Source organism: Pseudarthrobacter sp. MDT1-22, from assembly GCF_054511035.1.
Map to the genome: position 1 here is coordinate 1 of NZ_JBTNDK010000020.1, position 56,530 is coordinate 56,530.

Annotated in this window: 54 protein-coding genes and 2 pseudogenes (1 of these 56 cut by a window edge); 40 read left to right on the plus strand and 16 right to left on the minus strand. The window is 66.1% G+C overall.

The window, feature by feature from the left end; translation table 11 throughout:
- Positions 1-261: 261 nt before the first annotated feature.
- Both ACX80M_RS15220 and moaA read right to left on the minus strand, forming a co-directional pair.
- Positions 262-528 carry a MoaD/ThiS family protein gene (locus ACX80M_RS15220; RefSeq protein ID WP_252611182.1) on the minus strand — a complete coding sequence of 89 codons (267 nt, stop codon included), beginning with the start codon at positions 526-528 and terminating at the stop codon, positions 262-264.
- 4 nt (positions 529-532) lie between these two features.
- The gene (moaA, locus tag ACX80M_RS15225) at positions 533-1,735 is read right to left on the minus strand and encodes a GTP 3',8-cyclase MoaA (protein ID WP_459309928.1); all 1,203 of its coding nucleotides are present in this window, start codon (positions 1,733-1,735) and stop codon (positions 533-535) included.
- Between the two features lie 249 nt (positions 1,736-1,984).
- On the opposite strand from moaA, the gene ACX80M_RS15230 reads away from it, so the two are divergent.
- The 7 genes from ACX80M_RS15230 to ACX80M_RS15260 all read left to right on the plus strand — a co-directional run bounded on the left by ACX80M_RS15230 (position 1,985) and on the right by ACX80M_RS15260 (position 7,656).
- Positions 1,985-3,541: a molybdopterin-dependent oxidoreductase gene (locus ACX80M_RS15230; protein ID WP_252613714.1), complete on the plus strand. Its 1,557-nt coding sequence runs from the start codon at positions 1,985-1,987 to the stop codon at positions 3,539-3,541.
- 23 nt (positions 3,542-3,564) lie between these two features.
- Complete coding sequence (locus ACX80M_RS15235; protein ID WP_308293049.1) at positions 3,565-4,809, plus strand: molybdopterin molybdotransferase MoeA; 1,245 nt, start codon at positions 3,565-3,567, stop codon at positions 4,807-4,809.
- Positions 4,797-5,291 (plus strand): cyclic pyranopterin monophosphate synthase MoaC, encoded by a 495-nt coding sequence (gene moaC, locus ACX80M_RS15240; RefSeq protein WP_252600038.1) that lies wholly within the window; start codon positions 4,797-4,799, stop codon positions 5,289-5,291. The genes ACX80M_RS15235 and moaC overlap by 13 nt, the downstream gene beginning before the upstream one ends.
- Positions 5,288-5,857 carry a MogA/MoaB family molybdenum cofactor biosynthesis protein gene (locus tag ACX80M_RS15245; RefSeq protein WP_252613659.1) on the plus strand — a complete coding sequence of 190 codons (570 nt, stop codon included), beginning with the start codon at positions 5,288-5,290 and terminating at the stop codon, positions 5,855-5,857. Before moaC ends, ACX80M_RS15245 begins: the two co-directional genes overlap by 4 nt.
- The gene (locus tag ACX80M_RS15250) at positions 5,847-6,308 is read left to right on the plus strand and encodes a molybdenum cofactor biosynthesis protein MoaE (RefSeq protein ID WP_252600040.1); all 462 of its coding nucleotides are present in this window, start codon (positions 5,847-5,849) and stop codon (positions 6,306-6,308) included. Before ACX80M_RS15245 ends, ACX80M_RS15250 begins: the two co-directional genes overlap by 11 nt.
- A 94-nt stretch (positions 6,309-6,402) precedes the next feature.
- A complete protein-coding gene (dapB, locus tag ACX80M_RS15255) occupies positions 6,403-7,173 on the plus strand; it encodes a 4-hydroxy-tetrahydrodipicolinate reductase (RefSeq protein ID WP_252600041.1) in 771 nt (256 codons plus the stop codon).
- Between the two features lie 3 nt (positions 7,174-7,176).
- Positions 7,177-7,656, plus strand: coding sequence for a hypothetical protein (locus ACX80M_RS15260; protein WP_058929479.1), 480 nt, complete (start codon positions 7,177-7,179; stop codon positions 7,654-7,656).
- 59 nt (positions 7,657-7,715) lie between these two features.
- On the opposite strand, the gene ACX80M_RS15265 is transcribed toward ACX80M_RS15260, so the two are convergent.
- On the minus strand, positions 7,716-8,951 hold the full coding sequence (locus ACX80M_RS15265; RefSeq protein ID WP_459309929.1) for a heparan-alpha-glucosaminide N-acetyltransferase domain-containing protein: 1,236 nt from the start codon (positions 8,949-8,951) through the stop codon (positions 7,716-7,718).
- A 226-nt stretch (positions 8,952-9,177) separates the two neighbouring features.
- Between ACX80M_RS15265 and ACX80M_RS15270 the strand changes: the two genes are divergently transcribed.
- The 8 genes from ACX80M_RS15270 (at position 9,178) to ACX80M_RS15305 (ending at position 17,795) form a co-directional block, all read left to right on the plus strand.
- Entirely contained in the window at positions 9,178-9,486 is a 309-nt protein-coding gene (locus ACX80M_RS15270) for a hypothetical protein (protein ID WP_374209890.1), read from the plus strand.
- A 4-nt stretch (positions 9,487-9,490) separates the two neighbouring features.
- A complete protein-coding gene (locus tag ACX80M_RS15275; RefSeq protein ID WP_252611194.1) occupies positions 9,491-10,237 on the plus strand; it encodes a carbon-nitrogen hydrolase family protein in 747 nt (248 codons plus the stop codon).
- 125 nt (positions 10,238-10,362) lie between these two features.
- Positions 10,363-11,271, plus strand: coding sequence for a 4-hydroxy-tetrahydrodipicolinate synthase (dapA, locus tag ACX80M_RS15280; protein WP_252602117.1), 909 nt, complete (start codon positions 10,363-10,365; stop codon positions 11,269-11,271).
- 41 nt (positions 11,272-11,312) lie between these two features.
- Positions 11,313-13,004, plus strand: a complete 1,692-nt coding sequence (locus ACX80M_RS15285; protein ID WP_252602113.1) for a ribonuclease J — start codon at positions 11,313-11,315, stop codon at positions 13,002-13,004.
- A 130-nt stretch (positions 13,005-13,134) separates the two neighbouring features.
- Positions 13,135-16,056 carry an FtsK/SpoIIIE family DNA translocase gene (locus tag ACX80M_RS15290; RefSeq protein WP_252602110.1) on the plus strand — a complete coding sequence of 974 codons (2,922 nt, stop codon included), beginning with the start codon at positions 13,135-13,137 and terminating at the stop codon, positions 16,054-16,056.
- Positions 16,057-16,065: 9 nt separating this feature from the next.
- Complete coding sequence (gene pgsA, locus ACX80M_RS15295) at positions 16,066-16,701, plus strand: CDP-diacylglycerol--glycerol-3-phosphate 3-phosphatidyltransferase (RefSeq protein ID WP_459309930.1); 636 nt, start codon at positions 16,066-16,068, stop codon at positions 16,699-16,701.
- 9 nt (positions 16,702-16,710) lie between these two features.
- Positions 16,711-17,190, plus strand: coding sequence for a CinA family protein (locus ACX80M_RS15300; RefSeq protein WP_459309931.1), 480 nt, complete (start codon positions 16,711-16,713; stop codon positions 17,188-17,190).
- A gap of 152 nt (positions 17,191-17,342) precedes the next feature.
- On the plus strand, positions 17,343-17,795 hold the full coding sequence (locus tag ACX80M_RS15305) for a helix-turn-helix domain-containing protein (RefSeq protein ID WP_111906474.1): 453 nt from the start codon (positions 17,343-17,345) through the stop codon (positions 17,793-17,795).
- Between the two features lie 75 nt (positions 17,796-17,870).
- Here the strand turns inward: ACX80M_RS15305 and ACX80M_RS15310 are convergent, their stop codons facing one another.
- Positions 17,871-18,425: a MarR family winged helix-turn-helix transcriptional regulator gene (locus ACX80M_RS15310; protein ID WP_459309932.1), complete on the minus strand. Its 555-nt coding sequence runs from the start codon at positions 18,423-18,425 to the stop codon at positions 17,871-17,873.
- A 41-nt stretch (positions 18,426-18,466) separates the two neighbouring features.
- On the opposite strand from ACX80M_RS15310, the gene ACX80M_RS15315 reads away from it, so the two are divergent.
- The 6 genes from ACX80M_RS15315 (at position 18,467) to dapF (ending at position 24,152) form a co-directional block, all read left to right on the plus strand.
- Complete coding sequence (locus ACX80M_RS15315) at positions 18,467-18,691, plus strand: DUF3046 domain-containing protein (protein ID WP_056343046.1); 225 nt, start codon at positions 18,467-18,469, stop codon at positions 18,689-18,691.
- A gap of 233 nt (positions 18,692-18,924) precedes the next feature.
- The gene (gene recA / locus ACX80M_RS15320; protein WP_056342912.1) at positions 18,925-19,983 is read left to right on the plus strand and encodes a recombinase RecA; all 1,059 of its coding nucleotides are present in this window, start codon (positions 18,925-18,927) and stop codon (positions 19,981-19,983) included.
- 187 nt (positions 19,984-20,170) lie between these two features.
- Complete coding sequence (locus ACX80M_RS15325; RefSeq protein WP_459309940.1) at positions 20,171-20,674, plus strand: regulatory protein RecX; 504 nt, start codon at positions 20,171-20,173, stop codon at positions 20,672-20,674.
- Between the two features lie 76 nt (positions 20,675-20,750).
- Positions 20,751-22,298, plus strand: a complete 1,548-nt coding sequence (gene miaB / locus ACX80M_RS15330) for a tRNA (N6-isopentenyl adenosine(37)-C2)-methylthiotransferase MiaB (protein WP_252613656.1) — start codon at positions 20,751-20,753, stop codon at positions 22,296-22,298.
- 3 nt (positions 22,299-22,301) lie between these two features.
- Positions 22,302-23,198 carry a tRNA (adenosine(37)-N6)-dimethylallyltransferase MiaA gene (gene miaA, locus ACX80M_RS15335; RefSeq protein ID WP_252611211.1) on the plus strand — a complete coding sequence of 299 codons (897 nt, stop codon included), beginning with the start codon at positions 22,302-22,304 and terminating at the stop codon, positions 23,196-23,198.
- Between the two features lie 9 nt (positions 23,199-23,207).
- The gene (gene dapF / locus ACX80M_RS15340) at positions 23,208-24,152 is read left to right on the plus strand and encodes a diaminopimelate epimerase (RefSeq protein WP_252611213.1); all 945 of its coding nucleotides are present in this window, start codon (positions 23,208-23,210) and stop codon (positions 24,150-24,152) included.
- On the opposite strand, the gene ACX80M_RS15345 is transcribed toward dapF, so the two are convergent.
- Positions 24,133-24,747 (minus strand): class I SAM-dependent methyltransferase, encoded by a 615-nt coding sequence (locus ACX80M_RS15345; protein ID WP_459309933.1) that lies wholly within the window; start codon positions 24,745-24,747, stop codon positions 24,133-24,135. The two genes, dapF and ACX80M_RS15345, sit on opposite strands and share 20 nt — an antisense overlap.
- Positions 24,748-25,186: 439 nt before the next feature.
- On the opposite strand from ACX80M_RS15345, the gene hflX reads away from it, so the two are divergent.
- Together hflX and ACX80M_RS15355 are read left to right on the plus strand one after the other, a co-directional pair.
- Positions 25,187-26,752, plus strand: a complete 1,566-nt coding sequence (gene hflX, locus ACX80M_RS15350; RefSeq protein ID WP_252611216.1) for a GTPase HflX — start codon at positions 25,187-25,189, stop codon at positions 26,750-26,752.
- Positions 26,745-28,802, plus strand: a complete 2,058-nt coding sequence (locus tag ACX80M_RS15355) for an ATP-dependent DNA helicase (protein WP_459309934.1) — start codon at positions 26,745-26,747, stop codon at positions 28,800-28,802. The genes hflX and ACX80M_RS15355 overlap by 8 nt, the downstream gene beginning before the upstream one ends.
- A gap of 13 nt (positions 28,803-28,815) precedes the next feature.
- Here ACX80M_RS15355 and lexA read toward each other — a convergent pair whose 3' ends face one another.
- Positions 28,816-29,562, minus strand: coding sequence for a transcriptional repressor LexA (gene lexA, locus ACX80M_RS15360; protein WP_252611220.1), 747 nt, complete (start codon positions 29,560-29,562; stop codon positions 28,816-28,818).
- Positions 29,563-29,911: 349 nt separating this feature from the next.
- Here lexA and ACX80M_RS15365 point away from each other — a divergent pair, with 349 nt between their 5' ends.
- From ACX80M_RS15365 to ACX80M_RS15400, 8 genes are all read left to right on the plus strand, one after another.
- On the plus strand, positions 29,912-30,352 hold the full coding sequence (locus tag ACX80M_RS15365) for a LysM peptidoglycan-binding domain-containing protein (RefSeq protein WP_459309935.1): 441 nt from the start codon (positions 29,912-29,914) through the stop codon (positions 30,350-30,352).
- Between the two features lie 78 nt (positions 30,353-30,430).
- Positions 30,431-31,549 carry a histidinol-phosphate transaminase gene (locus tag ACX80M_RS15370; RefSeq protein ID WP_252611224.1) on the plus strand — a complete coding sequence of 373 codons (1,119 nt, stop codon included), beginning with the start codon at positions 30,431-30,433 and terminating at the stop codon, positions 31,547-31,549.
- Positions 31,550-31,630: 81 nt separating this feature from the next.
- A complete protein-coding gene (gene hisB, locus ACX80M_RS15375; RefSeq protein WP_252611226.1) occupies positions 31,631-32,257 on the plus strand; it encodes an imidazoleglycerol-phosphate dehydratase HisB in 627 nt (208 codons plus the stop codon).
- The gene (hisH, locus tag ACX80M_RS15380; protein ID WP_141140036.1) at positions 32,254-32,985 is read left to right on the plus strand and encodes an imidazole glycerol phosphate synthase subunit HisH; all 732 of its coding nucleotides are present in this window, start codon (positions 32,254-32,256) and stop codon (positions 32,983-32,985) included. The genes hisB and hisH overlap by 4 nt, the downstream gene beginning before the upstream one ends.
- Positions 32,986-33,144: a hypothetical protein gene (locus tag ACX80M_RS15385; protein ID WP_167349814.1), complete on the plus strand. Its 159-nt coding sequence runs from the start codon at positions 32,986-32,988 to the stop codon at positions 33,142-33,144.
- 57 nt (positions 33,145-33,201) lie between these two features.
- A complete protein-coding gene (priA, locus tag ACX80M_RS15390; protein WP_252611228.1) occupies positions 33,202-33,948 on the plus strand; it encodes a bifunctional 1-(5-phosphoribosyl)-5-((5-phosphoribosylamino)methylideneamino)imidazole-4-carboxamide isomerase/phosphoribosylanthranilate isomerase PriA in 747 nt (248 codons plus the stop codon).
- 8 nt (positions 33,949-33,956) lie between these two features.
- Positions 33,957-34,853 (plus strand): SseB family protein, encoded by an 897-nt coding sequence (locus tag ACX80M_RS15395; protein WP_252564719.1) that lies wholly within the window; start codon positions 33,957-33,959, stop codon positions 34,851-34,853.
- Positions 34,854-34,908: 55 nt separating this feature from the next.
- The gene (locus ACX80M_RS15400) at positions 34,909-36,213 is read left to right on the plus strand and encodes an MFS transporter (protein ID WP_459309936.1); all 1,305 of its coding nucleotides are present in this window, start codon (positions 34,909-34,911) and stop codon (positions 36,211-36,213) included.
- A gap of 157 nt (positions 36,214-36,370) precedes the next feature.
- On the opposite strand, the gene ACX80M_RS15405 is transcribed toward ACX80M_RS15400, so the two are convergent.
- Positions 36,371-36,757: a DUF1844 domain-containing protein gene (locus ACX80M_RS15405; RefSeq protein WP_056342948.1), complete on the minus strand. Its 387-nt coding sequence runs from the start codon at positions 36,755-36,757 to the stop codon at positions 36,371-36,373.
- A 252-nt stretch (positions 36,758-37,009) separates the two neighbouring features.
- On the opposite strand from ACX80M_RS15405, the pseudogene infC reads away from it, so the two are divergent.
- Positions 37,010-37,594 (plus strand): annotated as a pseudogene (gene infC, locus ACX80M_RS15410) (translation initiation factor IF-3); the annotation flags it as partial.
- A 311-nt stretch (positions 37,595-37,905) separates the two neighbouring features.
- Here the strand turns inward: infC and ACX80M_RS15415 are convergent.
- A pseudogene (locus ACX80M_RS15415) lies at positions 37,906-38,196 on the minus strand (hypothetical protein); the annotation flags it as partial.
- Between the two features lie 129 nt (positions 38,197-38,325).
- On the opposite strand from ACX80M_RS15415, the gene rpmI reads away from it, so the two are divergent.
- The 3 genes from rpmI to ACX80M_RS15430 all read left to right on the plus strand — a co-directional run bounded on the left by rpmI (position 38,326) and on the right by ACX80M_RS15430 (position 40,029).
- On the plus strand, positions 38,326-38,520 hold the full coding sequence (rpmI, locus tag ACX80M_RS15420) for a 50S ribosomal protein L35 (RefSeq protein ID WP_009358635.1): 195 nt from the start codon (positions 38,326-38,328) through the stop codon (positions 38,518-38,520).
- A gap of 119 nt (positions 38,521-38,639) precedes the next feature.
- Positions 38,640-39,086, plus strand: coding sequence for a 50S ribosomal protein L20 (gene rplT, locus ACX80M_RS15425; protein WP_252611235.1), 447 nt, complete (start codon positions 38,640-38,642; stop codon positions 39,084-39,086).
- Between the two features lie 49 nt (positions 39,087-39,135).
- Positions 39,136-40,029 (plus strand): TrmH family RNA methyltransferase, encoded by an 894-nt coding sequence (locus tag ACX80M_RS15430; RefSeq protein ID WP_252602073.1) that lies wholly within the window; start codon positions 39,136-39,138, stop codon positions 40,027-40,029.
- Between the two features lie 78 nt (positions 40,030-40,107).
- Here ACX80M_RS15430 and ACX80M_RS15435 read toward each other — a convergent pair whose 3' ends face one another.
- A complete protein-coding gene (locus ACX80M_RS15435; protein ID WP_056342958.1) occupies positions 40,108-40,383 on the minus strand; it encodes a GlsB/YeaQ/YmgE family stress response membrane protein in 276 nt (91 codons plus the stop codon).
- Between the two features lie 203 nt (positions 40,384-40,586).
- On the opposite strand from ACX80M_RS15435, the gene ACX80M_RS15440 reads away from it, so the two are divergent.
- Positions 40,587-41,591, plus strand: coding sequence for a cation diffusion facilitator family transporter (locus tag ACX80M_RS15440; RefSeq protein WP_252611237.1), 1,005 nt, complete (start codon positions 40,587-40,589; stop codon positions 41,589-41,591).
- A gap of 59 nt (positions 41,592-41,650) precedes the next feature.
- On the opposite strand, the gene ACX80M_RS15445 is transcribed toward ACX80M_RS15440, so the two are convergent.
- Complete coding sequence (locus ACX80M_RS15445) at positions 41,651-42,859, minus strand: MFS transporter (RefSeq protein WP_252602071.1); 1,209 nt, start codon at positions 42,857-42,859, stop codon at positions 41,651-41,653.
- 67 nt (positions 42,860-42,926) lie between these two features.
- On the opposite strand from ACX80M_RS15445, the gene ACX80M_RS15450 reads away from it, so the two are divergent.
- The gene (locus ACX80M_RS15450) at positions 42,927-43,379 is read left to right on the plus strand and encodes a (deoxy)nucleoside triphosphate pyrophosphohydrolase (RefSeq protein WP_252611239.1); all 453 of its coding nucleotides are present in this window, start codon (positions 42,927-42,929) and stop codon (positions 43,377-43,379) included.
- Positions 43,380-43,389: 10 nt separating this feature from the next.
- Here ACX80M_RS15450 and ACX80M_RS15455 read toward each other — a convergent pair whose 3' ends face one another.
- The 3 genes from ACX80M_RS15455 to ACX80M_RS15465 all read right to left on the minus strand — a co-directional run bounded on the left by ACX80M_RS15455 (position 43,390) and on the right by ACX80M_RS15465 (position 45,846).
- The gene (locus ACX80M_RS15455; protein WP_252602068.1) at positions 43,390-44,505 is read right to left on the minus strand and encodes an Rv2578c family radical SAM protein; all 1,116 of its coding nucleotides are present in this window, start codon (positions 44,503-44,505) and stop codon (positions 43,390-43,392) included.
- A gap of 199 nt (positions 44,506-44,704) precedes the next feature.
- Positions 44,705-45,361: an SIMPL domain-containing protein gene (locus ACX80M_RS15460; protein ID WP_252611241.1), complete on the minus strand. Its 657-nt coding sequence runs from the start codon at positions 45,359-45,361 to the stop codon at positions 44,705-44,707.
- Positions 45,362-45,363: 2 nt separating this feature from the next.
- A complete protein-coding gene (locus ACX80M_RS15465; RefSeq protein ID WP_252611242.1) occupies positions 45,364-45,846 on the minus strand; it encodes a hypothetical protein in 483 nt (160 codons plus the stop codon).
- 202 nt (positions 45,847-46,048) lie between these two features.
- Between ACX80M_RS15465 and pheS the strand changes: the two genes are divergently transcribed.
- From pheS to ACX80M_RS15480, 3 genes are read left to right on the plus strand one after another with little or no spacing between them, the layout of a single operon-like run.
- Positions 46,049-47,110 (plus strand): phenylalanine--tRNA ligase subunit alpha, encoded by a 1,062-nt coding sequence (gene pheS / locus ACX80M_RS15470; RefSeq protein ID WP_104063385.1) that lies wholly within the window; start codon positions 46,049-46,051, stop codon positions 47,108-47,110.
- Positions 47,111-47,112: 2 nt separating this feature from the next.
- Positions 47,113-49,656, plus strand: coding sequence for a phenylalanine--tRNA ligase subunit beta (gene pheT / locus ACX80M_RS15475; RefSeq protein ID WP_252611244.1), 2,544 nt, complete (start codon positions 47,113-47,115; stop codon positions 49,654-49,656).
- 12 nt (positions 49,657-49,668) lie between these two features.
- Positions 49,669-50,370, plus strand: a complete 702-nt coding sequence (locus ACX80M_RS15480) for a 4'-phosphopantetheinyl transferase family protein (RefSeq protein ID WP_252602062.1) — start codon at positions 49,669-49,671, stop codon at positions 50,368-50,370.
- Positions 50,371-50,413: 43 nt separating this feature from the next.
- Here ACX80M_RS15480 and ACX80M_RS15485 read toward each other — a convergent pair whose 3' ends face one another.
- The 3 genes from ACX80M_RS15485 to ACX80M_RS15495 form a co-directional block, all read right to left on the minus strand.
- Complete coding sequence (locus tag ACX80M_RS15485) at positions 50,414-51,793, minus strand: M1 family metallopeptidase (protein WP_252611246.1); 1,380 nt, start codon at positions 51,791-51,793, stop codon at positions 50,414-50,416.
- Between the two features lie 52 nt (positions 51,794-51,845).
- Entirely contained in the window at positions 51,846-55,772 is a 3,927-nt protein-coding gene (locus ACX80M_RS15490; protein WP_459309941.1) for a Pls/PosA family non-ribosomal peptide synthetase, read from the minus strand.
- A 187-nt stretch (positions 55,773-55,959) separates the two neighbouring features.
- Positions 55,960-56,530, minus strand: the 3' portion of a protein-coding gene (locus tag ACX80M_RS15495; protein ID WP_252611248.1) for a quinone oxidoreductase family protein. Its footprint extends 392 nt past the window's final position; the window shows 571 of its 963 coding nt (coding positions 393-963); its start codon lies off the right edge, out of view; the stop codon is at positions 55,960-55,962.

Below are 56,530 nucleotides of genomic sequence, written 5' to 3' on the forward strand. Positions count from 1 at the left end.
AAAGGGCCTCCGCCGTCGCTACAGCTGCTCTGCTATCCATACTCAAATCATCCCGCGAGGGTCTGACAATAACGGCGAGGCTGAATCGCTATGTGCATAACTCCGCGAAGCAACTGTAAGTGCCTGCATCCGTGGGCGGTTTCAAGGTGTCGTTGCAGGGGCCTCAACTGTCCGTTCGCACCAAGGACGCGGGGCCTCAAATGTTCGTTCGCGCCAAGATCCGGGGCCTCAAGTGTCCCCTCGCGCCGTCTGCAAGGTGTCCTACCCGCCGGCGAACGGAGGCAGCACGTCGACCACATCGCCCGGATTTAACACAGTCGTGCGGTCCCGGACGGCCACCTCGTTGAGCAGGAAACTGCTCCGGGACAGGATACGTTGCAGGGGAGGAGTGCCGGCAGCGGGCTCGGCGCGGTCCACAGCCAGGACTGCCAGCAGCAGGTCGGCCACTGTGGCCCCCGGCGCGAGATCGAAGAGCTCTTCTTCGACCCCAGCGGCAGCGCGTGCGGCAGCGAAGTAACGTACGTTCAAGAATTCAGCCTCCGATGGCGCTCATGCTGCGGTCCGGCTGGACAAAGTCCGCCGCGCCGAGACCTGTGTGGTCCATGCCGTGGGCCTTTGGCTTGACCCACATGGCATCCTGCCAGCGTTCGGCCAGGGCCTGATCACCGGCGCCGTCCCGCAGAAGACCCAAGAGATCAAACTCCTCACGGGAGAACAGACAGCTCATGATCTTGCCCTCGGCGGTGATCCGTGTGCGACGGCAGTCGGAGCAGAACGGCTCCGTGACGGACGCGATGATGCCCACGGTGCCGAGCACCGGCCCTTGGGCTTCCGGCGCCGCCTCCACGCCTTCCGGCCGATGCACGTTAGCGGCATACACTAGTCCCTCGGTACCCAGCACGGGACTATCCGGCCCCGCGGTCCCGGCTGCCCGGCGTCGTACTTCAAAGCGTTCCGCGGGGGCTCCATCGCGGGCGCGGGGATCGGGACTCAACACAAAGTCGCGCGAGAGCAGAGTGCGAATCTCGGCCGCGGTGATCATGTTCCGGCGGGTCCAGCCGTGGTCTGCGTCGAGCGGCATCTGCTCGATGAAGCGCAGTTCGTAGCCGCGGTCCAGCGCCCAGGCGAGCAGGGACGGCGACTCGGTGTCGTTGATGCCCCGCATCAGGACGGCGTTGAGTTTGACGGGGCCCAGTCCCGCGGCCCAGGCGGCATCGACGCCGGCCAGGACACGGTCCAGGAAGGGGCGCCGGGTCAGCTTGGTGAAGGTTTCTTCGTGCAGCGAATCCAGTGAGACGTTGATGCGGGTCAGGCCCGCAGCCTTGAGCGTGGCGGCCTTCTTGTCCAGGCCCACGCCGTTGGTGGTCATGGAGATGGGCAGTTCCGGATGGTTGCTGCGCAGGGCCGCAATGATGTCAATCAGGTCCGCCCTGACCAGTGGCTCCCCGCCCGTCAGACGCAGTTCGCGAACACCGAGCAGCTCCACGCCGATCCGGACAATCCGCACGATCTCCTCGGCGGACATCACGGCCTGCTTGGAAAGCCATTCAAGCCCCTCGGCCGGCATGCAGTAGGTGCAGCGCAGATTGCATTTGTCCGTCAGCGACAGCCTCATGTCCGTGGCCCGGCGGCCGTACTGGTCCAGCAGTCCCGGCGCCGTGCCGGCCGGCCGGGCAGGCGGCAGCCCCGGCCCTGCATCCTCCCGGGGTTGTGGCATGCCTAGCTGAACACTCATGAATTCAGGCTACGCCACGTTTACCCCCGGGATCACGCCCATGACGCCCGGGATCCGCTCCATCGCCGGAAGTCCCTCCGAACGGTGGCGAAGTCCCGCGCCGCCGGGGCCCGGCGAACCTATGCTGGAGAGGTGAACAGCTCCCAGCCCCTGCAGGAAACGGCCGACGACGGCGCCACCTCTCCAGGGCGCTCGGGAACCGACGGTGCCGCTCGAGGCAGCCGTCGCTGGGCCGCCGCGTCGGGAGCCGTGGCCGCCGGCGCCGCCGTCGTAATAGGGGAGCTGCTGGCAGGTCTGTTCAGTCCGTCCCTCTCGCCCTTGACGGCAGTCGGCGGAGCCGTGATCGACGCTGTTCCGCCGGGTGTGAAGGACTGGGCCATCTCGCTTTTCGGCACCGCCGACAAAGCGGTGTTCGTGGGCGGGATGCTGCTGGTTATCGCGGCCGTCGGGGCATTGGCAGGGATCCTGGAGCAGCGCAGGCGGTTTGCCGGTGGGGCGGTGATTGCTGTTTTTGGGCTCGTCGGGCTCAGTGCGGTCCTCACGCGTGCCCAGATGACCCCGGCCGCGGCTGTAGTGGCACTGGCCGCAGCCCTGTCCGGTGCCCTGCAGCTGGGATGGCTGATCCGGCGGCTCCACGAAGGGCACCCGGCCGGCGCAGCTGGAACAGGTGCAGCGGGGACAGCAGCCGGGACAAACGCCGCGACGGCGCAAGTTCCCGCGGGGACAGCAGCAACCGCCGGGCGGCGCACGTTCCTGCAGGTCTTGGCTGCGAGCGCGGGGGCCACCGCCGTTGGCGGGGTTGTGGCCGCGGTCTGGCGAGGTGCAGCCTCCGGCATCAGTACTGCCCGCGAGATGCTGCAACTGCCTGCCGCAGTCTCCGGAGCGCCCGCCATCCCGGCCGGCGCCGAGGTCGGCCTGGACGGGATGCAGCCGCTGGTTACACCGAACCGGGACTTCTACCGGATTGACACCGCCCTGATCGTCCCGTCCCTCGACCCTGAATCTTGGGTACTCCGCGTCACGGGGATGGTGGAACAGGAGATTGAGCTGAACCTGGCCGATCTGCTGGCCAAGCCGCTGATCGAACGTCATGTGACCATCGCCTGCGTCTCCAACGAAGTGGGCGGGGACCTGATCGGCAATGCCCGCTGGCTCGGCTGGCCGGTGCGGGAACTCCTGGCCCTTGCCCGGCCGCAGTCCGGCGCCGACATGGTGCTGTCCCGGAGCTCCGACGGCTGGACGGCGGGCACACCGCTGGAGGTCCTCACTGATCAGCGGGACGCCCTGCTTGCGGTGGGGATGAACGGCGAACCGTTGCCGCTGGAACACGGCTTCCCGGTCCGGTTGATCGTGCCGGGCCTCTACGGCTACGTTTCCGCGACCAAATGGCTCACGGAACTCCGTCTCACCAGGTTCGCGGACGACGTCGGCTATTGGACGCCGCGCGGCTGGTCCGACCGCGGCCCCATCAAAACGTCCTCGCGGATCGACGTTCCGCGCACCGGCCGGCGGGTGGGTGCTGGAACGGTCATGTTTGGCGGCGTGGCCTGGGCCCAGCACACCGGGGTCGGCAAAGTGGAGCTCCGGGTCAACCGCGGTCCGTGGCAGGCGGCCCGCCTCGCGCCCGGGATTTCGCTGGACACCTGGTACCAGTGGCAGCTGGGCATCGACCTGGCTCCGGGCCAGTACGAGGTCCAGGTCCGCGCCACAGACCTCAACGGCGAGCCGCAGGTGGAGGACCGCCGGCCGGTTGCTCCCGACGGTGCCACAGGCTTCCACACCATTAGAGTTGACGTGAATCCATGACCGCCCGGACCGAAGGCAAGACCATGCACAGCCCTCCGCACCAGCGCGGCCACATGCACCACCAGGCACGGTCCGTCGCCCTGCACCGCGCCGCCGTCACCGAACTGCTGGCGCCCCTGCTGGCCCAGGAACGGACGGAAACGCTGGCACTTCGCGACGCGCTGGGCAAGGGCCTGGCCCAGGACGTGATGGCCGCCCTGAACCTTCCGCCGTTCGCCAACTCCCAAATGGACGGCTTTGCCGTCAACAGCCTGGACGTGCCCGACGGCGGTGCGGAGCTGCCTGTGGGTGTCCCCGTTCCGGCAGGTGCCGTGCCGGCGGCCCTGGACCGCGGCACTGCCGCCCCCATCATGACGGGAGCCATGATTCCCGCCGGTGCTGACGCCGTCGTGCCCGTGGAACGTGCCGTTCCGGACCGGTTCCCCGCCCCGGGGGAAACAACCACTGTGTGGCTGCCGGCGACGGCGGCCGGCACCTTCGTGCGGTCGGCCGGCAGCGATATTGCGGAGGGGGAGCGGGCGCTGGCCTCGGGTACCTTCCTTGGCCCGGCGCAGCTGGGGCTGCTGGCGGCCCTGGGGATCGCCGAAGTTACTGTGCACAGGCCGGTGACCGTCCTGCTGGCCACCACGGGCGACGAAGTGGTGGAACCCGGCCAGCCCCTGCCGGCCGGCAAGATCTACGATTCCAACGGAACCCTCCTCGAAAGCGCCATGCGGCAAGCGGGCCTGGCCGTGGTGCGCACGGCCATTGCCTCGGACCACCCTGACGAATTCCGGGCACTCCTGCGCAGCCACGCCGGCACGGTGGACCTGATCGTTACCACGGGCGGCGTCAGCAAAGGAGCCTACGAAGTGGTCCGCCAGGCCATGGAGGGCCAGGCCACCGAGTTCCTGCATGTGGCCATGCAGCCCGGCGGCCCGCAGGGCATCGGGACGTTCGACGGTTTGCCTTTCCTCGGATTCCCGGGAAACCCTGTTAGCTGCCTGGTTTCCTTCGAAATGTTCCTGCGGCCTGTGCTGGCTGAACTGTTTGGATCGCCGGCACCGCGGATTCCGGTCCGCGCACGGCTGGGCCACAGCCTTTCGTCGCCTGAACACAAGCACCAGGTCCGGCGCGGAACCCTTCAGGGGGACGGAGCCGTCCGCCTGGAAGGGGGCGAAAGCTCCCACCTCATGCATGCCCTCGCCGGCTCCAACGCGCTGGTGCACGTACCCGTTGGGGTCTCGGCGCTCGCCGAAGGTGACGAGGTGGAAGTATGGATGCTGTGAATCCAGAACATAGCCCGTCCGCGCTGACCCACCTGCGCCAGGACGGAAGCGCCCAGATGGTGGACGTGTCAGGCAAATCCGAAACCACGCGGGAAGCCACCGCCACTGCCACCGTCCGCACCACTGACGAAGTGCTGGGCCTGCTCGGATCCGGCGGCCTGCCCAAGGGTGATGCCCTGGCCGTGGCGCGGGTTGCCGGCATCATGGCGGCAAAAAAGACCCCCGAACTCATCCCGCTCTGCCATCCTTTGCCGCTCTCGAAAGTCACTGTGGACTTCGAGCTCGGAACCGATTCCGTGGAGATTCTGGCCACGGTCAAGACCCGCGGGGTCACCGGGGTTGAGATGGAAGCGCTGACGGCGGCCTCCGTGGCTGCCCTCAGCGTGTACGACATGATCAAGGCCGTCGACAAGCACGCCGTGCTGACCGACATCAAAGTGCTGGCGAAAAGCGGCGGCAAGAGCGGGGACTGGACACTATGAGCACCGAGAGCACTTACCCGGCTGAGCCAAACACAGAGCCGCACACTCACCAACCCCACCTGCCGGAGCCGCACACTCACGGCGAGGTGCAGGGCCGGAAGGCCGGGGTTGTCATTGCGTCCACCCGGGCCGCCGCAGGCATCTATGAGGACGAAACCGGGCCCGTCATCATCGACTGGCTCACCGAGCACGGCTTCGAGGCGTACCCCGCCATGGTGGTGCCGGACGGCGCGCCCGTCGGTGCGGCGATCCGGGCCCTCCTCACCCAGCATCCCGCCGTCGTGATCACCAGCGGCGGTACAGGGCTCAGCCCGGACGACCGCACACCCGACGTCACCCTGCCCCTTCTGGACCGTGAAATCCCGGGCATCATGGAGGCCATCCGGCGCGAAGGCGCAACCAAAACGCCGCTGGCGGCCCTCAGCCGCGGCCATGCGGGAGCTGCCGGGCAGACGTTCATCATTAACCTGCCCGGCTCACCCAAGGGCGTTATGGACGGCCTGTCGGTGCTGGACCCGTTGATCGGGCACCTGTGCGACCAGCTGGAGGGCGGCCATGGCCACTGAACCGGTTTTCGAAGTGGTCCACGCCGTGCTGAGCGCCGAACCCATCTCCGTCGATCAGGCGATCGCTGCGGTGGAGTCTGACACCGCAGGGGCCGTGGTCAGTTTCAGCGGCGTAGTGCGGAATCACGACGGCGGCAAGGCAGTGGAGCGGCTCAGTTACAGTGCGCACCCCACGGCTCACCAGGTAATGGCCGACGTCGTCGCGCGGCTGGCCGCCGAACATGCCGGCGACGGGGCCGCCACGCAGCCCGTGCGGATCTGGGCTGCCCACCGCATCGGGATGCTCAACATCGGTGATCCGGCGCTGGTTTGTGCGGTCTCGGCTGCGCACCGCGGACAGGCTTTTGCCGTGTGTTCCGAACTGGTGGACCGCATCAAGGAGCAGGTTCCCATCTGGAAGGAGCAGTTCTTCGCCGACGGCACGGTGGAGTGGGTCGGCGCGGGCAGCTGAGCCGTACGGGCTTCCCTCCGCCTTCCGGCGGTTGCGAGGTAACGCACAGCCTCCGGTTCAATCCCGCACCCGGCCCGACGGTAGGGTTAACGGCATGACCGAACAACTCTCCGCGCCCACCCGCGTGGCTGTCCTGGGCGCCAACGGGCGCATGGGCGCCGAAGCCGTAAAGGCCGTTGAAGCTGCCTCCGACCTGATGCTCGTAGCCGCCCTGGGACGCGGCGACTCGCTGGACCAGCTGGCCACTTCGGGTGCCGACATCGTAGTGGACCTCACCGTCCCCGAGAGCACGGAAGCGAACGTGCGCTACGCCGTCGAGCATGGCATGCACGCCGTCGTGGGGACCACCGGCTGGGATTCCACGTGGCTCGCCGCCCTGGAAGCACTGCTCGCGGAGCACCCGGAAACCGGAGTGCTGATCGCCCCCAACTTTGCCCTAGGCTCCGTGCTGGCCTCGGCCTTTGCCGCCAAGGCGTCTAAGTATTTTGAGTCCGTGGAAATCATCGAACTGCACCACCCGGAAAAGGTTGACGCGCCATCCGGGACCGCTGTGCGCACCGCCCAGCTCATTGCTGCCGAGCGCAAGGCTGCGGACGTTCCGCCCAGTCCTGACGCGACCACCAGTGAACTCGCGGGCGCGCGGGGTTGCGAGGTTGAGGGAGTCCGCGTTCACAGCGTCCGGCTGCGCGGGCTGGTGGCCCACCAGGAGGTGCTCCTCGGAGGTCCGGGGGAGCAGCTGACCTTCCGCCACGACTCCTTCGACCGTGCTTCTTTTATGCCCGGAGTGCTGCTTGGCGTGCGCAACGTCGCCGCGCATCCGGGACTGACGGTGGGCCTGGACGGCTACCTGGACCTGGGGCTCTAGGCCGTGGGCGAGTTCCTGGCCGCGTTCCGGAAGAACCGCACCAAGATCTGGGTGGGTGCCGTAACGCTCCTGCTGGTCTTCTACCTGGTGGTGTCCTTCCAGCGCTCCGTGCTCCTGCTGCTGGACAGCAACCCCGCCGCCAAGGCCATCGGGGCTGCCTACCTGGTCCTCCCGGCCATCGGCGCCTGGGCTATGATCCGTGAACTGCTGTTCGGCGCGCGCACGGAACAGATGGCCAAGGTCCTGGAGGCCGAAGGCGGGCTCCCGGTAGACGAACTGCCGCGCACACCCGCCGGCCGGATCGTCCGCTCGGCCGCGGACCTGGAATTCGAAAAGTACAAGGCCGAGGCGGAGGCGGCGCCCGGTGACTGGCGTTCGTGGTTCCGGCTCAGCTGCGCCTATGACGCTGCCGGGGACCGCAAGCGCGCCCGCGCCTCCATGCGCGACGCCGTGAAGCTGTTCCGCGGCCAGGTTCCGGCGTAGGAGCCTGCTCTCCGCGACTACTCTCTGCGGCGGGTTAGCTGTAACCGGGCTAGCGCGGGCTAGCGCAGGCCCGCTCGTCCGCCGCGCCCCAGTTGGTTGGCGGCATGGCCCACCAGTTCCAGTGGCCCCCGCCATTTCAGGAGGACAAACACGATGCCCACGGCGATGGCCGTCGCGGCATGTGCCCAGTACATCCCCGCCTCGGTCCAGCCGGGGGGCAGCGGCTTCAGGTAGAACGCCGAAACCACCCACACATGCGCTGAGTAGAGCGTGAGCGTCATTGCCCCCGCGCCGCGCAGCGGCAGCAACAGGTCCAGGTCCAGCCAGTCAGCCAGACTGCCGAGCAGGAGGAACGCACCCACAACGGCGGCCGCCACGCCGCAGGTGTGAAGCAGATCCAGCGTGGTGGCCGAATGCGGTGCCGCGGCCGCCAGCCACCACCACGATCCTTCCTGCCGGATTCCCGTGAGGTTGACCTGGAGGACACTGTCCAGCGGGTATCCGGGGGCGTTCAGGACTGCCTCCAGCGCGGCCCGGCCGCCCCAGGTCTCCATTGCGGCGGTGCCCAAAGCCTTGGCCAGTGCGGCCACCGCAGTCCCGCCGGCGAGCAGCAGGACAGGAACCATCGCCTTGGTGAGGGCCAGCCGGCCAATGACCAGGCCCACCAGCAGGTACGACAGCCACTGGAACACCGGGTAGTAACCGGTCAGGAACAGGTCTCCCAGCAGAGGGAACGGGGTCGAGAGGTCTTCCCAGGACGGGTTGTGCCCCAGATTCAGGGGCGGATTGGCTGCCATAAGCCAGGGGCGGAGGAGATATGCGAGGACCGGGGAAACCACGATCCAGCCGACGGCCCAGACGCACAGTGCCTTCAGCTTCAGGCCCAGGAACGGCAGGATGCACAGGAAAAGCAGGGCGTAGTGGACCAGGATGATCGCAAGGTTCACTTCCAGCCCGCCCAATGAGAGCCCGACGGCGGCAATCACCAGGGCGCGCAGTGCGATGCCGCGGCGTGCTGCGTTCAGGGCAACACCTTCCGGAGGTACCTGTTTTCCGGTGGACAGCGCCAGGCCCACGCCCGCCAACGCGGCGAAGAGGGCTGCCGCGCGGCCGGAGAAGGTCAGGCCGATCCACGTGGGAGTGAGGTCGGCGTTTGCCTCGAAGGTTGGGAGCAGATGTGTGGCCATCATGCCAAGGAGCGCCAGCCCCCTGGCTGCGTCAATACCGCGGAGGCGGCCCACGGCCTGTGAGGTTCGAGGCACCCGCGAGGGTCTTGCCGGGGCACGGGACGTCATGAGGCGATGTTCTCACACCAACCTTTATGGCAGCAGCCAAGAGCCAGCCGGAAACACGGTCTTGTAGACCTTGTATTCGAATATACGTTCGAATAATATGGAGACCATGCAAACCCCATCCCAGCCGCGACCCTTCCCGGAATCCCCAACCGCCGGCGGATCCGTGCGCCCCGCTCGGGACGGCCAGTACCCCGGCTCGGCACAGCCTGTTGGACTGATGAAAGCGATGAGCCCGGGAGTGGTGGACTTCCTCTTCCGCCAGCTCGTGGCAGGTCGGCCCCCTGTGGACATCCAGTGGCAGGACGAAGGCGTCACACTCACCGCCCAGCCGGCGGGTGCAGAGCTGGCCCGCAGGTTGGACGAAACTGACCTCGACGCCTTGACGCCCACGGAACTGTTCCACTACGTCCGGGCGGCCCAGCGGCTCGCGGCCTGGGCTGAGGGGCTGCGGGAGGCTGCGGTGGACCGTTACTGCCAGCCAGGGAAGCCGCAGGATGGCGTAGTTCCCTCGGCCAGGCGCGCATCCCTAGGATAGAGGGGTGATTGATGCCCTGACCGTCTCTGCCGTGCAGTACCAGGCGCTGGAAGGCGGGATTATCCCGAACGTGCAAGAACACGTCCGGCTGGTCGAGGACGCCGAATCCCACGGTGCCCGGCTGGTGGTGTTTCCTGAGCTGTCGTTGACGGGGTACAACCTGGCGCTACTGGCTGTTGACGACTCGTGGCTTCAACGCGATGACCCGCGCCTGGCCGATCTCCACGAAATCTGCCGCCGGACGGGGATCACCGCCGTGGCAGGTGCTGCCTATCGGGAACCTGACGGCACGCCGCGGCTCGCCAGTCTCGTGATCCACCCCGACGGCACCACTGGACTCGGGTTCAAAACCCACCTCCACGGCCCGGAGCGGGAGGCCTTTGCCGCGGGCGACGGTGCCGTCGTGATCGAGCTGGATGGCTGGAAGATCGCGCTGGCCATCTGTTTTGACGCCGCGATTCCGGACCACTCCACCGGGGCAGCCCAGGCCGGCGCGGATATCTATGCCGTTTCGGCCCTGTACACGCAGGCGGAAGAACGGCGGCTTGGCCTGCATCTCGGAGCCAGGGCCATGGACAACAGGATGTTCGCCATCTTGGCGAACCTTGGCGGACACACGGCGCTGGGCCCCACCTGCGGCCTCAGCGGGTTCTGGGGACCGGATGGCTTCGAAATGAAAAAGGCTGCCGGAACAGGCACCGAAATAGTCACCGCCATCCTGCAACGGAGTGCCTTGCGGAAATTCCGCTGACCCTGCGGGGGTCGATCTGCGGTGCGTGCTGACCCCATTCCCTAGGGCATCGCGGCCCGCTAGTTGACGCGGATCACGCCGTCCCCATTGTCCTAACCAGCCGCCGACAGGGTAACGTTTTTTCCATGCCTCACAAATCCGCCACCGCTCCTGCCCTTGGTACGCTCCTGACCGCTATGGTCACGCCCTTCACCAAGGATGGCGCCGTGGACTACAAGCAGGCGGCCGAACTGGCCACCAAGCTTGTGGACGATGGCTGCGACGGCCTGGTCGTCACCGGGACCACCGGCGAAACGTCCACCCTCTCGGATGAAGAAAACCTTGGCATGTTCCGCGCTGTCAAGGAGGCTGTCGGAGACCGCGCCGCCATCATCGCCGGCACCGGGACGAACGACACCGCACATTCGGTGCGCCTCTCCCAGCAGGCGGCAGCGCTCGGCGTCGACGGCCTGCTGCTCGTCACGCCGTACTACAACAAGCCCAGCCAGGCCGGGGTCCGGGCACACTTCGAGACCGTCGCCTCCGCAACCGATGTGCCCGTTATGCTCTATGACATTCCGGGCCGCTCCTCCATCGCGATCGAGCCCGAAACCATGATCCGCTTGGCGCAGCACCCGAACATCGTCGCCGTCAAGGATGCCAAAGCCGATTTCATGGCAGCCAGCCGCGTGATGGCAGAGACGGACCTGTACTTCTACTCCGGCGACGACGGATTGACCCTTCCGTGGATGTCCCTTGGCGCCGTCGGGCTCGTGGGTGTGACAACCCACGTCGCAACGCGCCGCTTCCGCGAGCTGATCGACGCCATCAATGCGAACGACTTCGAAACCGCGCGTAAGATCAACTTCGAGCTGCTGCCCGTTGTGAGGGCAACGATGACCCGCGTCCAGGGAGCCGTTGCAGCCAAACAAATTCTTAAATGGCAGGGAGTCCTGCCCAACTCGATTGTCCGTTTGCCCCTCGTGGAGCCGGACGAAGCCGAGATCGTAACCATCCGCGAGGATTTGGCGGAAGCGGGGCTGGTCTTTCCCTGAGGGCTAAGACCAGCACCCTTCCGCCTGGAAAGTAGTGCACTATGACCCAAACCGCCCTTCCCGGCCTTGTCACGCCTCCACGCCTGCCGCAAGGCACCCTCCGGATCGTTCCGCTGGGCGGACTGGGGGAGATCGGCCGCAACATGGCCGTGTTCGAAATTGATGGCAAACTGCTCATCGTGGACTGTGGTGTCCTCTTCCCGGAGGAGACGCAGCCCGGCGTTGACCTGATCCTGCCCGATTTCTCTTACATCGAGAACCGTGTCGACGACATCGTGGCCGTTGTCCTTACCCACGGCCACGAGGACCACATCGGCGCCGTTCCATACCTCCTGCGGCTGCGCGCCGACATCCCCCTGGTGGGCTCACAGCTGACGCTGGCGCTCATCGAGGCCAAGCTGCAGGAACACCGGATCCGTCCGTACACGATGACCGTTGAAGAGGGCCAGGTCGAAAAGTTTGGCCCCTTCGAGTGCGAGTTTGTCGCGGTCAACCACTCGATCCCCGATGCTTTGGCTGTGTTCATCCGCACGGCCGGCGGCACTGTCCTGCACACGGGCGACTTCAAGATGGACCAGCTGCCCCTGGACGGCCGGATCACTGACCTCCGGCACTTCGCCAAGCTGGGTGAAGAGGGCGTTGACCTCTTTATGTCCGACTCCACCAACGCGGATGTGCCAGGCTTCACCACCGCCGAGAAGGAAATCGGACCCACGCTGGAACGGCTGTTCGGCCAGGCCACCAAGCGCATCATCGTGGCGTCCTTCTCCTCGCACGTCCACCGCGTCCAGCAGGTGCTCGACGCCGCCGCCAAGCACAACCGCAAGGTGGCCTTCGTGGGCCGCTCCATGGTCCGCAACATGGCCATCGCCGCCAAGCTCGGCTACCTGGACGTTCCCGACGGCCTCCTCGTGGACATCAAGAACATCGACAACATGCCGGACAACCGCGTGGTGCTGATGTCCACGGGTTCCCAGGGCGAACCGATGGCCGCGCTTTCCCGCATGGCCGCCGGTGACCACCGCGTGGTGGTGGGCGACGGCGACACCGTCATTCTGGCCTCCAGCCTCATCCCGGGCAACGAAAACGCCGTCTTCCGCATCATCAACGGCCTGCTCAAGCTCGGCGCGGACGTCATCCACAAGGGCAACGCCAAGGTGCACGTCTCCGGACACGCAGCCGCTGGCGAGCTGCTCTACTGCTACAACATCCTTGAGCCGCTCAACGCCATGCCCGTGCATGGCGAGACCCGCCACCTGATCGCCAACGGCAAGATCGCCATCGAGTCCGGCGTCCCCACCGCCAGCGTCATCCTTGCCGACAACGGCACCGTGATCGACCTCAAGGACCACCGCGCAGACGTGGTGGGCCAGGTTGAAGTGGGCTTTGTCTACGTGGACGGCTCCAGCGTCGGCGAAGTCACGGAAGCGGATCTCAAAGACCGCCAGACACTTGGCGATGAAGGCTTCATCTCCATCATCACCGTCATCAACCGCACCACCGGCAAGGTGGTCTCCGGACCCGAGATCCACGCCCGCGGCGTGGCCGAGGACGATTCAGTCTTCGACGAGATCATCCCCAAGATCAACGCCGCCCTGGAAGAAGCCGTGCTCAACCGCACGGACCACACCACCCACCAGCTCCAGCAGGTTGTCCGCCGAGTTGTCGGCACCTGGGTCAACCGCAAGCTGCGCCGCAAGCCCATGATCATCCCGGTGGTCCTCGAGGCGTAATAGCCCCGAAGGCAAGCGGAATGGCAAAGGCCCGGTTCTTGTAGAACCGGGCCTTTCCCATCCGCAACATGAGGCCGGGAACAGCCGGAAATCCGCGGAAAACCGCGCCAGTTCCGGTACCGTGGCACGTATGGCCACTCGTACCACTCCCGCGCCCCGAGGCACCGCTGGCGGCAAATCCAGCGCCAAAACCGGCAGCCCGGCGGGCCGCGGTGCAGGCGCCACAGCGTCCAGCCGCACCGGCGGCCGGGCTGGCTCTTCGGCCGGCACCACACGCACGCGCCAGCTTCCCGCCGTCGAACAGCGGCAGCCCTGGCTCCTGCGTATTGTCGGCGGCGCCTGGCTGGCCGTGGGCCATCTGGTCGGCGGCGGTGTCCGCAGGATCGGCTCCGACGTCAGCGACCTGCCGGCGGAGGAGCGCCGCGACGGCGCGGCCCTGTTCAACCTTGCCCTGGGCGTCTTCATCGCCACCTTCGCGTGGTGGGGAATGACCGGCTGGTTCCCCGACGCCGTCTACGGCGTGGTCAACGGCACCTTCGGCTGGATGTCACTGCTATTGCCGCTGATGCTTTTTGTGTGTGCCTTCCGGCTCTTCCGGCAGCCCGACGACGGCCGCGGAAACAACCGGGTGGGGATCGGTTTCCTCATCATGACGTTTGCGGGCTGCGGCCTTGCCCACGTAGTGGGAGGGCAGCCCACCGTTGCCGAAGGCTTCGACGGCCTCCGGCAGGCCGGCGGTATGCTCGGCTTCCTGGCCGCCTCACCCCTCGGGGCCATCCACGCGGCAGTGCCCGTGGTGATCTACGGCCTGCTGGCCTTCATCTCGCTGCTCATCATTACCGCCACCCCCTTCGGGGCCATTCCACGCCGCCTGCGGGGTGCCTATGAGCATCTGATGGGCCTGGACCTGCAGGAACCCGGCGACGGCGGGGACAGCCACGACCGCAGCTACCTCGAGGAATCGAAGGCAACCCCGGCGCCGCGGAAGAAGAAGCGGCGTTTCTTCGGCAAGGACGACGAGTCCGACGCCGGGCTGGAAGGCTACGTGGGTGACGAAGCCTTTGAGCACGCCGTCATCGACGACGACGAGACTGACGCAAAGTCGGGCCGCGGGCCGCGCCCCGCTCCCGGCGTGCGCCGCCCCACCCAGGCGGAAATCGCCGTCGAAAAAATCAAAGCGGCCCAGGGCCTCGGCACTGCAGGGAGGGCTCCGGCAGAGGACAACGCCACTGAGGCCATCCCGCTGGTCACACCCGGGATGGTGGCCGCCGGCTCACTCAACGCTGCACCCGCTGCCGTTGCCCAGGTGCCTGCCAAGCCCGTCACGCCCATGCCCCTTCCGGCTCCCATTCCGCAGCGGACCGAGCAACTCTCACTGGCGGGCGACGTCACCTACACCCTGCCGCCGTCGGACGTTCTGACCCCGGGCTCCATCCCCAAGGAGCGCACCGAAGCCAACGACGCCATTGTGGCTTCGCTGACCGAGACCCTTAACCAGTTCAACGTGGAGGCACAGGTCACCGGCTTCAGCCGCGGCCCCACCGTCACCCGGTACGAGATCGAGCTCTCCCCGGGCACCAAGGTGGAGCGCGTCACCGCCCTGTCCAAGAACATCTCCTACGCCGTGGCTTCCAGCGATGTCCGGATCCTCAGCCCCATCCCGGGCAAGTCCGCCATCGGCATCGAGATCCCCAACACGGACCGCGAGACCGTTTCCCTCGGTGACGTGCTGCGCAGCCAGAACGCGCGGCGGACCGACCACCCGATGGTGATGGGCGTTGGCAAGGACGTCGAAGGCGGCTATGTTGTGGCGAACCTCGCCAAAATGCCCCACCTGCTCGTCGCAGGTGCCACTGGCGCCGGTAAGTCCTCGTTCGTGAACTCCATGATCACGTCGATCCTTATGCGGGCAACCCCGGATGAGGTCCGCATGGTCATGGTGGACCCCAAGCGTGTGGAACTGACCGCCTACGAAGGCGTCCCGCACCTCATCACGCCCATCATTACCAACCCGAAGAAGGCTGCCGAGGCCCTGCAGTGGGTGGTCCGTGAGATGGACGCCCGTTACGACGACCTCGCCAACTATGGGTTCAAGCACATCGATGACTTCAACAAGGCAGTCCGCGCCGGCAAGGTCCAGCCGCCCGTTGATTCCAAGCGCGTCATCCGGCCCTACCCGTACCTGCTGGTGATTGTTGACGAGCTCGCCGACCTGATGATGGTGGCACCGCGCGACGTCGAAGACTCCATCGTCCGCATCACCCAGCTGGCCCGTGCCGCCGGCATCCACCTGGTCCTGGCCACCCAGCGGCCCTCCGTGGACGTCGTCACCGGCCTGATCAAGGCCAACGTGCCTTCGCGGATGGCCTTCGCCACGTCCTCCGTCACGGACTCCCGCGTGGTCCTTGACCAGCCCGGTGCCGAAAAACTCATCGGCCAGGGCGATGCGCTGTTCCTGCCGATGGGTGCCTCCAAGGCCATGCGTGTCCAGGGCGCCTGGGTCACGGAGTCTGAAATCCACAAGGTGGTGGAACACGTCAAGGGCCAGCTCAAGGTCGACTACCGCCACGATGTCGCCCCCGAGGCGCCAAAGAAGCAGATCGACGACGACATCGGGGACGACCTGGAAGTGTTGCTTTCGGCCACCGAACTGGTTGTCACCACACAGTTCGGTTCGACGTCGATGCTCCAGCGCAAGCTCCGGGTGGGCTTCGCCAAGGCCGGACGGTTAATGGACCTCCTGGAGTCCAGGGGAGTGGTTGGCCCCTCCGAAGGGTCCAAGGCACGCGACGTCCTGGTGAAGCCGGACGACCTCGCATCGGTGCTGGCAGCCATGAAGGGCCAGGACGCGCCGGCCGTTGCTGATTCACAGACGGCAGCGCTCAGCGACAACGCCAACGCGAACATTGCCCAGGGCGGTTATGCGGAGGACCTCGTGCAGGCGGACCTGGACCAGCGCAGCCAGAAGGTTGAGTACTTCGACGGCGCCGACGGCACTTCGGGCGACGACGAGGACGGTTCCGAAGACGCTTGGTCACTCACCGGACGGTAGCCTAGGAGTGTGACTAGCACCGAAGCAACTGCCGCCGGCTCCAGCAGCCCAGGAATCTGGAATCTTCCCAACATCCTGACCATGCTGCGCATCGCCCTGGTGCCGTTCTTCGTCTGGTTCCTCCTCGCCGACGCCCCCGGGCTGGACAGCGAGTCAGGGCCGTGGCGCTGGGCCGCGGTGGTGGCGTTCGCCGTCGCCATCTACACCGACAAGCTTGACGGCGACATCGCCAGGAGTCGCGGCCTCGTCACCAATTTCGGCAAAATTGCCGACCCCATCGCCGACAAGCTCCTCATCGGCTCGGCCCTGGTGATGCTGTCCATCCTGAATGAACTGCCGTGGTGGGTCACCATCGTCATCCTCGTCAGGGAATGGGGCATCACCGCCCTTCGTTTCTTTGTCATCCGGTACGGTGTCATCCCGGCCTCGCGCGGGGGCAAGCTCAAGACGGTCGTTCAGACGGCCGCGATCTTCCTGTACCTCCTGCCGCTCGGCGCGCTGGCGCCGTGGCTTGTCTGGGTGGCTTTCGCCGTCATGATCGTGGCCGTACTGATCACGGTATGGACCGGCGTCGAATACGTCATTGAAGCCCTGCGCATCCGGTCACAGGGCAAGCGGGCCGGAAAAACTACAACTGGCAACTAGGGAGCCGATGTGACCAACCTTCACCACCTGGCGGAACAGGCAGTCAAAAATGCCTTGGAAATGGGCCGCACCGTAGCGACCGCGGAGTCGCTCACTGCGGGAATGGTCAGCGCCGTTCTCGCCGACACAGCCGGAGCCTCAGGCATTCTCCAAGGCGGCGTGGTGGCCTACCAGAACTCCGTCAAAGTGGACGTCCTGGGCGTTCCGGCAGAGCTGCTGGCCGCCGCCGGATCAGTTGACGGTGCTGTCGCAGCGGCCATGGCGGCCGGGGCCAGGACTGCGCTGCATGCAGATATCGGCGTTGCCACCACAGGAGTAGCCGGCCCGGAGGAACACGACGGGAAAGCGGTGGGAACGGTGTTCATCGGGGTTGCCACAGCGGACGGTGCGTCATATGTCGAATACGCCTTCACCGGGAACCGCGCAGAGATCCGCGGACAGGCTTGCGGCGCTGCGCTGGAAAGCCTGACCGCGGCCCTATCTTCCTGAAGCTACCGGGCGTAAAGTTGCCGGGAACAAATCCCGGTGTCCATTAGTTATTACATTGTGTCGCTTCCGGAGAGCGGAGGCGCCTAGGATGAATAAACCACCACGGTTCGCTCCACGGCGGACCGAACTCATGAGGGAGCAAGGCGATACAGATGGTAAAGCAGCCCGTATCCATAAACGGCGTTGTCCGCTGGAAGGATGTGGGCCTCGCCGATCAGGCCAAGAGCGAACAGAAGGAGCGCAAGATGGTTGTACTTCGTCACGAAATCGGTGATGTCCTGCGCGATGTACGCCAGCGCCAGGGACGCACGCTCCGCGAAGTTTCGCACAGTGCCCGTGTTTCCTTGGGCTACCTCAGCGAAGTAGAGCGCGGCCAGAAGGAAGCTTCATCAGAGCTCCTCTCGTCAATCTGCTCAGCCCTGGACGTGCCGCTGTCCAGCATGCTCAGGGAAGTCAGCGACCGTGTCGCCGTCGCCGAGGGCGTTGCCGTTCCGGACACCGTTCCCCAGGAATTCTCACAGCGCTACGGCCGCGACCTTGATCGCGATTTGAGCGCTGAACTCAACAACGAACTGTCCAAGGGCCTGCTTTCCGGCGCACGGTAAGCCGTCCGCAGGAGCCAGACAGGAAGTACAGCAAAGCCTCCGGCCATGGGCCGGAGGCTTTGTTGCGTGTGGTGGCTATTTTGGAGTGTCGCCGGTGGGCGGGTCCTTTGCGAAGCCGTCGAGTTCAAAGATGGAGTTGAGTTTTGCCATGTATTCGGCGAGGGTCTGCAGTTCCCCGACCGGCCACTCACCGAGCCGCTCACGGAAATCCTGGCGGCGCGCATCCTGGACCTGATGCATCTTTTCCTCGCCCTTTTCGGTGAGGCGGATCGACTGCGCCCTTCCGTCCAGGGGATCAGCTTCCTTGAACACCAGCCCGATGCTTTCCAGGAAGGCGATCTGGCGGCTGACGGAAGGCTTTCCCACGCCGATGCTCAGGGCGAGGTCTGTCAACCGGATGGGTCCCTCGCGCCGGATGACCGCAAGCAGGCCGTAGGCCGCCGGCTCCATGTCCGGATGCACCTGCCGCGAGAGCTGATGGGACACCGAACGGGCACGCCGCCAAAAGAGACTGATTTGTTGTTCCACGGTGTTCAAGGCTTCATCGACGGTGTCCTTGTCGGTACCTGTCTCCACAGGGGACGTCGCGGGAAGGCCTGTCTCAGGAGGGCCGTCGGCAGTGTTGCTCATGGCAACAATTCTAGGGTCCGGGACCGTGAGAGACTCTATTGGTGCGGATCAGTGACTATTGGCGGCTTATGGACGACGAATTCGGGGCTGGCTACTCCCGGGTCTTGAGCAGCACCCTGGTCCTGGCCGGGGCCGGCGGGCGAACCGCCGACCAGGCCCTCGCGGCCGGAATGAGCCCCCGGCAGGTGTGGCTGGCCATCTGCGATGTCCAGGATGTGCCGCCGGAGCGGCGCCTGGGACGCGACGTCAAACCCCTGCGCGACTGACGCCGCCACCAACCGGACATCGTTCCCCAGGCTCACGTGCGCCCTTTCTGCGCTGACACGCCGCCGGATCTGTTCGAATACCTGTTCGGGTAAAGCTATGCTTTTCGTAGTGGGTTATCCACATAGGCGATGTCATCCGGCCAGAATGTCAGCGGGTGCCATTAGCGTCAGAGATGACCAAGAAATGGCCGCTGAGGCCACTCCAAAGCGAGAAAGCATTAGAGGTGTGAACCATGGCGGCAGCCCCGGATCGTCAAAAGGCGCTCGACGCAGCGCTGGCACAGATTGACAAGCAGTTCGGCAAAGGCTCGGTCATGCGGCTGGGCGATGAAGTCCGTGCCCCCATCGAGGTCATCCCCACCGGATCCATCGCGTTGGACGTGGCCTTGGGAATTGGCGGCCTGCCCCGCGGCCGCGTCGTGGAGATCTACGGCCCGGAATCTTCGGGTAAGACCACCGTGGCACTGCACGCCGTTGCCAACGCGCAGCGCCTGGGCGGCATTGCCGCCTTCATCGATGCCGAGCACGCCCTCGACCCCGAATACGCAGCCAGGCTGGGCGTGGATACGGACGCCCTCCTGGTCTCGCAGCCGGACACAGGCGAGCAGGCCCTGGAAATCATGGACATGCTCATCGGCTCCGGCTCGCTGGACGTCATCGTCATCGACTCCGTTGCTGCCCTGGTGCCGCGCGCGGAAATCGAGGGCGACATGGGCGACAGCCACGTGGGTCTGCAGGCCCGCCTCATGAGCCAGGCGCTGCGTAAGATCACCGGCCGCCTGAGCCAGACCAAAACCACCGCCATCTTCATTAACCAGCTCCGTGAAAAGATCGGCGTGTTCTTCGGCTCCCCGGAGACCACCACCGGCGGTAAGGCCCTGAAGTTCTACGCGTCCATCCGCATCGACGTCCGTCGGATCCAGACGCTCAAGGAAGGTGCCGACTCCGTCGGTAACCGCACCAAGGCCAAGATCGTCAAGAACAAGATGGCCCCGCCCTTCAAGATCGCCGAATTCGACATCATCTATGGCCAGGGCATTTCCCGCGAGGGCGGCATCATCGACATGGGCGTTGAGCACGGCATCATCAAGAAGTCGGGCTCGTGGTTCACGTACGACGGCGACCAGCTGGGCCAGGGCATGGAGAACTCCCGCAGGTTCCTGCGCGACAACCCAGAGCTGGCGACCGAACTGGAGCGCCTGATCAAGGAGAAGCTTGGTGTCGGGGTAGTCAAGCCCGCCGAAGCCGATGCCAAAGACACGCCGAAGCTGAAAGCTGTTGACGGCTTCTAGGGACGCCCCTGACGTGACGGCCGGGCAGAGCGCCGGATGGCGTGCGGCCGGGCATGACACCGGATCGGGGCGACGGCAGCGGAGACGGGGCGGACGCCCCGGCTTCGGGCCGGATGGACCCGATCCGGATGCTGCCATCGCCGGAGACGCCGAGGCAAACGCAGAGGCAGAACCGGATCCAGCGTCCGTGGCGCGGGCCATTGTGTTGCGGCAGTTGACCAGTTCGGCCAAGAGCCGGCTGCAGCTGGCGCGGAAACTGGCCGAGCGGAACATTCCGGAGGATGTGGCGGAAGCCGTCCTGGACCGCTTCCAGGAGGTCCGCCTCATTGACGACGCCGAGTTCGCCGACATGTTGGTGCGCAGCCGGTCGCAGTCTCGGAAGCTCGCCAAAGGGGCCCTCCGGCGCGAACTTGCGGACAAAGGAATTGACGCAGACACCGCTGCCGCCGCGCTGGAACAGCTTTCCGACGCGGACGAGGAAGTGTCTGCCCGGCTCCTGGTGGAACGCAAGCTCCGGGCAGGCACGGATTTGTCGGACCGCGCCGAGCGGGACAAGGTCACGCGGCGACTGGCGTCAATGCTTGCCCGCAAGGGCTATCAGCCGTCGCAGGCGTTCCGGGTCGTCGGCGAGGTGCTCGACGCACATGCGGAGACCCAAACAGACGCACCGGACGCCCTGCCGGATCTGTAGGCCCGGGGAAGCGGCGCCCCGCCGATAAGGCAACCTGAGCGATCCCGCAACCGTAGCGACCCGGTACCCTTAACAGGTGAGTTTGACCATTCCTTCCCCCGCATCCGGTACCGCCCCGTCAGCCGACCCAGCCCTCCAGCAGCCCCGTACCTATCAGGTGCGCACTTTCGGCTGCCAGATGAACGTGCATGATTCGGAGCGGATGGCCGGCATGCTCGAGGAAGCGGGCTACGTACCGGCCAGCGGTGAACAGGCCGACGTCGTGGTGTTCAACACTTGCGCGGTCCGGGAAAACGCGGACAACAAGCTCTACGGCAACCTGGGCATGTTAGCGCCCGTCAAGGCCGCCAACCCGGGTATGCAGATCGCCGTGGGAGGCTGCCTGGCCCAGAAGGACCGCGAGACCATCCTGAAAAAGGCTCCCTGGGTGGATGCTGTCTTCGGCACCCACAATGTCGGAGCCCTCCCGGCACTGTTGGACCGGGCCCGGCACAACAACGAAGCCCAGCTGGAGATCCTCGAATCCCTGGACGTCTTCCCCTCCACCCTGCCCACCAAGCGTGACTCGGTCTATTCCGGCTGGGTCTCCATCTCGGTCGGCTGCAACAACACCTGCACGTTCTGCATCGTCCCGGCCCTGCGCGGGAAGGAAAAGGACCGCCGCCCGGGCGACATCCTGGCTGAAATCCAGGCCCTGGTGGATGACGGCGCCATCGAAGTCACCCTGCTGGGCCAGAACGTGAACTCCTACGGTGTGGAGTTCGGTGACCGGCAGGCGTTCTCCAAACTCCTGCGCGCGTGTGGGGAAATTAAAGGCCTGGAACGGGTCCGCTTCACCAGCCCCCACCCCGCCGCCTTCACCGACGATGTCATAGACGCCATGGCCGAAACCCCCAACGTGATGCCGCAGCTGCACATGCCGCTGCAGTCCGGGTCCGACAAAGTCCTGAAGGACATGAGACGGTCCTACCGTTCCACCAAGTTTTTGGGCATCCTGGACAAGGTCCGCGAGAAGATCCCGCACGCCGCCATCTCCACTGACATCATTGTCGGCTTCCCCGGCGAAACCGAGGAAGACTTCCAGGCCACCCTTGACGTTGTGGAGCAGTCGCGCTTCGCGACGGCTTTCACCTTCCAGTACTCGAAGCGTCCGGGTACTCCCGCGGCGGACTTGCCGGACCAGCTTCCTAAGGCCGTGGTCCAGGAGCGATTTGAACGCCTGACCGCACTGCAGGACAGGATCGCCGCCGAGGAAAACGCCACGCAGCTTGGCCGCCGGGTAGAAGTGATGGTCACCGCCCACTCAGGGCGCAAGTCCGAAGAAACCCACAGGCTGTCCGGCCGGTCCGAGGACCAGCGACTGGTGCACTTCTCCGTTCCCGAGGGGGCAGAGGTGCCGCGTCCGGGGGACCTGGTCACCGTCACCATCACCGAGGCCGCAGCCTTCCACCTCGTGGCCGACCCGTCGTTGCAGGACTACAGCCTGCGGCGTTCCCGCGCGGGGGACGCCTGGGACAGGTCCCAGGCAGATTCGTGCGGCGCTCCCGTGCCGGCTGCCGCAGGCGGCGCCGGCCGCACCGGAGTCTCGCTGGGGATGCCCACGCTGCCGGTACGGAGCCGCTGACCGGTGGTCCAGCCTCCGGTTATTGCTGTTGTTGGTCCCACAGGGTCAGGTAAGTCCGATCTAGCCGTGAATCTTGCCCTGGAGCTGGACGGCGAGGTCATCAATGCCGACGCCATGCAGTTCTATCGCGGGATGGACATAGGCACCGCCAAGATCACGCCGGCAGAGCGCAAGGGTGTTCCCCACCACCTTCTGGACATCCTGGACGTCACGGAGGAGGCCAGCGTTTCAGACTTCCAGCAGCAGGCCCGGAGCATTGTCAGCGATATCCACGCGCGCGGCAAGCGAGCCATTCTGGCGGGCGGTTCGGGTCTCTACGTGCGGGCCGCCCTCGACGTCCTCGAATTCCCGGGCACGGATCCTGTCCTCCGGCAGCGGCTCGAGGCTGAGCTCGATGAAGCTGGCCAGGATGCCCTCCTGGCACGGCTCCGGGAGGTGGATCCGGTGTCAGCGGGCCGTGTCTCCGATGCGCGCCGGATCATCAGGGCGCTCGAAGTCCATGAGCTCACCGGCCGGCCCTTCAGTTCCTTTATGCCCCAGCGGGAGTATTTCCAGCCTGCCGTCCAGATCGGCCTGGCCGTGGACCGCGACGTCCTCCGTGAACGGCTGGCACTGCGGGTCCACAACATGGTGGACCAGGGGCTGTTGGGGGAAGTGCGCCAGCTGGACACGGCCGGTCTCCGCGGCGGCAAAACTGCGCCGAGGGCCCTCGGCTATGCCCAGTTCCTGAAAGTGCTCGCCGGCGGTTCAACAGTTGGCGAGGCTGCCGAGGACACCATTGTGGCCACGCGGCAGTTCGCCAGGCGCCAGCTCACGTGGTTCCGCGCCGATCCCCGCATCACTTGGCTGGACTGGCAGGCGCCGGACCTTGCGGCCCAGGCCGTGGCTCTCAGCCGGTAATCTAGGACCATGGACGCAACTCCCGCAGAGACCACAGAGCCCGTCTTCCACACCTTGGGCGGACTCCGCTTCTCCAAGGGACACGGCACCGGCAACGACTTTGTGCTGGTCGCCGACCCAGACGGCGTCCACACCATCGACGCCGGCCAGGTAGCCGCGCTCTGCGACCGTCACCGCGGGATCGGCGGCGACGGACTGATCCGGGCCGTCCCCTCCCGGTACCTCTCCGAAGGTCGCGAGCTGCTGCTGAGCAGCCCCGAGGCCGAATGGTTCATGGACTACCGCAACGGCGACGGGTCGCTCTCGGAAATGTGCGGCAACGGGGTCCGCGTATTTGTGCACTTCCTGCGTGCCGAGGGCTTGGTTGACCTGCCCGACGGCGGCGCGCTCACCATCGGGACGCGCGGCGGCGTCAAGACCGTGGTCCGGACAGGGGACAGCTATGCGGTGGACATGGGCGCGTGGGAATTCATTTTCCCCGGCGACGCGACCGCGAAAGCCATGGACTCGCTGGTAACCGCAGACGGCCTGGAAGTGCCCCGCCCGGCCCTGTCAGTGAGCATGGGCAACCCGCACACCGTGGTGGCACTGGCTGAACTGTCCGAATTGGAAGCCACCAGGCTCTACACTGCTCCGAAGGTCGATCCGGTGCCGGCCAATGGAACCAACGTTGAATTCGTCGTGCCTGCCGAACCGCTGGTCCACAAGGGGATCGGCACCATCACCATGCGCGTCCATGAGCGGGGTGTGGGCGAGACCCAGTCCTGTGGAACAGGCGCGTGCGCCGCCGCAGTGGCCATCCGGCACTGGGCCGGGGCGGAAGCGCCGGACTCCTGGCAGGTCAACGTGCCGGGCGGCGTGGTCGGGGTGAAGTTCTTCGCCGGGGCGGGCGGGCACGAGCACGTCGAGCTCAGCGGGCCCGCCGTAATTGTGGCTACTGGGACGCTTTCCTGACCCGAAGGATGCGGAAGGACTTGGACGCGGACTCCCGGCTCACGGCGAAGGATGCATCCAGTTCCGTCGCGAGCCAGCGCTGAAGCGAATCCGAGCCCAGGTTTTTTTGGACCACCAGCCACGCGGAGCCGCCCGGCGCCAGCCGGGGCAGCCACAGCTTCAGGAGGCTGTGGAGTTCATCCTTGCCGATCCGGATGGGCGGATTGGACCAGATCGTGTCAAAGCGCAGGTCCGGGTCCACCGCCTCCGGAGTGCTGGCCAGCACGTTGCCCAGGCCCAGCAGGGACGCATTCTCGTTGGTCAGCGTGATGCAGCGTTCATTGACGTCCACGGCGTAGACCTTGGCGTGTGGCGCCCGCAATGCGAGGGTCAGGGCAATGGGCCCCCAGCCGCAGCCGATGTCAAGGAGGTTGCCTGTGGGGTCCGGGGCCGGGACCTCGGCCAGGAGCACCGCCGTCCCCTTGTCGATGCCGTCGGGGCTGAAGATGCCGCCGGACGTCTGCAGCGTGCGTGTCTCGCCGGCCAGTTCCACGGTGAGCGGCTTGCGGGTGAACGGCCCGGCGGGCGATGCGCTGAAATAGTGTGCGGACTCCATAACTGGCCAGATTAGTTGGCCGGGGTGGACAATGCGAAACCGCGGGCACCGCTTCTGCTAATCTTGAACCCATGTTCTTGATCTTCGAGTAGCCGGCACGGCCGGTGTCCCTCCCGGACGCCGCCTGTTCCGAAGCCGTGCCCCGCAGCGATGCAGGTATTAACCTTCCGCAAGTGCGCCACATGCCAGGTCTTCCGTATCTGGTATGCCGCCGGGCAATACTCGAGCGATCTGCCGCCGCCGGTCCTTGCTGTTTTGCCCGCGCTTCCACCACTCCACGCATCCCCGGATGCGAAGACTCCCTGCGCGGCCCGGTCCCGACCGGCGCGCAGCAGACCAGGAGGCCCGGATGACTGCAAGCCGTCAGCCCAGCGCGAATACTTCACCACTGAACAACGATCGGCACTATTCTGAAAATGCCGAAACTTCAAAGGAGACCATGACCAGCCAGCCCAACACCGGTTCAGATCCAGCAGCCCAGGACATGAGTCCCGAGGAGATCCAAGCTGTCATCGACCGGATTCTCGCCAAGGACGTACCGGCCAGGAACGTCACCGCCGCAGACGGTGACAAGAGCGTGTTCGGCAGGGCCCAGGCGATCTCCCGCTTGGACGACGAACACACCAGCTACGACGGCGACCAGCAGGACCGGGAGGAACGCCGGGCGCTGAAGCGCGTGGCCGGGCTGTCCACCGAACTCGAAGATGTCACCGAGGTCGAATACCGGCAACTGCGGCTCGAACGTGTGGTCCTGGCTGGGCTATGGTCCGAAGGCACCTTGGCGGACGCGGAGAATTCCCTGCGTGAGCTCGCCGCCCTCGCCGAAACAGCAGGCTCGGAAGTCCTGGACGGGATGGTGCAGCGCCGTGCCAAACCGGACCCGGGCACGTTCCTGGGTTCCGGAAAGGCCCTCGAGCTCAAGGAAATCGTGATGGCCACCGGGGCTGACACCGTTGTGGTGGATGCCGAACTGGCACCGTCCCAGAGGCGTAGCCTCGAGGACATTGTCAAGGTCAAAGTCATTGACCGCACGGCCCTGATCCTGGACATCTTTGCCCAGCACGCCAAGAGCCGTGAAGGCAAGGCCCAGGTGGAACTGGCGCAGCTCGAATACCTCCTGCCACGACTGCGTGGCTGGGGTGAATCGATGTCCCGCCAGGCCGGTGGCCAGGTGGGCGGCGCTGGCGCCGGCATGGGTTCGCGCGGACCGGGTGAAACAAAAATCGAACTGGACCGTCGCCGGATCCGGACCCGCATGGCCAAGCTGCGGCGCGAGATCGCTGCAATGAAGCCGGCGCGGGAGACCAAGCGGGCCAACCGCCGTCGTAATTCAGTGCCTTCGGTTGCGATTGCCGGGTACACCAACGCCGGGAAGTCATCGCTGCTGAACAGGCTGACCGACGCCGGCGTGCTGGTGGAGAACGCACTCTTCGCCACCCTGGATCCCACCGTGCGAAAGGCAGAGACCTCCGATGGCCTCGGCTACACCCTGGCGGACACCGTGGGTTTTGTCCGTTCACTGCCCACCCAGCTGGTGGAGGCCTTCCGCTCCACGTTGGAGGAAGTGGCTGACGCGGATCTGATCCTGCACGTGGTGGACGTGTCCCACCCGGACCCCGAGGGCCAGATTGCCGCTGTCCGCAAGGTCTTCAGCGAAGTGGATGCCCGCAAGGTGCCCGAAATCATTGTCCTGAACAAGGCCGATGCCGCGGATCCTTTTGTGGTGGAGCGCCTCAAGCAGCGCGAGCCGCGCCACGTAGTGGTCTCGGCACGCACAGGCCAGGGGATCCCCGAACTGCTGCATGCCATCAGTGAGGGGATTCCGCGGCCCGGCGTGAAGCTGGAGCTCCTTATTCCCTACGACCGCGGTGACCTGATCAGCAAACTGCACGAGACCGATGCCGAGATCCTGAGCCTGGATCACGGCGAGCACGGTACCCGTGTTTTGGTGATGGTGCGTGAGGGCCTTGCGGCTGAACTGGAACCCTTCATCAACCATGACTGAGGTTGCGGCAGGGGAAGTCAAAGGTACGGCCGGCGAGCAGTTCGTGATCGAATTGCTCGACCGCGCCGTGGCCGGCATGGGCGGTCAAAGCCGCAGTGGGCAGCACGAGATGGCCAGGCAGGTGGCCAAGGCCATCGAAACCGGCGACCACCTCTTGGTTCAGGCCGGAACGGGGACCGGAAAGTCGCTGGCCTACCTCATTCCGCTCATTGCGCACTCGCTGGTGAGCAACAAACCCACCTTGGTGTCAACGGCCACGCTTGCGCTGCAGACCCAGATTGTGGGCCGCGACCTTCCCCGGCTGCTGAAGACCATCACCCCTGCCCTGGACCGCCCGGTCAAGGTGGCCCTGGTCAAGGGTCGCTCCAACTATGTCTGCCAGCACAAGCTCGAAGGCGGGTTCCCCTCCGAGGAACCCGCCGAGGGCCAGCTGTTCTCCCTCGGCGAAGACACCAGCGTCCCGCATTTCGCCGCCGCATTGGGCGGGCCCTCGTCCCAGCTGGGCAAGGAAGTGGTGCGCCTGCGCGAGTGGGCGGAGAAGACCACCACGGGCGACCGTGACGAACTCCTGCCCGGCGTTACTGACCGGGCCTGGCGGCAAGTTTCGGTGACGTCCATGGAATGCCTGGGGGCCCAAAAATGCCCCATGGCAGCCGAATGCTTCAGCGAACTGGCTCGCCACGACGCCGCCGAGGCCGACGTTGTGGTCACCAACCATGCCATGCTCGCTGTCAGCGCCTTTGAAGGCCTGGCAGTGCTTCCCGAATACGACGTTGTGGTGGTGGACGAGGCCCACGAACTGCAGGACCGGGTCACCGGTGCGGTATCGGGGCAACTCTCCGTGGCAATGGTCCACGCTGCGGCGTCGGGCGCTCGGAAACACACGGCCATCACTGTGGATGCCCTCAACGCAGCTGCCGCCAACCTGGAACTCGCCTTGGCCGGCGTGCCCAACGGGCTGCTCCCGAATGGCCTCAACGACGAACAGCTGGATTGTGTGGACCAATTGCGTGAGGCCTGCCGCGCCGCGCTGTCCGATTCCAAGGTGGACGGCAGCCAAACGGCCGACGGCGGGCGGCAGCTCGCGCGCTCACGCCTGATGCTGATCCTCGAGCTGTGCGAGCGGCTGATCGTGGCCCGTGAAAACCGCGAGGTTGTGTGGTTTTCCCGCGCAAGTTCCTTCGATCCGCAACAGGGCTATGCGCAGCCCGACGACTCTGCGCCGGTCCTGGTCAACATCGCGCCGCTTAGCGTTGCCGGCAAGCTCCGCGAAGGGCTGTTCGCCGGCCACACGGTTGTGCTGACCTCGGCAACCCTGGCCATCGGCTCAGCCTTTGAACCGACCGCCGGCGGCTTGGGACTGGTGGGGGAGGGCGCGCCCAGCTGGAGCGGGATCGATGTCGGATCGCCCTTCGACTATCCCAAACAAGGGATCCTCTACGTCGCAGGGCACCTCCCCAAGCCGGGCCGCGGGGCGTCGCCGGAGGCCCTCGATGAACTTGAGGCGCTGATCCGCGCGTCCGGCGGCGGCGCCCTGTGTCTGTTTTCGTCGCGCCGAGCCGCCGAGGAGGCCGCTGAAGCGATGCGTCCCCGGCTTGGCCTCAGCATTCTCTGCCAGGGCGACTCCACCATGACGGCCCTGGTGAAGCAGTTCGCGGACGAGCCCGATACCTGCCTGTTCGGCACCATGTCCCTGTGGCAAGGCGTTGATGTTCCGGGTGGATCATGCAGGCTGGTGGTGATCGACCGCATCCCGTTCCCGCGGCCGGATGACCCGCTGATGACCGCACGGTCCCGCGCCGTTGCGCAGGCCGGCGGAAACGGCTTTATGGCGGTATCGGCGACCCACGCGGCCATCCGCCTGGCCCAGGGCGCGGGAAGGCTGATCCGTTCCACCGGAGATAAAGGTGTGGTGGCGGTGCTTGATTCCCGGCTGGCCACCGAGCGCTACGCCGGATTCCTCCGCGCCGCTCTGCCGCCGTTCTGGCCCACCACGGACCGCAAGACCGCGTTCGCCGCCCTGGAAAGGCTGGCCGGAAAGGGCGCCTGACTGCGCGCAGGTCCTATAGCGACCGCAGGACCGAGACGACCTTGCCCATGATTGTGGCGTGATCGCCCAGGATGGGCTCGTACTGGGTGTTCTGCGGCAACAGCCACGTGTGGCCATCGCGCTGGCGGAAGGTCTTGACGGTGGCTTCGTCGTCCAGCAGGGCCGCGACAATATCGCCGTTGGAGGCGTCTGCCTGCCGTCGGACCACTACCCAGTCGCCGTCGCAGATGGCAGCATCCACCATGGAGTCGCCGGCCACGCGCAGCATAAAGAGCTCACCCTGGCCCACGAGCTGCCGGGGCAGGGGCATCACATCTTCCACCACCTGGTCAGCAAAGATGGGCCCGCCGGCCGCGATCCGGCCCACCAACGGCACCATCGCGGTGTCCATGGCAGAGGGAAGTTCGGTGACCGTCCCGCCGATGCCGTGCAGGACTGAGGGCTTGGTTGTCCCGTTCGCCTTAGGGGACCCGCCGTCAAGCGTCAACGGCATCAGGACTTCCATGGCGCGCGGACGCTTGGGGTCCCGGCGAAGGTATCCCAGCTTCTCCAGTTGCGAGAGCTGGTGGGTCACGCTCGACAAACTCGCCAGGCCCACGGTGTCACCGATTTCACGCATCGACGGCGGATAGCCGTTGTCATTCACCGAGCGCTGGATGGTTTCAAGGATCTTCTTTTGGCGGGCGGTGAGCCCCTTGGGAGTCCGTGGGGGTTGGCGGCGCTGCGGTGTCGCCTTGCCCTCGGCGGCTGGTGCTGCCATGTTCGCCAATGCCTTTCGGTTGCCCGGCTCCGCTCCGGCCGCTGGTGCCTGGAACGCCCCGGGGCTGGTGTCGGAGTTGATTGTCAGACCCTGCTGATGAACTACAGAGGTGGTTGTTCTTTCATCCAAACGTAGGCCAGCCACAGGGCTTTTTCAAACATTTGTTCTAGCGAGTCTCGACAATATTCGTTGATAAGTGCTAAAAATGAAGAAGCAAAGTTCGAACATGTGTTCTACTCGTTGCTTGCGGATTCGAATATTCGAATCTATGGACGGCTCAGGCCGGTACCGGCAAGTGGACGCGGAGGGCGCGCCGGGCAGCACAGTATGGTCCAGGAGGGCTCATTTCATGTCAGCTTTATCTGCTTCGCAGGACTCGCGTCCGCAGTTCATTTCCGTGCAGGACCTCACCTCGCGGCAGTGGTCCGCACCCGTTTCGACGTCGGGTTCGGCGCCAAGGCAGCGCAGGGAACCGTTGCCGCCGCTGCGCCTGACCCGCAGGGGCCGGATTGTCCTCATCGGCATCCCGCTGGTGATTCTTGCCGCAATCCTGCTTTCCCTGGCAGGTTTCCTCAACGCCCCGGCAAAGGCCGCCGATTCTGCCGCCGACCTGTCGCTAACGCCAACAGTCTCGGTCACGGTGCAGGCCGGCCAGTCACTCTGGGCCATCGCCAGTACCGTTGCGCCCGAGCGTGATCCCCGTGATGTCATCGCGGATATTGCCCAGTTGAACAACCTTTCCGCCGGCGGCGTTGTCCCCGGACAGCAACTCTTCGTCCCCACCAGGTAAAGAGCCTGCGGGCTCGGGCGTGTGCCGCCGCAGGCCGTCACATTTTCCGGCCGTCTGCTTCGGACCTAAACTGTTCAGGTGAATGACCAGCTAGAGCGTCTGAACAGACTTCCCCTCCGGACCAACCTCCGCGGACTGACCCCGTACGGTGCCCCGCAGTTGGATGTACCTATCCTGCTGAACGTCAACGAAAACACCCATGGCGTCCCGGCGGACGTCCGGGCCGCGATCAGCGTGGCCGTGACGGAAGCCGCGGCGGGCCTCAACCGCTACCCGGACCGTGAGTTCACCGAACTCCGGGAAGCGCTGGCCGAATATCTCGGCCACGGTCTGGATGCCACCAACATCTGGGCGGCCAACGGGTCCAACGAGGTCCTCCAGCAGATTCTCCAGGCCTTCGGCGGACCCGGGCGGACGGCCCTGGGATTCCCGCCCACGTACTCCATGTATCCGCTCCTGGCCAGCGGCACGGACACCGGGTACATCGTCGGGCAGCGGGCCGACGATTACGGGCTCAGTGCCGAGTCGGCCGCGTTGCAGGTCAAAGAGCTTCAGCCCAACATCGTTTTCCTCTGCTCGCCGAACAATCCCACCGGCACTGGGCTGGGCCTGGACGTCGTGGAGGCCGTGTACGAGGCCGGCGAGGCCAGCCATACCATCGTCATCGTTGACGAGGCCTACCACGAGTTCGCCCACGACGGAACGCCGAGCGCCCTTACGTTGCTGCCCGGCCGGGAGCGCCTCATCGTGTCCCGCACCATGAGCAAGGCGTTCGCCCTCGCGGGCGCCCGTCTGGGCTACATGGCCGCCGCTCCTGAAGTCACGGACGCACTGCGCCTGGTCCGGCTGCCGTACCACCTTTCGGCCATCACCCAGGCAACAGCCCTCGCCGCCCTGCAGCACCGCACTGCGCTGATGGCCGACGTCGAGGACATCAAGGAGCAGCGCGACCGCATCGTCTCGGAACTCACGCGAATGGGACTCAAACCTGCCGCCTCCGATTCGAACTATGTCTTCTTCGGCGGCCTCGACAGCCCGCATGACGTCTGGCAGCGGCTGCTGGACGACGGCGTGCTGATCCGCGACGTCGGCATCCCCGGCCACCTGCGTGTCACGGCGGGAACTGAGACGGAGACCACAGCCTTCCTGACGTCGCTGGAACGCATCCTGGCCAGCCAGGCCAGGATGCCCGCCTAAACTTGAAGTATTGGCGCCGCCGCGCGCCGGCACATCTCCTTCGCTTTCGCATCACTGACTTCGCCTAAAGGACATATGACCATGAGCTTCACCGGATCGAACGCTGCCGCGCCCCGGACCGCACGCATGGAGCGTGCCACCAGTGAATCGTCAGTGCTCGTGGAGATTAACCTCGACGGCACGGGCGTTTCGGACATCGACACGTCTGTCCCGTTCTACGACCACATGCTGACGGCGCTCTGCAAGCACTCGCTCATTGACATGACGGTCAAAGCCACCGGTGACACCCACATTGACGTCCACCACACCGTGGAGGACGTCGCCATCACGTTCGGTGAAGTTCTGCGCACAGCCTTGGGAAACAAGGCCGGGATCCGCAGGTTCGGCGAGGCCACCGTGCCCCTCGACGAAGCCCTGGCGCAGGCCGTCGTCGACGTCTCCGGCCGCCCCTACCTGGTGCACGGCGGAGAGCCTGCCGGGCAGGAGTACCACTTGATCGGCGGCCACTTCACGGGGTCATTGACCCGCCACGTCTTTGAGGCCATCACGCTTCACGCCGGCATCTGCCTCCACATGAACGTCATCGCGGGCCGCGACCCGCACCACATTGTGGAAGCGCAGTTCAAGGCCTTCGCCCGCGCCCTGCGTGCTGCGGTAGAGCCCGATCCCCGCGTGGAGGGAATCCCCTCCACCAAGGGTGCCCTGTGAGCGGCCAAATTCTCCGGGACGGCGCCGTCATCGATCCGGCAACCGGCAAGAAGCCTGTGTCGCCCGAAGGCAAGCCGACGGTCACTGTCCTGGATTACGGTTCGGGAAACGTCCGGTCCGCCGTGCGCGCCCTGGAGCGGGCAGGAGCCGAGGTCATCCTCAGCTCCAAGCCGGAGGACGTGCTTAATGCCGACGGCCTGGTGGTACCCGGCGTCGGCGCGTTCGAGACTGTAATGCGCGAGCTCAAGGCCGTGGACGGCATCCGGCTGATCGGCCGGCGCGTGGCCGGGGGCAGGCCGGTCCTGGCAATCTGCGTGGGCCTGCAGGTTCTGTTCGAGGCCGGGGTGGAGCACGGGACAGAAGCTGAAGGCATGGGGGAGTGGCCGGGCAAGGTGGAACTCCTTCCCGCTGAGGTGGTGCCACACATGGGCTGGAACACGGTTGACGTTCCGGAAGGATCCAAACTCTTCGCCGGCGTCGCGGACCAGCGCTTCTACTTCGTTCACTCCTATGGTGTCCAGGACTGGAACTTCGACGTGATCCAGCCGCGGATGACTGCGCCCCTGGTGACCTGGTCAGAGCATGGCGCGCGCTTTATTGCCGCAGTGGAGAACGGACCGCTCTGCGCTACCCAGTTCCACCCGGAAAAATCCGGCGACGCCGGTGCACGGCTGCTGCGCAACTGGGTGGACGGCCTTCGCAAGCCAGCTGCCACGGACGCCGCCTAGATGTGGTCGATTGTCCTGATGGGCCTGGCCGGCCTATTGGTGGGCGGCGCACTGTCCTTCAGGCAGCAGCACAAACCGCTCTGGACCCAGGTGGGCTTCTACGTCCTGGCCGGCATGGCGCTGCTGGCCGCGTACCTGCTGACGCTTCCTGGAACCTAGCCCACGCAACCCCCAGTTCCGCTTCCACGCGCAACCCAACACCCAAAAGGATTTGAGATGACCACCGCAACCGATCTGCCGGTTCTTGAACTGCTGCCCGCCGTCGACGTCGTAAACGGACAGGCCGTGCGGCTGGTCCAAGGCGAAGCCGGCAGCGAGACGAACTACGGCACACCGCTGGAGGCAGCCCTCAACTGGCAGGAGCAGGGCGCCGAATGGGTACACCTGGTGGACCTCGACGCCGCATTCGGCCGGGGCTCGAACGCCGGGCTGCTCCGTGAATTGGTGGGCCGGCTTGACATCAAGGTGGAGCTGTCCGGCGGACTCAGGGACGACGAATCCCTCGAAGCGGCGCTGGCCCTCGGCGTTGCCCGCGTCAACCTCGGCACAGCGGCGCTGGAAAACCCCGAGTGGACCCGCAGTGCCATCGACCGCTTTGGCGACAGGATCGCCGTCGGCCTCGACGTCCGCGGAACCACGCTGGCAGGCCGCGGCTGGACCAAAGAAGGCGGCGACCTCTGGGAGGTCCTGGGCCGGCTCGAAGAAGCCGGGTGCTCCCGGTACGTTGTCACTGACGTTACGAAAGACGGCACACTGCAGGGTCCCAACGTTGAACTCCTGCGCCAGATGGTGGAGAAGACCGGCAAACCGGTGGTCGCCTCCGGCGGCATCTCCAGCCTGGACGACTTGAAAGTGCTGCGCTCCCTGGTGCCGCTGGGCGTGGAAGGCGCGATCGTGGGCAAGGCGCTGTACGCCGGTGCCTTCACGCTCCCCGAAGCCCTCGACGTCGCCGGCCGCCGCTAGGCGGTTCCGTGGACAGCACGCACAACGCCGATCCGGCAGCGGAATCGCCGCCGCCGCGCCATCTGCCCGGACACATTGCGGCGGCTTTGGCGGGCGCGGGCGGCCGTACTGACTCGGCCGGCCGGCCGTGGGAAGGCCGGAGCCTCGCCGGGGACGAAGGCAGGATCCATAACTTCGAGGACGACGACGGCACGGCCGACGCAGGCTACCTCGCCGCCGTCGCGGCTCTGGTTGACGGCAACGGCGACGAAGCGGCTGTGGTGGCCTCGCTGGCCACCGCCCGAGTCTTTATCCCGATCATCGCCCAGCTCGGCGAGGAAGCGGCCGGCGTCGACGGCCTGACGTCGGACAAACAGGCGGACATGGCGCTGGTCACCCTGAAGGCCGCCGACGGCCGGACGGCCATGCCGGCGTTCAGCTCGGCGAATGCCTTGGCTGCCTGGCACCCCGAAGCCCGGCCGGTGGCGGTATACGCCGCCAGGGCTGCCCTCTCAGCCGTGGCCGAGGGGGCCGAGCTGCTGGTGCTCGATCCGGGCTCGGAGGTCACGTTCGTGGTCCGGCGGCCCGCCGTCTGGGCGCTGGCCCAACAACGGGAGTGGATCCCTTCCTACACAGACGCGGCGTTGGCAGCCGAGATGGCTGAGGCAACGGCCGCCTTCCCTGCGGTGCGCAAGCTTGCCCTCCTCCCGGGTTCCGGCGTCGCCGTCCTCACCGGTACCGGTGCCACGCTCACCGGGGGCGGTGCCGGGCCGGAACTTCAGGTGCTGCTCCACCTTGAGGATGGGTTGGACGCTTTGGCAGTACAGGACCTGGTGTCCGGCCTCCAGCAGGCATGGTCCCGGAATGTATTGTTTGGAGAGCGTGTTGACTCGATCGAAATCAAGTTGCGGCGCGCGGCACAATAGCTGACGGTTGGCGCGGAGATCCCGGGCTGCCGCGGGCAGACCCAAAGGATTTTCCGTGAACTTCGCTCTTTACCGGGAGCTGCTGGCCCACCGGCCCATCCGGCGGCTGCTGCTGGTCGGCATGATCGCCCGCATCCCCCACTCCGCGGCAGGCCTGCTGCTGACCCTGCATATCGTCCTGACCCTGGACCAGGGGTACGCAGCAGCCGGCGCCGCAGCGGCTGTTATGACCATCGGCATTGCCGTTGGCGCACCATGGCGCGGCAGGCGCGTGGACACTGTTGGCCTGCGCCGGGCGCTGATTCCGTCAGTGGTGTCAGAGGCCCTCATCTGGTCCATGGTGCCGCACGTGTCCTACCAGTGGCTGCTTCCGCTGGTGTTCGTCGGCGGCCTGCTGACGTTGCCGATCTTCAGTGTGATCCGCCAGTCCCTGGGCGTCCTCGCGGACGGCGATCAGCGGCGGACCGCTTTTGCGCTGGACTCGATCGCCACGGAGATGGTGTTTATGATCGGGCCTGCCGCCGGAGCCGTTGTGGCCACCAGCGGCTTCACCGCTCTGGGACTCACCGTGGTGGGCGTTTCCACGTCACTGGCCGGATTGTTCCTGATGTGGTTCAACCCGCCCACCCGAAGTGCCACGCAGACTGAGGAGTGCCAGGCAGACCAGCGCCACGCCGCGGAAGTGGCTGTGGTTTCCGCCGCACCAGCACACCTCCAGGAAGCAGCGGCAGACCTCGTCCCGGCCGGGGCAGAACGCATCCGCAGCGGGTCGGCGGGGCTGCGCGGCAAGGTGGCCCACAACTTCGCCTGGCTCACGGCCACTGTAGCGGCCGTATTCGCCGTGGCGGCTGGAACCGGCATGGTGCTCAGCGGCACGGACGTTGGCATTGTTGCTGCCCTGGAAACAGGCGGGCACCAGGGCGAACTCGGCATTGTGTTCCTCTTTTGGTGCGCCGCATCGGTGGCCGGCGGACTGGTCTACGGGGCCATGCACCGTCCAGTTTCGCCGATCCTCCTGCTGCTGGGGATGGCGGCCCTGACTATCCCGATGGGCTTCGCCCAGGACACCTGGACGCTGGCCTTCGTCTCGATCCTTCCGGGCCTGTTGTGCGCCCCTGTCCTGTCGGCCGCCTCCGAACATGTGGCAGACCTGGTGGCGGAGGACCGCCGCGGCGAGGCGATGGGCTGGTACGGCTCTGCGCTGACTGCCGGTGTGGCGCTCGGGGCGCCCCTTGCCGGGATTTTCATCGACGGGATGGGACCATCCGGCGGCTTTGTCTCCGTGGGCGTGGCCGGCGTTCTGCTCTGCCTTGTGGGACTGCTGCTCCAGGCCCACCGACGCCGGAGCGCCGCCGTCTGACGCCGGCCTCCAGAGTTTTTTGTCCAGATATTCCGCCTTTCCAGGTGCGGAAGTCCCGTTATCTGGACAAAAACTTAGGTGAAACACGACGGCGGCGGACGGTCCGTGTGGACCGTCCGCCGCCGTCGTCGTACTTTGTGAAGTTTGCTGGCTGGTTCTAGTTGACGGCGCCGGTGTACTTCTCGCCCGGGCCCTTGCCCGGGGCATCCGGGATGATGGACTCCTCGCGGAACGCGAGCTGCAGGGAACGCAGGCCATCGCGCAACGGGCCGGCGTGCTGGGATCCGATTTCGGGGGCCGCTGAGGTCACGAGTCCGGCAAGGGCGGTGATGAGCTTGCGGGCCTCGTCCAGGTCCTTGAGTTCCTCTGCATTGTCCTCGGCGGCGAGGCCCAGCTTGACCGCTGCCGCGCTCATCAGGTGCACGGCGGCGGTGGTGATGACCTCGATGGCCGGCACCTCCGAGATATCGCGGATTTGCTGGGTCACGTCAGCCTTGGCGGCCGGGGCCTCGAAAACGTGTGAATTACTGTCTGGGGTGCTCATACTGGTAAGCTTGTCACAGACCGACTGGATGTCGTTATTTCGCTGTGGAAGGTCCCACCAACGCTTAGCTGCGTTAGGCGGGATTTGTTCTGTAGAATGACATGCAGTTTGCAAGCGGAGTACTCTCCCACCCGCGTCAGCCGTTTTCCCCGCCGGAAGTAATTCCTGAGGAAGCAAGGTTGCCGGGTACCGGTCGGACAGTTCCATCCGGCATTGAGCCTGGGGAAGTGCGCACTGCCTCTGCTGAGGTCGGTGCATCCGATCATCGAGGCCTTCGATTGCTCCGGCAATTGGGGGCCTTCTCTATTTGCCGGTGAATACCACATCAATCACAGGAGCTTTAACATTAGCGAGCCAAGAATCAATGAGCGTATCCGCGTCCCCGAGGTGCGGTTGGTCGGTCCTGCAGGTGAACAGGTAGGAATCGTCCGTATTGACGATGCCCTGCGTTTGGCTGCCGAGTCCGATCTTGATCTCGTTGAAGTTGCACCGCAGGCCAAGCCTCCGGTGTGCAAGCTGATGGACTTCGGCAAGTACAAGTACGAGGCCGCCGTCAAGGCACGTGAAGCACGGAAGAACCAGACCAACACTGTTCTGAAGGAAATCCGCTTCCGCCTCAAGATTGACACCCACGACTACGAGACCAAGCGCGGCCATGCACTGCGCTTCCTCGGTGCCGGTGACAAGGTCAAGGCCATGATCCAGTTCCGCGGCCGTGAGCAGCAGCGTCCGGAGATGGGCATCCGCCTGCTCCAGCGCTTCGCTGACGATGTCGCCGAAGTGGGCGTTGTGGAGTCCAGCCCCCGTATCGATGGCCGCAACATGGTCATGGTCGTGGGCCCGCTGAAGAACAAGGCCGAAGCCAAGGCCGAGGCACGCCGCGCATCGCAGCGTGCAGAGGCCAAGGCGCAGAACGAAGCGAAAGCTACGGGTGGCGGCCGCATCGACGTGTCCGGCGACGACCAGGCGCCGCTCACGCAGTCGCTGGCTGACCTTCTTCCGGAAGGTTTCGCCATCACCACGGAGCCGGAAACCGAAGCTCCGGCGGCACAGTCTGAAGCTCCTGAGGCGCCTGCTGAAGCCGCTCCGGAAGCCGAGGCCCCTGTCAAGGAAGCGCCAGCGAAGGAAGCTCCCGTCAAGGAAGCCGCCGCGAAGGAAGCTCCTGCAAAGGAAACCGCCGCCAAGGCAGCACCCGTGAAGGAAGCCGCCGTCCAGGAGGCGCCCAAGCAGGCTGCCCCGAGGGCCGCTGCTCCCAAGCGTGAGGCTCCCAAGGCAGCCCCGGCACCCGTCAAGGCTCCTGTCGCTGCCAAGCCCGCCGAAGCTGCGGCTCCGGCAGCTCCGAGGCCGCCGGTGCCGATGCCTAAGCCGATCGCCCGGCCGGCAGCGCCGAAGCCTGCTGCAAGGCCTGCCCCCAAGGCAGCTCCGAAGCCGGCTGGCAAGAAGACTACCTAGTTCAAAGCTGCGGGAGGTTATCCTCCTGCAGTACGCAACCAGCATGCCGCCTGCAGGGGCGGCGGCTCGAAAGAACTGCAGACAATGTCTGTGGACACGTAAGGAGATCGGTTCCCATGCCGAAGATGAAGACCCACAGTGGTGCTAAGAAGCGCTTCAAGCTGACCGGCAGCGGCAAGCTGCGCCGCCAGCAGGCCAACCGCCGCCACTACCTTGAGCACAAGTCCTCCAGGCTGACTCGTCGCCTCGCCGGCGACAAGATTGTCTTCAAGGGTGACGCTAAGGTCATCCGGAAGATGCTCGGCATCTAAGTTCCAAGTTCTCTGACTGATGCCACCTGGCAGCAGTCAACTACCAAAAAGGCTTCTCAGGCCAGCCGGTTGTTCCGGCAGTAGATGCTTGGGATCAGAATTTTCGAAGGAGTACGCACGTGGCACGTGTGAAGAGGGCGGTCAACGCCCACAAGAAGCGCCGGGTTATCCTTGAACGCGCAAAGGGCTACCGTGGACAGCGTTCACGCCTGTACCGCAAGGCTAAAGAGCAGCTGCTGCACTCGTTTGTGTACAGCTACGGCGACCGCAAGAAGAAGAAGGGCGACTTCCGCCGCCTGTGGATCCAGCGCATCAATGCTGCATCCCGCGCCAACGGCCTGACTTACAACCGTCTGATCCAGGGCCTGAAGGCCGCTGAGGTCGAGGTTGACCGCCGTATGCTTGCTGAGCTGGCCGTTTCGGATGCGAACGCATTCGCCGCGCTGGTGAAGATCGCCAAGGATTCCCTGCCTGCCGACACGTCCGCTCCGGCCGTCGAAGCCGCAGCCCCCAAGGCACCCAAGGCCAAGGCTGCAAAGCCTGCCGCTGACGTGGCTGCCAAGTAGCACCCACGCCAGTTCGAGGACTGGTGGCTGAAGCCACTAAGGTTCTTGTATGAACGAAACCGGGCGCCCGCAAGACTTTCCACTCTCCAACCCCCGAGCTGATCGGGTGAGGAAGGTGGCACAGCTTGCCGGGCGCCCGGCCCGTTCAAAGCGCAGCGAGTTTCTGGCGGAGGGTCCCCAAGCTGTCCGTGAGGCCCTCACTCTGCACCAGAAAAGGATTGCAGCGGGCGAGCCCGGCGCCGTCTATGAGGTGTACGCGAGCGAGGCCTGCCTCGACCGGCACCCGGACCTGGAGGCTCTCGCGGAGGGCATTGACGCATACCTCACTACCGACGAAGTGCTGGCCGCGATGGCGGACACGGTTACCCCGCAGGGCATTCTCGCGGTCTGCGGTTTCCTGGACGTGAGCCTTGAGCAGGTCCTCGACGCCGGCCCTCGGCTGCTTGCAGTGCTGTGTCAGGTCCGGGACCCGGGCAACGCCGGCACTGTACTCCGGGCTGCTGACGCGGCCGGGGCGGACGCCGTCATCCTGACCTCGTCCAGCGTTGACATCTATAACCCCAAGGCCGTCCGTTCCACCGCCGGTTCCCTGTTCCATCTGCCCGTGGTCCTGGGTGCCGATATCGCGGAAGTGGCAGCCGCCTGCCGTGCGCGGGGAATTGGCATACTGGCCGCCGACGGTGACGGTGACGTCAACCTGGATACGCTCCAGGACGAAAACGCCGCCCGCCGGATCGCAGGCCCTGGCGTCGAATCGCTGTTCGCCCTGGAGGGTCCCACAGCGTGGCTGTTCGGAAACGAAGCGCAGGGGCTCGCCGAAGATGAACTGGCCTTGGCCGATCACCGGGTGGCCGTGCCCGTATACGGCGCAGCCGAAAGCTTGAACCTCGGCACGGCGGCAACGGTGTGCCTCTACGCGAGTGCCAGGTCCCAGAAAGCGTGACTGAACACGTGACTTAAAAGGCAGGGCCCCGGAAGTTCTCCGGGGCCCTTGCTGTATGAATCAGGTGAGGTAGGGGTATCAGGGCGCCCGTGTGCTCTTGCTGCGTCCTGTGATGGCGCCGTAGACGCCGGCAACTACCAGGCCGCCTACGATGGCCAGGATCCAGGTACCCAGATCAAAGAAGGCAAGGTCACCCTTGCCGAACAGGAGGCTGCCAATCCAGCCGCCTACAATCGCGCCGACAACGCCGAGCACGAGACTCGTCACCCAGCCGCCGCCGACTTTGCCCGGCATAACGGCTTTCACGATGGCCCCTACGATGAGGCCGAGAATAATCCAAGCAAGAAAACCCATGTCTCCTCCTTCATATTCGTCGGGACTAAACGTCCCGATTAGTGTTCAAGCTAACATACGGCCCCTCCGATGTCAGCAGGCTTAGTGGATGTCAGAAGTGCGTCTTCTGCACCCGAAAAGGTACGGTATTCGTGGGCGGAGCCGACTGCGGCGCCGCGAATATCCCTGCTTGTTCTTGAAACCTGTGAAGAGGAGAAGCCTCCGTGGCTGCAAATGGCGGTGCCAAGGCGATCGTCGCGGCCCTAGCCGCAAACCTGACCATCGCCGTCCTGAAATTCGTGGCCTTTTTTCTGACGGCTTCCTCGTCGATGCTGGCCGAAGCCATCCACTCGATTGCCGACTCCGGCAATCAACTGCTGCTCCTGATCGGCGGCAAGCGCGCCAGAAAGGCAGCCAGCCCGAAGCACCCGTTCGGGTATGGCCGTGAACGCTACATTTACGCCTTTATCGTCTCGATCGTGCTCTTCAGCGTGGGTGGGCTTTTTGCACTGTTCGAAGCGTGGGAGAAGCTGCAGCACCCGCACGCCATCGAAGGGGACTTCTGGTGGGTTCCTTTGGCGGTGCTGATCGGCGCCATTGTTGCTGAGTCTTTCTCGTTCAGGACGGCCATCATCGAATCCAACCACGTCCGCGGCAAGCAGGGCTGGGTGAGCTTTGTGCGCACGGCCAAGCAGCCGGAACTGCCGGTCATCCTGCTGGAAGACCTCGGGGCGCTTCTTGGCCTTGTGTTCGCGCTCGTGGGTGTGAGCATGACCCTCGTCACCGGCAACGGGATCTGGGACGCCGCGGGTACCGGCATGATCGGCCTGCTGCTCGTGGCCATCGCTGTGGTGCTGGCTATCGAAACCAAGTCCTTGCTGCTGGGCGAGTCCGCCACCCGGGATGACGTGGCCCGCATCAGTGAGGCCATCGAGGCCGGGGGACACAACCGGATCATCCACCTCAAGACCCTTCACCTCGGACCGGAGGAGCTGCTGGTGGCCGCCAAGATCTCCGTGGGTGCCGCAGAAACCGGCCGGGACATCGCCGCCGCGATTGATGGTGCGGAGTCCCGAATCCGCACCGCCGTTCCGATGGCCCGGGTGATCTACCTCGAACCGGATCTGCACCGCGAGGACAGTCGCACGGACGGGGTCTCAGGCGCCGGTCAGGTTCCCGGTGCAGGCCAGATAGCCGCGGAGGCCGGGGCTCAGGACCCGCAGGCCTGACGTTCCTTCCTCAGCGCACCGAATGCTTCGGTGAAGCCGCTGCCCGCCCGTTCCCAGAATCAGGCGGCCAGCGGCTTTTTGCGTTCCAGGACGCCGCTGGTCACCGCGATGCCAAAGCCCAGGACTGCCAACACGGCGCCCACGAGCGCGGGTGCCACGAAGCCCCAGCCCCAGGCGATCACTAGGCCGCCCAGGAAGGCGCCCAGGGCATTGGCAACGTTGAGCGCGGCGTGGTTGAGCGAAGAAGCCAGGGAGGGGGCGTCCGGCGACGCATCCAACAAACGCGTCTGCAGGGCCGGGATCAGCATGGAGCCGGACGCTCCAACCACAAAGACCATCACCAGGGCTGACCAGGGCCAGTGCACAGCCACCGCGTAAACCACCAGTGCGACGGCGATCCCGGGCAGGACCCAGTACAGCGTCCCCATCACTGACTTGTCGGCCAGCCTGCCGCCGACGACTGTTCCGGCCACCATGCCCAGTCCGTAGAGTGCCACCACAATGGGCAACAGCGATCCCGGAATACCGGCCACCAGGGTCATGGTGTGCGCAATGTAGGTGTAGGTCGCGAAGAAGCCACCAAAACCCACGATGCCGATCAGGATGGCCAGCCACACCTGGAGCCGCTTGAGCGCACCGAGTTCGCGGCGGATGCTCGCGTCAGGATGGGGGGCCTGGTATGGGACATAGCGCCACAGCAGCACCAGTGTCAGCAAGCCAATGCCTCCTACGAGGAGGAACAGCAGCCGCCAGCCGAAGGTCTGGCCCACCCAGGTGGCCGCGGGCACGCCGATAACGTTCGAAACGGAGAGGCCCGCCATCACCATGGAGATGGCCCAACCCCGACGCGTGGGGGAAACCAGAGAGGCGGCGATCACAGCCGCGACCCCGAAGAATGCGCCGTGCGGCAGCCCGGCCGCAAACCGGGAAACCAGCATGCTCCCGTAATCGGGAGCAACATAGGACGTCAGGTTGGCCAGCGTGAAGAACAACATGAGGCCCAGTGCGAGGTATTTGCGTGGCAGTTTGGCACCGACTGCGGCGAGCAGCGGCGCGCCCACCACAACTCCGAGGGCGTAGGCGGAAATGAGGTGTCCGGCCTCCGGGGTGCTGATGCCGAGTCCTTGTTCCACCTCTTTCAGCAGGCCCATCATGGTGAACTCCGTGACACCGATTCCGACGCCGCCCATTGCCAGTGCGAAAATCGCTGCGCCAACGTGTGGAGACTTCGCCTTGGATGCGGTGGAGGTTTGGACGACGCTACTCATGGGCCTGCTTTTCAAAGGGGATGCTGGGGGAGGGTCCGCAAACCATTCTCCCTCATAGACTGGGGCGGTGAGTGGACTGATACAGGTAGTTGGCGGAGCAATAGTGGACTCGTTGGCGAACCCTGCCCGCATACTGGTGGCCAGGCGGACTGCTCCCGAGCAGTTCGCTGGGCTCTGGGAATTTCCCGGCGGGAAAGTGGACGCCGGTGAGGAATGCGAGGCCGCATTGCACCGGGAACTGAGTGAGGAGCTCGGCGTGCGTGTCCGGCTGGGGCTCGAGCTCCCGGCAGCGGCGGCCACCGGATGGCGGCTGAACGACCGGGCAAGCATGCGGGTCTGGCTGGCCGAAATTATCCAGGGCGAGCCGCAACCCCTCGAGGACCACGACGCATTACGCTGGGTCGCGCTGACGGACCACCGGGAAGTGCTGGACCTGCCCTGGATCCCGGCCGATTTCCCCATTGTCGAAGCCCTCCTGCACTCACTCAGCGCGCAGCAGCCAGACACGCACGCGCGTTGAAATCCTGACGTCAGAACAGGGTAGGTTGACGGAGCGCTGTTGCTTCGTCGGCGTTCCGAAAGTCAGCGCCTGTTGTCCCGGGGACAGGCAGGATTCCTTCCGGATACTGGGCTTCCTCGCCTCGGGGATCGTCTGCCAGATCGCGGTGGCTGAAGCCGTGGCCGCTGGTGAAGCCATGCCGGTGCTTGAAATAGCGCACCTTTGCGGCGAGCCAGGTGCGGTATTCCTTCGACGCGTAGGACCCTGTGTCATAGAGGCGCCGGTAGCGGCCAGCCAGTTCCGGATGGTTCTTGGCAATCCACTGCATGAACCACTCGCGTGTTCCCGGCTTCAGGTAGAGGGCGCCGGCGGTGACGCCCGTGGCACCGGCCGCGGCCAACGAAGCGAACAGGGAATCAAGGGCTTCGTCACTGTCGGACAGCCACGGCAGGATAGGCATCGCCATAACACCGCAGGGGAGCCCGGCATCGCGTAAGCGGGAGACCAGCTTCAGCCGCGCCCGAGGCCCTGGCGTGCCTGGTTCCACGGCTTCCGAGAGTGCCTCATCCGTCATGGCCAGGGAAATGCCCACCCCTACCGGCACCTGGGCGGCAGCACGCTTCAGGAGCGGCATGTCCCGGGCGAGCAGCGTCCCCTTGGTAAGGATGGACAACGGCGTACCTGAGTCAGCCAGCGCCGTGATGATTCCCGGCATCAGCTGGTAGCGGCCCTCGGCCCGCTGGTAGGGGTCCGTGTTGGTGCCAAGCGCCACCTGGTGACGGCCCCAGGACGGTTTGGCCAGCTCCTTCCGGAGGACCTCGGCCGCATTGACCTTGACCACCACCTGGCTGTCGAAATCCAGTCCGGCGTCAAAGTCGAGATACGTGTGGCTCTTGCGCGCAAAACAGTAAACACAGGCATGGCTGCAGCCGCGGTACGGGTTCACGGTCCACTCAAACGGCATCCGCGACCCGGCCACCACCTTATTGAGCACCGATTTGGCGGTGACCTCATGAAAGGTGATGCCGGCGAATTCGGGGGTGGTCACAGAACGGACCAACCCGGCAAGGGGAAGCAGGGCAGGTGATGGGCCACTTCCGAGGTCATCGGCGGGCCGGGGCATCAGCGCTTGTTCATCCCATCTCATGCCTTCCATTCGAATATATGTTCGAACTTAAGTCAAGGACCGGGCGCCGCGGAAGTCCGCGCGCCGGGCTCACCGGCGGCAGGGCTCACGTCAGGCTGGTCGCGCCGGACTCACCGCCCGCCGGACTCACTGCCCGCCGGGGGCTCCGCCCCGTGGCTTCGGCCGGTGGCTTCCGCTTGCGTCGGCCCCCGGGAAACCGTCAGTCCAACAATTCCCACACCACGGTGACGCTGGCGTTAATGCCCGCGTGGCCCGCCTCCACGCTGATGGCTTCGCTGGCGGCGGCGCGCTGGATCCGGGCCACCGGAACCGGCCCGGGCGCATCCGGGTGCTCGGCAACGGACATCACCGCGCCAAGCCGCGCGGACGCCAGGGATGCAAACTGTTCGGCTTTGACTGAGGCATCCTGCCATGCAGCGTCCCGGGCGAGGGCGGCGACGGCTGACTCATCCGAGAAGCCAAGTTCCAGTCCGTTCAGGCGCACGTCATCGCCGCCGGCGTCTACTGCGGCGGCAATAACGGCGGATGCCGCGCTGACCTGCCGCAGGCGCACGGTGAGCATGCTGGAGGTCACGTACCCGGTCACCTGCTGGCCCCCGCTGTCGCGCCAGACGAACTCCGGCCGGACGTTCAGTCCGGAGGTCCGGATGTCCGTGTCAGCCAGGCCGTGCCGGCGGAGCGCACCGGATACAGCTGCGGACGCTGTTCCTGCATCCGCATAGGCGGCGCCCACGCTGTCCCGCCGACACTCGACGCCCACAGAAATCGTCAGTAAGTCAGGTGGCGCCTCCGCCGTCCCCGTTCCGGTCACGATAATGGTCCTGTTGCTTGTCGTGGTGTTGGGTTCGCCCGTCATTGTCAGACCTCGATTCCGACGGCGCCATGGGGCGCCGGCTTTGGTGTCCGGATGTCAACATAACCGCCGGCTGCCAGGCCGGCCTGCCGTTCGAAGAAATTCGCCGACGCCGGATTGCCCGTCCGGAGCTGCGACCAGCCGGCGGCCAGGAAATACAGCGGAAGGAAGGGCAACCCCAGGCAGTAGGCGTACTGGCTGCAGTGCTTTTCCTCATGCCCCAGGAGCGCCGGATTGGACGTCAGTTCTTCAGCCCGGATCCGGTAGATGACCACGTTGCCCAGGGTGAAGGCCCCCGCATACGGAATGCGCCACCGGTAGCCGGACGCCATGACCAGCCCGCGGGGGCCTTTGCTGACGGCGGTTCCCGCAGCCGCGGCAACGGCCAGGCCCAGCAGGGTAGTGCCGTTGGCCAGGTTGGCGAGCTGTCGTACGCGCTGCCCCGGCGTCAACAGCTGCGCGGCTGACGGGCCCTGCCCTTGTGTCATGAGGCCATGGTAACCGGAGCCTTCACTTAGACTGGAGGATAGTGGCCGCCAGTTTTTGACCGGTGTGCCCTGACCTGGTCATCGAGTGCATTCAGCAAGCATGGATTCACGGAATGACCTGCCAGTGACGGATGCGCTGCCGGGTAACCGCGCGCGGCTGCACCCCTCACCGGCAGCCCCGACTCGTAGCTAAGAACAGTAGATGACTGAAACTTTGCCGGGCGCCGCCATCCCGAACCCTACGGATGAAGCCGCCATCACTGCCGCTGTAGACCAGGCCATCGCCGCCATTGCCGGCGCAGGCACCCTTGACGAACTCAAGGCGGTGAGGCTGGCGCACACCGGTGAGAAGTCACCGCTCAGCCTGGCCAACCGGGAGATCGGCGGACTGCCGAAAGACCAGAAAGCCGTAGCCGGCAAACTCATGGGTTCCTCACGGGGCCGGGTCAACAAGGCGCTCGCGGACCGCACCGCCGAGCTGGAAGCACAAAACGACGCCCGGATCCTGCTGGAAGAGACGGTGGACGTCACTGCCGCACCCCGCCGTCGTCGGGCAGGAGCGCGTCACCCGCTCTCCACGCTGCAGGACCGCGTGGCGGACATCTTTGTGGGCATGGGCTGGGAAATCGCCGAAGGCCCCGAGGTGGAATCCGAATGGTTCAACTTCGACGCCCTGAACTTCAAGCCGGACCACCCCGCCCGCGAAATGCAGGACACGTTTTTCGTGGAGCCGCCGGAGGCCCACCTGGTGATGCGTACGCACACCTCCCCGGTGCAGGTCCGGTCCATGCTGGAACGCGAGTTGCCCATCTACGTCCTCTGCCCCGGCAAGGTGTTCCGCACCGATGAACTGGACGCGACGCACACCCCGGTCTTCCACCAGTTCGAGGGCCTGGCCATCGACAAGAACTTGAGCATGGCCGACCTCCTGGGCACCCTGGAGCACTTCACCCGGCAGTTGTTCGGCGACGAAGCGTCCGTCCGGCTGCGCCCGAACTATTTCCCCTTCACCGAACCCTCCGCGGAACTCGACATCTGGCACCCGGGCGCCAAGGGCGGCCCGCGCTGGATCGAATGGGGCGGCTGCGGCATGATCAACCCCAACGTCCTCCGCGCCGCGGGCATCGACCCGGATATCTACTCCGGTTTCGCATTTGGCATGGGTATCGAGCGCGCGCTCATGTTCCGCAATGACGTCGGCGACATGCGCGACATGATCGAAGGCGACGTACGTTTCAGCGAGCACTTCGGGATGGAGATCTAACAGTGCGTATCCCACTTTCCTGGCTGCGTGAATTCGCAGCAGTACCGGCCGGAGCAACGGCCGAAGACGTGATGGCCGAACTGGTCAAGGTCGGTTTTGAAGAAGAGGACGTCCACCGTCCCACGGACGCCTTGCAGGGTCCGGTTGTGGTGGGCCAGGTCCTGAGCATCGTCAAGGAACCCCAGACCAACGGCAAAACCATCAACTGGTGCCAGGTCCGGGTTGTCCCCGAAGGCCAGGAACAGACCCTGACCGGCGACAGCATCGACCCGTCCGGGGTGCAGGGGATCATCTGCGGCGCCCACAACTTCGTGGAGGGCGACAAGGTAGTAGTCACGCTGCCCGGCGCGGTCCTGCCCGGCGACTTCCACATCTCCGCGCGGAAGACCTACGGCCACCTGTCCGCCGGCATGATCGCCTCCGTGCGTGAGCTTGGCATCGGCGAGGACCACGACGGCATCCTGGTCCTGTCCCGCATCGGGCTTGATCCGGAAATCGGCACGGACGCCATGGAACTGCTCGGCCTTTATGACCAGGCAGCCGAGATCAACGTGACCCCGGACCGCGGCTACGCGTTCTCCATCCGTGGTGTGGCCCGTGAATACGCCCACGCCACCGGCACGGGATTCACGGACCCCGCTACCAAGGTCCAGGCTCCGGCGGAGCTTTCCGGCGGCTACGGCGTGAAGCTCAACGACGACGCTCCCATCTATGGCAAGCCCGGCTGCGACCGTTTCGTGGCCCGCACCGTCCGCGGCGTCGACGCCACCAAACCGACGCCCCCGTGGATGACCTCAAGGCTCCGGCTTGCCGGGATCCGCTCCATCTCCCTGCCCGTGGACATCTCCAACTACGTGATGCTCGAGCTTGGCCAGCCCACGCACTGCTATGACCTGGACAAGCTGTCCGGCGACATCGTGGTCCGCCGCGCCGTGGCGGGGGAGAAGATCACCACCCTGGACGACAAGGAGCGCGCGCTCGATATCGAGGACCTCCTCATCACCGACGGTTCCGGCGCGATCGGCATTGCCGGCGTGATGGGCGGTGCAGCCACCGAGGTGAGCGATTCGACGTCGAACGTCCTGGTGGAAGCTGCGCACTTCGACGAGGTGTCCATTGGCCGTTCCCGCCGCCGGCACAAGCTGCCGTCCGAGGCGTCCAAGCGCTTCGAGCGCGGCGTCGACTGGCACGTGGCGGACATCGCTGCCCAGCGTGTTGTTGACCTCCTGGTGGACCTCGCCGGCGGGGTTGCCGACCAGGCGGGGACCGACGTCGGGACCGCGCCGGACGCCGTGACCATCGCGCTGCCGGCAGCCTTCGCTTCCCAGCGGATCGGCATCGATTTCACCGAGGAACAGATCACCACTTCGCTGGTGGACCTCGGCGCCGTGGTGGAAAAGAACGACGGCGGCTGGACCGTTACCGCCCCCAGCTGGCGCAACGACCTGGAAACCAAGGAAGACCTCACCGAGGAAATCGCAAGGCTGGTGGGCTACGACAACATCCCCGCCACCCTTCCGGTGGCCCCTCCGGGACGTGGCCTGACCCGCGTGCAGCAGCAGCGCCGTCGGCTCATCCAGTCACTGGCCGACGCCGGTCTGACCGAAGTCCTGGCCTACCCGTTCGTCTCCAAGGCGGCCAACGACACGTTCGGCGTCGCCGAGCAGGGGGCGGCCCGGAGCGCGGTCAAGCTGGCGAACCCGATCAGCGAGGAACACGGCTTCCTGCGCACGTCCATCCTCCCCGGGCTGATCGAGGTGGCCAAGCGGAACTACTCCCGCGGGTTCCGCGACCTGGCGCTCTTCGAGTCGGGCCTCGTTTTCCTGCCGGGCGAGACCGTGGGTACTCAGTCCATCCCGCCGCTGGGCGTCAAGCCTTCCGACGAGGTACTGGATGCACTGTACGACGGCGTTCCGGACCAGCCGCTGCACGTCGCCGCTGTCCTCACGGGCCACGATTCACCCGCTGCCGCCGGCCACACGCCGCGCTTGTGGGACTGGTCAGACGCGCTTGACATTGCCCGGCTCGCCGGGGATGTCCTGGGTGTGGAGGTTGTGGTCAGCCAGGGTGCGCACCAGGCGTTCCACCCGGGCCGTGCCGCGCAGCTCTCGCTGCGGACCGGCGAAGTAGTGGGTTACGCCGGCGAGCTGCACCCGAAGCTCCTGGCCGCGCACGACATGCCTGCCCGTTCGGTGGCGCTGGAGTTCAACGCGGATGCCCTGTTCGAGGCAGCTGCGGATGTGATTGTGGCCCGCCACATCTCCACGTTCCCGGTGGCCACCCAGGACGTTGCCCTGGTGGTGCCGCAGGAGATTCCCGCGGACCAGGTCCTCGAAGCGCTCCGCGAAGGCGCCGGCGAGCTGCTGGAGGACGTGGCGCTGTTCGACGTCTACGCCGGCAAGGGTATTGAAGAAGGCAAGAAATCGCTCGCCTTCGGCCTGCGTTTCCGGGCAACGGACCGGACGCTGACGGCCGATGAGGCCTCGGCTGCGCGCGAAAGCGCGGTTGCCCTGGCTGCAGAGCGCTTCGGCGCCGTCCAGCGCTAAACGCGGATCCGGATGGCAGGGCTGGTGGGGGCGGGGCCGGTGGCGCCAGTGCCGGTCCTGCGTTCCTGCCCTCCCGGCGTATCCGAAGGGCAGGACCCGACGGCGGGCCACCAGTCAGTAGTGCTGGGGCCCGCCGAGCTGGCCCGAGCAGCTGCCCTGGCACCCGGCCCGCGGGCCGTTTTTGTCGCTGGCCGGCGTGCCCTGCGAAGGTTCGCAGCAGAACTGCTGGACGTCCCGGCGTCGGACCTCACCACTCACTTCAGCTGCCCCCGGTGCGGCTCCGGCCCCGAGCTATCGCACGGCAGGCCGGGTTATACGCTCAGGGGAGAGCCGGTGCCGCTCGCGCTGAGCCTGTCCCGGAGTTCCGGATGGATCCTGTTGGGCGCCGTGGTGGATCCACCGGCCGGAGTCACGATGGGCCTGGACCTGGGGGACCCGTCCGGCATGGCCTTTGAGGGGTTCGACGGCGTGGCGCTCACCACCGCGGAGCGCGCGGCCCTAACCGGGCTGGCCGGGCCTTTGCTGCTGCAGGAGCGGGCAAGGCTCTGGGCGCGTAAGGAAGCCTGGCTCAAGATGACGGGCGACGGTCTCGCCACGGCGCCGGACACGCTCGACGTTTTGTCGCGCCCGGAAATCCGGGACCTGGCCGCCGGCGAGGCGGGCCTCCCGCTCAACTTTCGCGCCGCCGTCGCGGTTTCGCGCACCGGCAGCTAGCGACGTTGTTGTCAGCGCACTTGCCCGTCACCGCACTTGCTGGTCAGCGCACCGGCAGCGGCGGAAGGGCGGCCTCGAGCAGCCACGGGTGCAGCAGCGCCTCGGTGTCCAGTCCGGTTGCCCGGTCCGCGGCGAGAATAAAGGCCGCCGTGGAAACTGAACCGTGACGGTGGGCATCTGTCCAGTCGTGCAGCAACGCAAAGAATGCCAGGTCGCCGCACCGGACCCGCAGGGCATGCAGGGCCAAGGCTCCCCGCTTGTAGACGCGGTCATCAAACATTAGCTCGGGCCCGGGGTCGCCCACGATAATGTCCTGGCTGCCGGCGGCCAGTTTCCGCCAGGCTGCGGCGGCCCGGTCCGCGACAGGGAGGACGCCCGCCTCCTCCGACCAGATCCACTCCGCATAGCAGGCGAAGCCCTCGTGGAGCCAGATGTCCGACCATGATGCGGCAGTGAGGGAGTTCCCGAACCACTGGTGCGCGAGCTCGTGGGCGATGAGCCGCTGGGATTCCCACTCCTGCGTCAGGTGGTTCCGGCCCAGAATGGAGAGCGTCTGCGCTTCAAGCGGTATTTCCAGCTCGTCTTCGGTCACCACCACGGAGTATTCCGGGAAAGGGTAGGGGCCGAAACAGCTGGCAAAGGTGCGCATCATCTCAGGCTGCCTGGCCAGGCCTTCGCGGGCCGTGTCGACCAGCAGCGCCGGGACGGCGGCGAACTGCGGAACCTGCCCGTCCACGGGGAAGGGAGTCAGGGCGAGGAACTCATAGCGGCCGATCTGGACCGTGGCCAGGTAGGTGGCCATGGGCTCGGCCTGTTCGTAGACCCAGGTCTCGCGGCTGGCCCTGCTGGTGTGGGAGATCAGGGTGCCGTTACACACGGCCCGGTAATTGGCGTCGGTGGTCACACTGATCCGGTAGCTGGCCTTGTCACCGGGGTGGTCGTTGCACGGGAACCAGGAGGCGGCGCCGTTCGGCTGGCCGGCCACAAGGACGCCGTCGGTGAGTTCCTCCCAGCCCACCTCGCCCCAGAACCCGCGCCGGGGACCGGGGTTGCCTTCGTAGCGGATGTCGAGGGTAAATTCCTCGCCCGCGGGCAGCGCGGCCTCGGGCACAATGACCAACTGCCCGGCGCGCTGGCTGAACTTTTTTACCCGGCGCCCGCTGAGCTGGATCTTCGTGGCCCGGAGCCCGATCAGGTCCAGTACGAGGGCCGCCGTCGCGTACTGGGTGACGGCGGTCAGGACCGCGCGCCCGTTCAGGCGGTTACTGCTGAGCTTGTAGTCAAGGTCCAGTTCGTAGCGGCTGACCTTGTACGCGTTTGTGCCATGGCCGGGCATATAGGGGTCGGGCGAAGATGCGCCGTGCTCCGAGGTGCGTGCAGGGCCGTTACTGGCGGCCGTGGGGCTCGGTGCGGGGGAACTCATAAGACGGTCTTTCCGATCAGCGTAGGGCGGCAGGACAGCTGGTACTGCGGGGCTAGCGTGGTTTGGGAGCGGACGCTGCGGGACCGCTCCAGGGGCTCACCGGGTTGCCCATCCAATAGGTCGCGGCGGGAACGGATTCGCCCCGCATCACCAGCGAGGCCGGTCCTACAGTTCCACCGCTGCCGATGCTCGCCTGCGGCAGGATGACGCCGTGGGGGCCCATGGTTGCTCCGTCTTCGAGGGTAACAGTGTCCAGGCTCATGACCCGGTCATGGAACAGGTGGGTTTGGACCACACAGCCACGGTTGACGGTGGAGTTCCGCCCGAGGGTGACCAGGTCCGCTTCGGGAAGCCAGTAGCTTTCGCACCACGTGCCGCGGCCGATCCGGGCGCCGAGCGCCCGGAGCCACCAGACCAGGGCCGGGGTCCCGGTGGCTGCCCGCGCGAACCAGGGGGCGCTGACCATTTCGATAAACGTATCGACCACCTCGTTGCGCCAAATGAAGGAGCTCCAGAGCGGGTGCTCGCCGGCACGGATCCGGCCCACGAGGACCCACTTGGCGACGACGGCGCTGCCGGCGGCAACCGCGCCCGCCAGCAGCATCACGACGCCGCCCAGGGCTGCGGCAATCCCGTAGTTGTAGGCGGCGGCCAGCCAGTCAAAAGCAAGCATCACGCCGGCGGCGATCGCCACCGTTACCACCACGGGGATGAAGCGGCCCAGTTCCCAGAGGCAGCGGGCAAACTTGAGCCGCAGCGGCGGCTGGTACGTGCGGGTGTCGTCCGAGGCGATGGCGGTGCGCCGGAGCCGCACAGGCGGGCTGCCCAACCAGGAGGTCCCGGACTTGGCTTTGGCCGGTGTGGCCGACAGGACGGCGACGAGTGAGTTCTTGGGGACATTCCTGCCGGCAGCGGTCATGCCCGAGTTGCCCAGGAAGGAGCGCTTGCCGATCTTCGCGGGCGCAATCCGCAGCCACCCGCCGTCGAGCTCGTAGGAGGCCACCATGGTGTCGTCGGCCAGGAAGGCGCCCTCGCCCACGGTGGTCATCTTGGGGATGAGCAGGACCGTGGAGGCTTCGACGTTCTTGCCGATCTTGGCGCCCAGCAGGCGCAGCCAGACCGGAGTGAAGAGACTGGCATAAACGGGGAAGAGCAGGTCGCGGGCCAGGTCCAGCACACGTTCCGTGGCCCAGACCTGCCAGCCGATCCGGCTGCGGACGCGGTAGTAGCCCTCCGCCAGGCCGGTGCCGAGCATCCGGGTGGTGACCAAAATCAGCAGGAGGTTGACGACGAACCACACGAGGGCCGCGGGTGCGAGGGCCTGCAGGAGTTGCGGGACGGCTGCGGAGAGCGATGCGCTGCCTTGGATAAAGGCAAAGACCACCAGTGCCGCGGCGGCGGCGGAGACGTAAGGGATCAGGGCCAGCACGGCTGAAGCCATGGCGAATCCGGCGAACCAGAGCCGGCCAATCAGCCGATGTTCGGCAGGAGTGTCCGGCAGCGAGTGCTTGGCCTTGCCCCGGCGCTCGGCGGGGGAGCCGGCCACGTGGTGGCCGGCCTTTACTTTGCCGAGGACGGCCGAGCCGGGCTCCACCTGGGCTCCGGCGCCGATGGAAGCGCCGGGCATCAGCGTGCTGCGCGCCCCGACGCTGGCTCCTGCCCCGATATGGACGGCCCCGATGTGGACGATGTCCCCGTCGATCCACCAACCGGAAAGATCCACTTCAGGCTCGACGTTGGAGCCGCTGCCGAGGGAAAGCATCCCGGTGACAGGCGGCAGTGAGTGCAGTTGGACGTTGTTGCCGATCTTGGCGCCCAACGCCCGGGCGTAGTACGGCACCCATGGTGCGCTGGCGAGGCTGATGGCCCCGGCGAGGTCCTGGATCTGTTCGGCCAGCCAGAGGCGCACGTGCACCCGTCCGGAGCGCGGGTACGTTCCCGGCCCCACCTTCCGGAGCAGCATCCGGGCCGCGGCCACGGAAATCAGCATACGGCCGGCCGGGGAGACGAAGACGAGCCAGGAGGCGGCCACCCACCACCAGGAAACTGTGGGGGCAGCGCTGAAGCCGGCCAATGCGGCCAGCACGTTGTTAGCCGCCATGAGGTAGGTCAGCCAGCGCATCCCCACCAGGATGTGCAAGGGAATGCCCATCAGCGTCTGGAAGACCTGGGACTTAAACGCGGTGGGGCGTACAGTCCGGGACGGCGCCGGCCCGGTGGCCACTCCGTCGGGAAGGGTCTGGCGGGCCGCATCAATCAGAGCACCGATCCTGGGTGTGGCATAAATGTCGGCGACCGTGATGGTCGGGTACCGGACCCTGAGGGCGGAGACCAGCTGGGCAGCGGACAGGGAGCCGCCGCCATAGGCGAAAAAGTCGGCGTCGAGGCTTGTTACGGTGCTGCCAAGGACTGCAGTCCACTGTTCGGCCACCCAGGAGGCATCTTCGGGGAGGTTCAAGGGGGCAGCGTCGGCCTCCGCCGCACCGGTCCCGCTCAGCGGCCAGGGCAGGGCGTGGCGGTCCACCTTGCCGCTGGTCTTGGTGGGCAGGGAGTCGACGACGGTCAGCAGCGGAATGAGGGGCGCGGGGAGGCTCTCTGCCAGGAGCTCGCGGGCGGCCGCCAGATCCAGGTCAGCGTCCGCGGCGGCCAGGTAGCCCACCAGGATCTGGTTGCCCGCAGCGGTTGTCCGTACTGCCGCGGCAGCTCCGGCAACGTGCGGGAGGGCCTGCAGGGCGGCGTCAATTTCGCCCAGTTCGATCCGGCGGCCACCGAGCTTGACCTGTTCGTCGGCGCGGCCCATAAAGATCAGTCCGGCGGCTTCGTAGCGGACCAGGTCGCCTGAACGGTAGGCGCGATCCCAGCCGAAGGACGGCATGGGCGCGTACTTCTCCCGGTCCTTGTCCGGGTCAAGGTAACGGGCCAGTCCGACGCCGCCGATGATCAGTTCGCCGATCTCCCCTTCGCCGACGGGCAGTCCTTCAGCATCCACCACGGCCAGGTCCCAGCCGTCCAGGGGCAGTCCGATCCGGACTGGACCGGGGCCACCCAGGGGAGCCGCGCAGGCCACTACCGTGGCCTCCGTGGGGCCGTAGGTGTTCCAGACTTCACGGCCCGGGATGGCAAGCCGCTCGGCCAGCTCGGGCGGGCAGGCCTCGCCGCCGAAAATCAGGAGCCGGACGCTCTCCAAGGACTCGGCCGGCCAGAGGGCAGCCAACGTAGGAACGGTGGACACTGCGGTGATGCCGTGGCTGATGAGCCACGGGCCGAGGTCCGTTCCGGTCCTGACCAGGGCCCGCGGTGCGGGCACCAGGCAGGCGCCGTGACGCCAGGCAAGCCACATTTCCTCACACGAGGCATCAAAGGCGACCGAAAGCCCTGCCAGTACCCTGTCCTGCGGGCCGAGGGGCTCCGCCTGCAGGAAGATCCGGGCTTCGGCGTCAACAAAGGCGGCGGCGGAGCGGTGCTGGACCGCGACGCCCTTGGGCGTGCCGGTGGAACCGGAGGTAAAGATCACCCACGCGTCATCGCCGGGCTCGGCGGAACGGCCTTCGGCAGCACGATGCTCGGCTTCACCGCGTTCCGGGGAGTCAGGGACGGAGACCGCGGCCCCACCCGTGAGCACTGCGGCTACGCCAGCCTCACCCGCGAGCACTGCGGCTACGCCAGCCTCACCCGTGAGCACTGCGGCTACGCCAGCCTCACCGAAAACGAGCCGGGCACGTTCCTCAGGGTCGTCAGCGTCCACAGGAACGTAGGCGGCACCGATGTGCAGGATAGCGAGAATCGAGATGTAGAGCTCGCTGGTCCCGGACGGAATGCGCACACCTATCCTGTCGCCGGCGCCCAGCCCGGCGGCCTGGAGCTCCCGTCCTTTGGCCCGGACCGCGGTCATCAGGTCGGCGTAGCTCAGCGAACGCCGGCCGTCGTCGAGCGCTGAGGCCTCCGGGAAACGTGCCGCCGAGTCCGCCAGGATGGCCATGAGGGTCCGCTCGGGCGGGGCCAGAGGAAAACCGGCCAGCTGGGGGCGGTAGGGATCCTCCGGCAGGGATGCTACGACGTTTGACTGATGCTCACTCACGGACGGATTCTGCCTGAGTAGAGTGAACGCAGGGTGTCCAGAATTAGTTGAATATTCATGTTCTGTTCACGCGCGCTGCCTGTATCCATTAGGGAACCAGCAGGACCTTGCCCGTGGTGCGCCGGCCCTCGAGGTCCTCATGGGAACGCCGTGCCTCGGCCAGTGGGTAGGTGGCGCCGATCCGTACGTTCAAGTGCCCCTTTTCTGCGGCGGCGAAGATCTCCGCCGAGCGCCAGCGGCGCTCCTGCTCGTTGAGCAGGAAGTGGGCTAGGGACGGACGCGTCAGCGTCAGCGAACCGCCGGCGTTGAGGCGCTGCGGATCCACCGGCGGAACGGCCCCGGAGGCTGCCCCGAACAGGACCAGCATGCCTCGTGTGCGGAGGCAGGAGAGGGACCCGTCAAAGGTGTTCCGGCCGACGCCGTCGTACACCACGTCCACGCCCTTCCCGTTGGTGAGTTCGCGGACATGGTGGGGGAAGCCCTCGTACCGCAGCACATGGTCGGCCCCGGCGTCGCGGGCAAGTTCTTCCTTGGCCTCCGAGGAAACCGTAGTGATGACACGGGCGCCCCTCTCCTTCAGCAGCTGGATCAGCAGCAGGCCGACGCCGCCGGCACCCGCGTGCGTCAGTACTGTGTGGCCCGGTTCGACCTTGAAGGAG

Bases quoted from the DNA above. Each gene is read 5' to 3' on its own strand.
- moaA (WP_459309928.1), bottom strand. From the start codon at position 1,735: ATGAGTGTTCAGCTAGGCATGCCACAACCCCGGGAGGATGCAGGGCCG.
- ACX80M_RS15235 (WP_308293049.1), top strand. From the start codon at position 3,565: ATGCACAGCCCTCCGCACCAGCGCGGCCACATGCACCACCAGGCACGG.
- moaC (WP_252600038.1), top strand. From the start codon at position 4,797: ATGGATGCTGTGAATCCAGAACATAGCCCGTCCGCGCTGACCCACCTG.
- ACX80M_RS15245 (WP_252613659.1), top strand. From the start codon at position 5,288: ATGAGCACCGAGAGCACTTACCCGGCTGAGCCAAACACAGAGCCGCAC.
- ACX80M_RS15250 (WP_252600040.1), top strand. From the start codon at position 5,847: ATGGCCACTGAACCGGTTTTCGAAGTGGTCCACGCCGTGCTGAGCGCC.
- dapB (WP_252600041.1), top strand. From the start codon at position 6,403: ATGACCGAACAACTCTCCGCGCCCACCCGCGTGGCTGTCCTGGGCGCC.
- ACX80M_RS15265 (WP_459309929.1), bottom strand. From the start codon at position 8,951: ATGACGTCCCGTGCCCCGGCAAGACCCTCGCGGGTGCCTCGAACCTCA.
- ACX80M_RS15270 (WP_374209890.1), top strand. From the start codon at position 9,178: ATGAGCCCGGGAGTGGTGGACTTCCTCTTCCGCCAGCTCGTGGCAGGT.
- dapA (WP_252602117.1), top strand. From the start codon at position 10,363: ATGCCTCACAAATCCGCCACCGCTCCTGCCCTTGGTACGCTCCTGACC.
- ACX80M_RS15285 (WP_252602113.1), top strand. From the start codon at position 11,313: ATGACCCAAACCGCCCTTCCCGGCCTTGTCACGCCTCCACGCCTGCCG.
- ACX80M_RS15290 (WP_252602110.1), top strand. From the start codon at position 13,135: ATGGCCACTCGTACCACTCCCGCGCCCCGAGGCACCGCTGGCGGCAAA.
- ACX80M_RS15305 (WP_111906474.1), top strand. From the start codon at position 17,343: ATGGTAAAGCAGCCCGTATCCATAAACGGCGTTGTCCGCTGGAAGGAT.
- ACX80M_RS15310 (WP_459309932.1), bottom strand. From the start codon at position 18,425: ATGAGCAACACTGCCGACGGCCCTCCTGAGACAGGCCTTCCCGCGACG.
- recA (WP_056342912.1), top strand. From the start codon at position 18,925: ATGGCGGCAGCCCCGGATCGTCAAAAGGCGCTCGACGCAGCGCTGGCA.
- dapF (WP_252611213.1), top strand. From the start codon at position 23,208: ATGGACGCAACTCCCGCAGAGACCACAGAGCCCGTCTTCCACACCTTG.
- ACX80M_RS15345 (WP_459309933.1), bottom strand. From the start codon at position 24,747: ATGGAGTCCGCACACTATTTCAGCGCATCGCCCGCCGGGCCGTTCACC.
- hflX (WP_252611216.1), top strand. From the start codon at position 25,187: ATGACCAGCCAGCCCAACACCGGTTCAGATCCAGCAGCCCAGGACATG.
- ACX80M_RS15355 (WP_459309934.1), top strand. From the start codon at position 26,745: ATGACTGAGGTTGCGGCAGGGGAAGTCAAAGGTACGGCCGGCGAGCAG.
- lexA (WP_252611220.1), bottom strand. From the start codon at position 29,562: ATGGCAGCACCAGCCGCCGAGGGCAAGGCGACACCGCAGCGCCGCCAA.
- ACX80M_RS15365 (WP_459309935.1), top strand. From the start codon at position 29,912: ATGTCAGCTTTATCTGCTTCGCAGGACTCGCGTCCGCAGTTCATTTCC.
- hisB (WP_252611226.1), top strand. From the start codon at position 31,631: ATGAGCTTCACCGGATCGAACGCTGCCGCGCCCCGGACCGCACGCATG.
- ACX80M_RS15385 (WP_167349814.1), top strand. From the start codon at position 32,986: ATGTGGTCGATTGTCCTGATGGGCCTGGCCGGCCTATTGGTGGGCGGC.
- priA (WP_252611228.1), top strand. From the start codon at position 33,202: ATGACCACCGCAACCGATCTGCCGGTTCTTGAACTGCTGCCCGCCGTC.
- ACX80M_RS15405 (WP_056342948.1), bottom strand. From the start codon at position 36,757: ATGAGCACCCCAGACAGTAATTCACACGTTTTCGAGGCCCCGGCCGCC.
- rpmI (WP_009358635.1), top strand. From the start codon at position 38,326: ATGCCGAAGATGAAGACCCACAGTGGTGCTAAGAAGCGCTTCAAGCTG.
- ACX80M_RS15430 (WP_252602073.1), top strand. From the start codon at position 39,136: ATGAACGAAACCGGGCGCCCGCAAGACTTTCCACTCTCCAACCCCCGA.
- ACX80M_RS15435 (WP_056342958.1), bottom strand. From the start codon at position 40,383: ATGGGTTTTCTTGCTTGGATTATTCTCGGCCTCATCGTAGGGGCCATC.
- ACX80M_RS15445 (WP_252602071.1), bottom strand. From the start codon at position 42,859: ATGAGTAGCGTCGTCCAAACCTCCACCGCATCCAAGGCGAAGTCTCCA.
- ACX80M_RS15455 (WP_252602068.1), bottom strand. From the start codon at position 44,505: ATGAGATGGGATGAACAAGCGCTGATGCCCCGGCCCGCCGATGACCTC.
- ACX80M_RS15460 (WP_252611241.1), bottom strand. From the start codon at position 45,361: ATGACGGGCGAACCCAACACCACGACAAGCAACAGGACCATTATCGTG.
- ACX80M_RS15465 (WP_252611242.1), bottom strand. From the start codon at position 45,846: ATGACACAAGGGCAGGGCCCGTCAGCCGCGCAGCTGTTGACGCCGGGG.
- pheS (WP_104063385.1), top strand. From the start codon at position 46,049: ATGACTGAAACTTTGCCGGGCGCCGCCATCCCGAACCCTACGGATGAA.
- ACX80M_RS15480 (WP_252602062.1), top strand. From the start codon at position 49,669: ATGGCAGGGCTGGTGGGGGCGGGGCCGGTGGCGCCAGTGCCGGTCCTG.
- ACX80M_RS15485 (WP_252611246.1), bottom strand. From the start codon at position 51,793: ATGAGTTCCCCCGCACCGAGCCCCACGGCCGCCAGTAACGGCCCTGCA.
- ACX80M_RS15490 (WP_459309941.1), bottom strand. From the start codon at position 55,772: ATGGCCATCCTGGCGGACTCGGCGGCACGTTTCCCGGAGGCCTCAGCG.